At 44.6% G+C, this 57671-nt stretch carries 48 protein-coding genes (2 of these 48 cut by a window edge); 17 read left to right on the top strand and 31 right to left on the bottom strand.

The genetic code is table 11. The annotated features are described in order from the left end of the window. Positions 1-46 carry the start of a YacL family protein gene (locus ACHUFQ_RS02315; RefSeq protein WP_394172613.1) on the bottom strand. Its footprint begins 374 nt before the window's first position, so the window shows 46 of its 420 coding nt (coding positions 1-46); its start codon is at positions 44-46; its stop codon lies off the left edge, out of view. A 150-nt stretch (positions 47-196) separates the two neighbouring features. Here ACHUFQ_RS02315 and ACHUFQ_RS02320 point away from each other — a divergent pair, with 150 nt between their 5' ends. Then, the gene (locus tag ACHUFQ_RS02320) at positions 197-931 is read left to right on the top strand and encodes a hypothetical protein (RefSeq protein ID WP_394172614.1); all 735 of its coding nucleotides are present in this window, start codon (positions 197-199) and stop codon (positions 929-931) included. Positions 932-1141: 210 nt separating this feature from the next. Here the strand turns inward: ACHUFQ_RS02320 and acnB are convergent, their stop codons facing one another. Next, complete coding sequence (gene acnB / locus ACHUFQ_RS02325; RefSeq protein ID WP_394172615.1) at positions 1142-3739, bottom strand: bifunctional aconitate hydratase 2/2-methylisocitrate dehydratase; 2598 nt, start codon at positions 3737-3739, stop codon at positions 1142-1144. 283 nt (positions 3740-4022) lie between these two features. Here acnB and ACHUFQ_RS02330 point away from each other — a divergent pair, with 283 nt between their 5' ends. From ACHUFQ_RS02330 to ACHUFQ_RS02345, 4 genes are read left to right on the top strand one after another with little or no spacing between them, the layout of a single operon-like run. Further along, positions 4023-4715, top strand: a complete 693-nt coding sequence (locus ACHUFQ_RS02330; RefSeq protein WP_394172616.1) for an ion channel — start codon at positions 4023-4025, stop codon at positions 4713-4715. Then, positions 4702-5826, top strand: a complete 1125-nt coding sequence (locus ACHUFQ_RS02335) for an AI-2E family transporter (RefSeq protein ID WP_394172617.1) — start codon at positions 4702-4704, stop codon at positions 5824-5826. The genes ACHUFQ_RS02330 and ACHUFQ_RS02335 overlap by 14 nt, the downstream gene beginning before the upstream one ends. 44 nt (positions 5827-5870) lie before the next feature. Next, positions 5871-7025, top strand: a complete 1155-nt coding sequence (locus ACHUFQ_RS02340; RefSeq protein WP_394172618.1) for an HlyD family secretion protein — start codon at positions 5871-5873, stop codon at positions 7023-7025. After that, positions 7015-8055 carry a DUF2955 domain-containing protein gene (locus ACHUFQ_RS02345; RefSeq protein ID WP_394172619.1) on the top strand — a complete coding sequence of 347 codons (1041 nt, stop codon included), beginning with the start codon at positions 7015-7017 and terminating at the stop codon, positions 8053-8055. Before ACHUFQ_RS02340 ends, ACHUFQ_RS02345 begins: the two co-directional genes overlap by 11 nt. 213 nt (positions 8056-8268) lie before the next feature. Here the strand turns inward: ACHUFQ_RS02345 and lpdA are convergent, their stop codons facing one another. From lpdA to ampD, 6 genes are all read right to left on the bottom strand, one after another. Beyond that, on the bottom strand, positions 8269-9699 hold the full coding sequence (gene lpdA / locus ACHUFQ_RS02350; RefSeq protein ID WP_394172621.1) for a dihydrolipoyl dehydrogenase: 1431 nt from the start codon (positions 9697-9699) through the stop codon (positions 8269-8271). Positions 9700-10090: 391 nt separating this feature from the next. Continuing rightward, positions 10091-11779, bottom strand: coding sequence for a dihydrolipoyllysine-residue acetyltransferase (gene aceF, locus ACHUFQ_RS02355; RefSeq protein WP_394172622.1), 1689 nt, complete (start codon positions 11777-11779; stop codon positions 10091-10093). A gap of 21 nt (positions 11780-11800) precedes the next feature. After that, positions 11801-14473 carry a pyruvate dehydrogenase (acetyl-transferring), homodimeric type gene (aceE, locus tag ACHUFQ_RS02360; RefSeq protein ID WP_394172624.1) on the bottom strand — a complete coding sequence of 891 codons (2673 nt, stop codon included), beginning with the start codon at positions 14471-14473 and terminating at the stop codon, positions 11801-11803. A gap of 141 nt (positions 14474-14614) precedes the next feature. Beyond that, entirely contained in the window at positions 14615-15388 is a 774-nt protein-coding gene (pdhR, locus tag ACHUFQ_RS02365) for a pyruvate dehydrogenase complex transcriptional repressor PdhR (protein ID WP_394172626.1), read from the bottom strand. 478 nt (positions 15389-15866) lie between these two features. After that, positions 15867-16712, bottom strand: coding sequence for a regulatory signaling modulator protein AmpE (gene ampE, locus ACHUFQ_RS02370; protein WP_394172628.1), 846 nt, complete (start codon positions 16710-16712; stop codon positions 15867-15869). Positions 16713-16837: 125 nt separating this feature from the next. Continuing rightward, on the bottom strand, positions 16838-17425 hold the full coding sequence (gene ampD / locus ACHUFQ_RS02375) for a 1,6-anhydro-N-acetylmuramyl-L-alanine amidase AmpD (protein WP_394172824.1): 588 nt from the start codon (positions 17423-17425) through the stop codon (positions 16838-16840). A gap of 265 nt (positions 17426-17690) precedes the next feature. Between ampD and ACHUFQ_RS02380 the strand changes: the two genes are divergently transcribed. The 9 genes from ACHUFQ_RS02380 to ACHUFQ_RS02420 all read left to right on the top strand — a co-directional run bounded on the left by ACHUFQ_RS02380 (position 17691) and on the right by ACHUFQ_RS02420 (position 27924). Next, positions 17691-18233, top strand: a complete 543-nt coding sequence (locus tag ACHUFQ_RS02380) for a retropepsin-like aspartic protease family protein (RefSeq protein WP_394172630.1) — start codon at positions 17691-17693, stop codon at positions 18231-18233. A gap of 23 nt (positions 18234-18256) precedes the next feature. After that, positions 18257-19120: a carboxylating nicotinate-nucleotide diphosphorylase gene (nadC, locus tag ACHUFQ_RS02385; RefSeq protein WP_394172631.1), complete on the top strand. Its 864-nt coding sequence runs from the start codon at positions 18257-18259 to the stop codon at positions 19118-19120. 444 nt (positions 19121-19564) lie between these two features. Next, the gene (locus ACHUFQ_RS02390; protein ID WP_455342382.1) at positions 19565-19981 is read left to right on the top strand and encodes a pilin; all 417 of its coding nucleotides are present in this window, start codon (positions 19565-19567) and stop codon (positions 19979-19981) included. A gap of 99 nt (positions 19982-20080) precedes the next feature. Next, positions 20081-21781 carry a type IV-A pilus assembly ATPase PilB gene (gene pilB / locus ACHUFQ_RS02395; RefSeq protein ID WP_394172635.1) on the top strand — a complete coding sequence of 567 codons (1701 nt, stop codon included), beginning with the start codon at positions 20081-20083 and terminating at the stop codon, positions 21779-21781. Between the two features lie 49 nt (positions 21782-21830). Continuing rightward, on the top strand, positions 21831-23078 hold the full coding sequence (locus tag ACHUFQ_RS02400; protein ID WP_394172637.1) for a type II secretion system F family protein: 1248 nt from the start codon (positions 21831-21833) through the stop codon (positions 23076-23078). Between the two features lie 79 nt (positions 23079-23157). Then, positions 23158-24099, top strand: a complete 942-nt coding sequence (locus tag ACHUFQ_RS02405; RefSeq protein ID WP_394172639.1) for a prepilin peptidase — start codon at positions 23158-23160, stop codon at positions 24097-24099. Between the two features lie 604 nt (positions 24100-24703). Beyond that, a complete protein-coding gene (gene coaE, locus ACHUFQ_RS02410; protein WP_394172641.1) occupies positions 24704-25324 on the top strand; it encodes a dephospho-CoA kinase in 621 nt (206 codons plus the stop codon). Between the two features lie 462 nt (positions 25325-25786). Further along, complete coding sequence (locus ACHUFQ_RS02415; protein WP_394172643.1) at positions 25787-26533, top strand: cell division protein ZapD; 747 nt, start codon at positions 25787-25789, stop codon at positions 26531-26533. A gap of 119 nt (positions 26534-26652) precedes the next feature. Then, positions 26653-27924, top strand: coding sequence for an O-antigen ligase family protein (locus ACHUFQ_RS02420; protein ID WP_394172645.1), 1272 nt, complete (start codon positions 26653-26655; stop codon positions 27922-27924). A gap of 11 nt (positions 27925-27935) precedes the next feature. Here the strand turns inward: ACHUFQ_RS02420 and ACHUFQ_RS02425 are convergent, their stop codons facing one another. After that, positions 27936-29876 carry an LTA synthase family protein gene (locus ACHUFQ_RS02425; protein ID WP_394172646.1) on the bottom strand — a complete coding sequence of 647 codons (1941 nt, stop codon included), beginning with the start codon at positions 29874-29876 and terminating at the stop codon, positions 27936-27938. Between the two features lie 80 nt (positions 29877-29956). On the opposite strand from ACHUFQ_RS02425, the gene yacG reads away from it, so the two are divergent. After that, positions 29957-30193 (top strand): DNA gyrase inhibitor YacG, encoded by a 237-nt coding sequence (gene yacG / locus ACHUFQ_RS02430; RefSeq protein ID WP_394172825.1) that lies wholly within the window; start codon positions 29957-29959, stop codon positions 30191-30193. Positions 30194-30432: 239 nt separating this feature from the next. Here yacG and ACHUFQ_RS02435 read toward each other — a convergent pair whose 3' ends face one another. After that, on the bottom strand, positions 30433-31014 hold the full coding sequence (locus ACHUFQ_RS02435; protein WP_394172648.1) for a hypothetical protein: 582 nt from the start codon (positions 31012-31014) through the stop codon (positions 30433-30435). 393 nt (positions 31015-31407) lie between these two features. After that, positions 31408-32286 (bottom strand): LysR substrate-binding domain-containing protein, encoded by an 879-nt coding sequence (locus ACHUFQ_RS02440; protein ID WP_394172650.1) that lies wholly within the window; start codon positions 32284-32286, stop codon positions 31408-31410. Between the two features lie 1035 nt (positions 32287-33321). Here ACHUFQ_RS02440 and ACHUFQ_RS02445 point away from each other — a divergent pair. Next, positions 33322-33849, top strand: coding sequence for a DUF3465 domain-containing protein (locus ACHUFQ_RS02445; RefSeq protein WP_394172651.1), 528 nt, complete (start codon positions 33322-33324; stop codon positions 33847-33849). Between the two features lie 35 nt (positions 33850-33884). Here the strand turns inward: ACHUFQ_RS02445 and mutT are convergent, their stop codons facing one another. The 3 genes from mutT to ACHUFQ_RS02460 form a co-directional block, all read right to left on the bottom strand. Continuing rightward, the gene (gene mutT / locus ACHUFQ_RS02450; protein WP_394172653.1) at positions 33885-34277 is read right to left on the bottom strand and encodes an 8-oxo-dGTP diphosphatase MutT; all 393 of its coding nucleotides are present in this window, start codon (positions 34275-34277) and stop codon (positions 33885-33887) included. Positions 34278-34370: 93 nt separating this feature from the next. After that, the gene (gene secA / locus ACHUFQ_RS02455) at positions 34371-37052 is read right to left on the bottom strand and encodes a preprotein translocase subunit SecA (RefSeq protein ID WP_394172655.1); all 2682 of its coding nucleotides are present in this window, start codon (positions 37050-37052) and stop codon (positions 34371-34373) included. A gap of 86 nt (positions 37053-37138) precedes the next feature. Continuing rightward, positions 37139-38041: a M23 family metallopeptidase gene (locus tag ACHUFQ_RS02460; RefSeq protein ID WP_394172657.1), complete on the bottom strand. Its 903-nt coding sequence runs from the start codon at positions 38039-38041 to the stop codon at positions 37139-37141. A 43-nt stretch (positions 38042-38084) separates the two neighbouring features. On the opposite strand from ACHUFQ_RS02460, the gene ACHUFQ_RS02465 reads away from it, so the two are divergent. Then, positions 38085-38567: a DUF721 domain-containing protein gene (locus ACHUFQ_RS02465; RefSeq protein WP_394172659.1), complete on the top strand. Its 483-nt coding sequence runs from the start codon at positions 38085-38087 to the stop codon at positions 38565-38567. A 42-nt stretch (positions 38568-38609) separates the two neighbouring features. Here the strand turns inward: ACHUFQ_RS02465 and lpxC are convergent, their stop codons facing one another. The 17 genes from lpxC to ACHUFQ_RS02550 all read right to left on the bottom strand — a co-directional run. Beyond that, positions 38610-39524 (bottom strand): UDP-3-O-acyl-N-acetylglucosamine deacetylase, encoded by a 915-nt coding sequence (gene lpxC, locus ACHUFQ_RS02470; protein WP_394172661.1) that lies wholly within the window; start codon positions 39522-39524, stop codon positions 38610-38612. Positions 39525-39723: 199 nt separating this feature from the next. Continuing rightward, positions 39724-40878: a cell division protein FtsZ gene (ftsZ, locus tag ACHUFQ_RS02475; protein WP_394172663.1), complete on the bottom strand. Its 1155-nt coding sequence runs from the start codon at positions 40876-40878 to the stop codon at positions 39724-39726. Positions 40879-40927: 49 nt separating this feature from the next. After that, entirely contained in the window at positions 40928-42160 is a 1233-nt protein-coding gene (gene ftsA, locus ACHUFQ_RS02480; RefSeq protein WP_394172826.1) for a cell division protein FtsA, read from the bottom strand. Continuing rightward, complete coding sequence (locus ACHUFQ_RS02485) at positions 42153-42932, bottom strand: cell division protein FtsQ/DivIB (protein ID WP_394172664.1); 780 nt, start codon at positions 42930-42932, stop codon at positions 42153-42155. Before ACHUFQ_RS02485 ends, ftsA begins: the two co-directional genes overlap by 8 nt. 26 nt (positions 42933-42958) lie before the next feature. Next, a complete protein-coding gene (locus ACHUFQ_RS02490; RefSeq protein WP_394172665.1) occupies positions 42959-43909 on the bottom strand; it encodes a D-alanine--D-alanine ligase in 951 nt (316 codons plus the stop codon). Continuing rightward, a complete protein-coding gene (gene murC / locus ACHUFQ_RS02495) occupies positions 43902-45365 on the bottom strand; it encodes a UDP-N-acetylmuramate--L-alanine ligase (protein WP_394172666.1) in 1464 nt (487 codons plus the stop codon). Before murC ends, ACHUFQ_RS02490 begins: the two co-directional genes overlap by 8 nt. Next, positions 45362-46513: an undecaprenyldiphospho-muramoylpentapeptide beta-N-acetylglucosaminyltransferase gene (gene murG, locus ACHUFQ_RS02500; protein WP_394172667.1), complete on the bottom strand. Its 1152-nt coding sequence runs from the start codon at positions 46511-46513 to the stop codon at positions 45362-45364. The genes murC and murG overlap by 4 nt, the downstream gene beginning before the upstream one ends. Continuing rightward, positions 46506-47768 (bottom strand): cell division protein FtsW, encoded by a 1263-nt coding sequence (gene ftsW, locus ACHUFQ_RS02505; RefSeq protein ID WP_394172669.1) that lies wholly within the window; start codon positions 47766-47768, stop codon positions 46506-46508. The genes murG and ftsW overlap by 8 nt, the downstream gene beginning before the upstream one ends. Beyond that, entirely contained in the window at positions 47761-49101 is a 1341-nt protein-coding gene (murD, locus tag ACHUFQ_RS02510) for a UDP-N-acetylmuramoyl-L-alanine--D-glutamate ligase (protein ID WP_394172671.1), read from the bottom strand. The genes ftsW and murD overlap by 8 nt, the downstream gene beginning before the upstream one ends. Before the next feature lie 24 nt (positions 49102-49125). Further along, a complete protein-coding gene (gene mraY, locus ACHUFQ_RS02515) occupies positions 49126-50208 on the bottom strand; it encodes a phospho-N-acetylmuramoyl-pentapeptide-transferase (RefSeq protein ID WP_394172673.1) in 1083 nt (360 codons plus the stop codon). Continuing rightward, a complete protein-coding gene (locus tag ACHUFQ_RS02520; protein WP_394172675.1) occupies positions 50202-51593 on the bottom strand; it encodes a UDP-N-acetylmuramoyl-tripeptide--D-alanyl-D-alanine ligase in 1392 nt (463 codons plus the stop codon). Before ACHUFQ_RS02520 ends, mraY begins: the two co-directional genes overlap by 7 nt. After that, a complete protein-coding gene (locus ACHUFQ_RS02525) occupies positions 51590-53134 on the bottom strand; it encodes a UDP-N-acetylmuramoyl-L-alanyl-D-glutamate--2,6-diaminopimelate ligase (RefSeq protein WP_394172676.1) in 1545 nt (514 codons plus the stop codon). The genes ACHUFQ_RS02520 and ACHUFQ_RS02525 overlap by 4 nt, the downstream gene beginning before the upstream one ends. Beyond that, positions 53127-54887: a peptidoglycan D,D-transpeptidase FtsI family protein gene (locus ACHUFQ_RS02530; protein WP_394172678.1), complete on the bottom strand. Its 1761-nt coding sequence runs from the start codon at positions 54885-54887 to the stop codon at positions 53127-53129. Before ACHUFQ_RS02530 ends, ACHUFQ_RS02525 begins: the two co-directional genes overlap by 8 nt. After that, positions 54884-55198, bottom strand: coding sequence for a cell division protein FtsL (gene ftsL / locus ACHUFQ_RS02535; protein ID WP_394172680.1), 315 nt, complete (start codon positions 55196-55198; stop codon positions 54884-54886). The genes ACHUFQ_RS02530 and ftsL overlap by 4 nt, the downstream gene beginning before the upstream one ends. Positions 55199-55221: 23 nt before the next feature. Further along, on the bottom strand, positions 55222-56163 hold the full coding sequence (gene rsmH / locus ACHUFQ_RS02540; protein ID WP_394172682.1) for a 16S rRNA (cytosine(1402)-N(4))-methyltransferase RsmH: 942 nt from the start codon (positions 56161-56163) through the stop codon (positions 55222-55224). A gap of 2 nt (positions 56164-56165) precedes the next feature. Continuing rightward, positions 56166-56624 (bottom strand): division/cell wall cluster transcriptional repressor MraZ, encoded by a 459-nt coding sequence (gene mraZ / locus ACHUFQ_RS02545; RefSeq protein ID WP_394172683.1) that lies wholly within the window; start codon positions 56622-56624, stop codon positions 56166-56168. Positions 56625-57134: 510 nt separating this feature from the next. Beyond that, a protein-coding gene (locus ACHUFQ_RS02550) for a sugar porter family MFS transporter (protein WP_394172685.1) crosses the window boundary here: on the bottom strand, positions 57135-57671 show its final stretch. Its footprint extends 879 nt past the window's final position; the window shows 537 of its 1416 coding nt (coding positions 880-1416); its start codon lies beyond the right edge, outside the window; its stop codon occupies positions 57135-57137.

Below are 57671 nucleotides of genomic sequence, written 5' to 3' on the forward strand. Positions count from 1 at the left end.
CCTTTGGGCTACCATCGATAAAATCCCGGTAAAATTCGTACTCCATAAATCATCTAACTTAATTACCATCACCTCCTATAGTTTAACTGAGAACTTTTTACAGGAGTAATAGTCTTATGCAGAAATACTTTTATATCTCTGAGTTTTTTCAAGGATGAACCGTTCAGCAAACACAATCAGGACGTATTTACTGCCGTTGACGACTGCTGTGTGTTTGCATGGCTTGATTTTGTTTTTTCTCCTCCCCAAACCTGCCAGCATTATCGATAATTCACCGATAACAACGCCCGCCGTAAACATTGAAAGCTATTTATATACGCCAACAACACCACCTGCGAATAACAATTCAGAATCGGAGCCGGTGCCTTTAGAAGCGCCAATGCCTTCGCAAGCGCAAGCGCAAGCACCATTAGACGCGAAAAGACCCAGAGCCCCGGATAATCAACAACCCGCACAGGAAGTTGAAATCGCAACTCCAAAAGGCATTATTGAGACAGTCCCGCTTAACGAAAAACACCAGGCGAGTACTAATAAGCCAGCCAACAAACCCACAAATAAACCCGCAAAAAAAGCTATTACATTCAATTCATACAAGGGCCTGGATAGCATTAATCAACAACAAGACCGCGATATAAGTCATCACTCAACGAGTCAACGTTCCAGCGCCAAAGGCTATTCAGTTTTTCAACCATTGCCGGCGCCGGTACCCAAAAGCATCGTCCGTAAAAGTGCAGAGCAAGTACGCGCCCAGAATACCTCGATTGTAGGCCATGAGACGATTGAAAAGCGTGATGGGTATTGTTATCAGGAAACCGATCTAAGTTTTATTAATGATGAATTTGGTAAAGTCGCATCGATAAGTGCCTGCGGTGAAAGTAGCGATGACAGGTATTTTCGAGAGTTTATGCAACAAGTCCGGGAACGGCGGTAAGAGCGTAAGAGTCAAAGGAGTTTGAAGGTGTCTAAAGCTGTCTGAGGGTGTCAAAGTAAAAGCCGCTGTTGCTTTTCTAAAACCTGAGGCCTGAAACCTGCAACCTGGCCTTTAGGCAAAGCCAATTAAACAAAAACGAGCCAATCCGTGAGGAAAGGCTCGTTTTCACATTGAATAATTAGCGGTTAACTAATTAAGCCGTATTGTGCTTTATGCGACGTTTTGCGCAATGATCACTTCTTTGGCTTTGCTGGTGTAACTATCCATTTTGTGGAAGTTCAGGTAGCGATAAGTATCGGCTGCAGTTGCATCGATCAGTTTCGCGTATTCCATGTACTCGTCCACGGTCGGCAGACGACCAACAATTGCACCGACGGCTGCAAGTTCGGCAGACGTTAAGTAAACATTGGCGCCGTTACCCAGACGGTTCGGGAAGTTACGGGTAGATGTAGAAAGTACAGTAGATTTTTCCGCTACACGCGCCTGGTTACCCATACATAGTGAACAACCCGGTGTTTCAATGCGAACACCAGCCTTGCCGTATGTTGAGTAGTAACCTTCTTCCGTTAACTGGTCACGGTCCATCTTCGTTGGTGGAGCAACCCACATACGAGTATTTAGTACGCCACCATAGTTCTCTAATAGCTTACCCGCTGCGCGGAAGTGACCAATGTTAGTCATACAAGAACCGATAAATACTTCGTCAACTTTATCGCCAGCAACGTCAGACAATAACTTAGCGTCATCAGGGTCGTTTGGACAACAAACGATAGGCTCTTTGATTTCGCTTAAATCGATTTCAATCACGTGAGCATATTCGGCATCGCTGTCAGCTTCCATCAGTGATGGATTATCCAACCATTCCTGCATGCCGTTGATACGACGTTCGATGGTACGCACATCTCCGTAGCCTTCACTGATCATCCATTTAAGCATCACAATGTTTGACTCAAGGTATTCAGCAACGGCTTCTTCTTCAAGTTTGATGGTACAACCGGCAGCAGAACGTTCAGCAGATGCATCGGATAATTCAAATGCCTGTTCAACGGTCAATCCTTTCAGACCTTCAATTTCAAGAACGCGACCAGAAAATTCATTGATCTTACCGGCTTTCTCCACGGTCAATAAACCGTTCTTGATACCGTAATAAGGAATCGCATGAACCAAATCACGTAATGTGATGCCCGGTTGCATATCGCCTTTAAAGCGAACCAATACTGACTCTGGCATATCTAATGGCATAACACCGGTTGCTGCAGCAAATGCCACAAGACCAGAACCTGCCGGGAACGAGATACCAAGTGGGAAACGAGTATGTGAATCACCACCCGTACCAACCGTGTCAGGTAATAACATACGGTTCAACCAGGAATGGATAACACCATCGCCCGGGCGAAGTGAAACACCACCACGATTCATAATGAAATCCGGTAACGTATGATGCGTCTGCACATCAACTGGCTTAGGGTAAGCAGAAGTGTGACAGAATGACTGCATGGTCAAATCTGCGGAGAAGCCAAGGCAAGCCAAGTCTTTCAATTCATCACGCGTCATTGGACCTGTGGTATCCTGAGAACCAACCGTAGTCATTTTCGGCTCACAATACTGACCGGCGCGAACACCAGCAACACCACAAGCTTTACCAACCATTTTTTGTGCTAAGGTGAAACCTTTCGTAGATTCAGCAACCTCTACCGGTTTGGCAAATAAATCGGTTTCTGCAAGACCCAATACTTCACGAGCGCGGCCAGTTAAGCCACGACCGATAATCAAAGGAATACGACCACCAGCACGAACTTCATCAAGCAATACCGGGCTTAGTTCAAACGTCGAGATAACGTCGTCAGTACCAGAGCGTTTAACAACACCTTCATATGGGAAGATATCAATAACATCGCCCATGTTCATTGCCTGCACATCTAGTTCAATAGGTAATGCGCCTGAATCTTCCATAGTGTTGTAGAAAATTGGTGCGATTTTACCACCTAAACAAACACCACCACCGCGCTTATTCGGTACGTGAGGAATATCTTCGCCCATAAACCAAAGAACCGAGTTAGTGGCAGATTTACGAGAAGAACCCGTACCAACAACATCACCAACATAGGCTAGCTGAATGCCATCTTGTTGTAATTCTTCAATTTGCTTAAGCGGGCCAACAGTGCCGTCATCATCCGGGTTGATACCATCACGACCGATTTTAAGCATGGCTTTGGCATGTAATGGAATATCAGGACGTGACCAGGCATCTGGTGCTGGTGACAGATCATCGGTGTTAGTCTCACCGGTAACTTTGAAAACTTTTACGGTAATTTTTTCAGCAACGGCTGGCTTATTCAAAAACCATTCGGCATTTGCCCAGGATTCCATTACTTTTTTCGCTTGCTCATTACCCGCATCGGCTTTCTCTTTTACATCGTAGAAAGCGTCAAACATCAGTAATGTTTTAGACAAACCTGCCGCGGCGATTTCAGCATTTTCGGCATCATCTAATAAATCAATCATCGGCTGGATGTTATAACCACCTAACATGGTACCAAGCAATTCAGTGGCTTTGCCGGCGTCCAGAATTGGAGAGCTTGCTTCGCCTTTTGCGATAGCGGCAAGAAACGCGGCTTTTACATAGGCTGCGTCATCAACGCCCGGTGGTACTCGATTTGTGATCAGATCAAGAAGAAACGCTTCTTCACCTGCTGGTGGATTTTTGATTAGTTCAACAAGTTGGGAAACTTGTTCAGCATCAAGGGGTTTGGGAACGATGCCTTCAGCGGCGCGCTCTTCAACGTGTTTACGATAATCTTGAAGCACAGTACTTTCCTCTTTTCTGTGAATGCTGGAATGCCCCTGCTTGCTTCAGGGGTTTTTAAGCTGGCCGCATTATACGTGAATCGGCCAAAAAACTGAACCCAATTTCCAATAATGCAATTTATATCCACTATAAATACTGAAAATAGTACTTGATAATTTCAACGCTTTATTTTTAGCAACTAAGTATTGTAAAAACAACCAGTAAACGCCTTTTAAATTGGGAATTTAGCGAGTTTTCTACTAATTTTAAATAAGGCATTTTAGCTACCTTCAGGCTTCTGATTTGAATAGAAAAATCTCTCGACAGGATAATTTTATCTTTTTAATCGTTGCCCTAGTGATGTTACTGGCGGGGATGGCACTTGCGCAGCAATTTTTTGCTGGAGAGATGCAACGATTGATGCAGTCTGCCACCGTGGTGACGCTACTCGTTGCGGTCTGGGGCGCCCATGACAAAAACTACATTTTTCGTCGCGGTCTGGTTTTTCCCGTTGTCATTATCCTGACCTCACTAGCAAGCTATTACCTTGAAAGTATTGATAAACTTTTCTTACAACTTTTCATTATGCTTTTGTTTTTCCTGGTAACGGCAAAAAAAACCGCGGCTCAGGTTCTGTTTTCGGGTTCCGTAACCTGGAATAACATTCTCGGGTCGATTTGTCTTTACCTGCTGATGGCAATGATTTGGGGGCTGTTATATACGCTAATGCAATTGTTTGCTGGCAGTGCATTTAACGGCATAGAAGCAGGTCTACAATGGTATGAGTTATTACCGGATCTTATGTATTTTTCCTTTGTAACTATTACAACATTAGGTTTTGGTGATATTTCACCATCCATCCCGGTCACCCAATTTCTGGTCTATATGGAAGCAATCGTTGGCCAGTTTTATCTGGCGATTCTTGTTGCCAGTCTGGTTGGTGCCCGTATGACCGGGCCACATTCACATAGAGAACAAAACAATGACAGATCCTAAAAACGCTCAGCCTGAAAATCAGCCTGAGCTGACCGAACAAGATTTGCGTTTCACCCGCAGGATGATAGATACGTCTATCAAGCTGGCTGCAATATTTATCGTTCTAATCTGGTGCAGTGCAATACTTCGTCCATTCATTTTGCTGATATTGTGGGGCGGCATTATAGCCATCGCCTTGTACCCGTTTTTTGCGAAAGTGAGCAATGTCCTTGGCGGAAAACCCAAGTTAGCGGCGCTGATCATCGCGCTACTCGGGCTTGCTCTTTTGGTGGTACCAACCATTAATATTTCCGCATCGACGATCGATAGCGCACAATCCGTGTCAGAAAGTATAAAAGAAGGAACCTTTAAAGTACCTCAACCTACAGATGCGGTGAAATCCTGGCCACTGGTAGGCGAGAAGGTATACCAGATATGGGGACACGCCTCGACCAATTTTGAAGAATTTGTGGTTGAACATTCAGAAGCATTTAAGACGCTTACTGAAGCGCTATTTAGCACCATTACGGGTATTGGTGCTACCGTGCTGCAATTCATTGTATCACTGCTAATCGCGGCCGTAATGTTAGTGAACCATGAAAAATGTCTATATGGCTCACGCCTGGTTTTCAATCGTATCATGGCCGAAAACGGTGAAGCCGCCATTCAGGATTCTGTCGCCACTATTCGCAGCGTTGCACAGGGCATACTTGGTATTGCCGTTATTCAGGCGTTACTGGCCGGTATAGGCATGTTTATTGCTGGTATTCCGGGCGCTGGGATTTGGGCACTGCTGGTGCTAATTCTGGCCATCGTGCAATTACCTCCACTACTGGTACTTGGTCCGATCGCTGCCTATTACTTTTCTATTACGTCCACAACACCCGCCACCATTTTCCTTATTTGGGCACTATTGGTCAGTTTTAGTGATGCCGTATTAAAACCTATGTTATTAGGTCGGGGGATAGATATTCCGATGCTGGTGATATTACTTGGCGCGATAGGTGGCATGCTATTGTCGGGCATAATCGGCTTGTTTGTTGGCGCCGTCGTCCTGTCAATCGGCTACAAATTAACCATGTATTGGCTACAGCATTCGACCGTGCAGATTGAAAAGCCCTACGTCGATTGAAAAGATACGGTTTAACAAAAAATAATAACCCTTAAAGGTATGTCATGGCGAGCGATGAAACCACTCTGAAAAGCGAGAATGAACCGCAAGGTGAGTCTGTCCAAGCTTCCGAGAATGAGGCGAGCGAGAAGCCGGCGACAAAGCCAGATCTGGCAAATCGACTTACTCGCATAATTTTAATTATCGCCGCGGTATATTTTGTCTGGTATGTGTCCAGCGATAGATTAACCCCCATCACCGATCAGGCCCGGGTTAGAGGTTTTGTTATTCCTATTGTGCCGGAAGTGTCCGGTCAGATTTCGCGCATCCATGTCGGCGGCGACAAACACGTAAAAAAAGGCGAAGTCTTGTTCGAAATTGATCCCAGCGATTATGAGCTTGCGGTTGAAAAAGCTCAGGCCGCGTTAGAGCAAGCGGGTCAGGACGTTGGCGCCAGCACCGCCAACGTTGCCTCAGCCAAAGCCATTTTAGAGAAGGCCAAAGCCAATCTTAATACCATCATGGAAAATGCGGACCGGATTTTTGCGCTTGAGGAGCAAGGGATTATTTCTACGGCTCAGGCGGACGAAACCCGGGGAACGGTAACTCAGGCGGAGCTTGAAATTGCTAATGCTCAGGCTTCCTATGAACAGGCAAAGCAACAACTCGGCGCCCAGGGACAGGATAATCCGGCGATTCAAACCGCAATAACCCAGTTATCCGACGCACGACTTGACCTGTCGCGAACCAAAGTGGTTGCCCCTAATGATGGAGTCGTCTCCTATGCCAAAGTGAACGTGGGGTACTACGCTGCAGCTGGTGCCAAGATCATGACCTTTATTTCTACTGATGTGGCCTGGATTGAGGCTTCCTATCGGGAAAATAACCTGGGCAATATCAAAGAAGGTGATGAGGTCGATATTGCGCTGGACTCTGCGCCGGGGAAAATTTTCAAAGGACAAATAAAATCCGTCGGTTATGGAGTCAGTTTTGACAAATCTCAGCCCGGAGAATTGTCCACACCAGAAAAACCCAAAGGCTGGATGCGAGACCCGCAACGGTTTATTGTGGTGATTTCGTTTAAAGATGAGGGCGTAAGAGGATATCTTCGAGAAGGCGGTCAAGCGGACGTAATCACCTACACGGGTGACAATGTTATCTTAAACAGCATTGGCAAGCTGTACATGCGACTGACCACTTTTATGTCTTATGTTTACTAAATTTCTGTGGTCTTACCCGGTCAACACCATTCGCACCATACGACTGGTGGTAGGTTTAGGCACAGCAATCGCTATCGCCTTTGGCTTTAACTGGCCACTGGCCTTTCTCTGTCCGGTATTAGCTTCAAAATTTCTCGCCTCCGATAAGCCCAAAGTCCCCTTTAAAACCCTTGGAAATATATTCCTTATCGTCGTTGTCGCCTTTTCTGCGGGGATCATCGTCACCCGTTTTTTACTGCCATTTCCTGTGGTGTTTATGCTGGTAACACTGCTGCTTATCTTTTGGCTATCCTATTGGAGCCATAGTGGTGGTAATGAGTTTGTGATCACCATGTTGTTGATAGGGTTCACCATTATTCCGTTGTTGGCGCTATTGCATCAAGCTATCGTTATTGAAGTAACCTATGGGTTTATCTTCTCATGTCTGATGGCACTGATGATCACGATGATGGCTCATGAGATCATTCCCGATAAGCCCGGTACTCGTTATGTGAATGCCCAGAAGGCCGCTGAGGCTGAACGAAGTCTGCCCAAGCAAACCCGCCTGCAACTCGCCTATTTATCCACCATTATCATTATGCCGGTGCTAACCATGTTCCTAATTCTGGACTTGAGCAACGCCATTTTGGTGTTAGTATTCGTCGCGATTCTCGCGCAAAAACCAAATTTACTGGTTGGTATTCAAGGTGCTAAGGCCTTGCTACTCGGCAACACGATTGGCGGCATTTTTGCCATGCTTATTTACGCAACGTTAGTTATGGTGCCCCAATACAGTTTTTTGATCCTGTTATTTTTGCTGTTGTTTTTATATTTTGGCAAGCTCATTTTTTCGCCACGCCCCTTAGCGCCAATTTACGCTATGGCCATGACGACCGTGATAATCCTGGTATCTTCGGCGACTCTGGGCAATGCCGATGCTGACGAAAAATTTTATACCCGGCTAATCCAGATTGCTATGGCATGCGGATACATCATTTTCGCTACGATGCTGACAAGGCCGTATTTAAATAGGATACAGTCGACGGAGTAAGCTGTCCGTCGAGAAACCTCGGGGATCAGGTGCGAAAGGTGCCTAAGGGTGTCAAAGGTGTCGAATGGTGTCGAATGGTGACTAAGCAAAAGCCCCGGTTACTTTTTTTAAACCTGCGATCTCGCCTTTAGGCGACTGCTGAAGGAACTTTGCATATTAACGAAACAAAAAAGCCAGGTTATCAACCTGGCTTTTGACTAAAAACATGTGTTTTTACTTCTTTTTCTTTACCGCTTTCGCATTCGGTAAATCGGTGATTGAGCCTTCAAATATCTCAGCCGCCATACCAATGGACTCGTTAAGCGTCGGGTGAGCATGAATGGTCAAACCAACGTCTTCGGCGTCAGCCCCCATTTCAACTGCCAGACCAATTTCGCCTAACATCTCACCGGCATTAATACCGATGATGGCACCACCAAGAACACGACCACTATCTTTTTCAAAGATAAGCTTAGTTTTACCTTCTGTACGAGCAGATGCAATCGCTCGGCCAGATGCAGCCCATGGGAAGTTTGCAACTTCAATGTTCAAACCCTGCTCTTTCGCTTCGCGCTCGGTAACACCTACCCATGCAATTTCTGGATCTGTGTAAGCAATCGAAGGAATGCAGCGCGGATCGAATACATGCTTCTTACCGGCAATTACTTCTGATGCAACGTGACCTTCATGCACGGCTTTATGAGCCAGCATAGGTTGACCGACAACATCACCGATAGCAAAAATATGATTTACATTGGTACGCAGTTCATTAGTGACATTGATAAAGCCACGCTCGTCAACATTAACACCAGCTTTATCGGCATCGATCATGTGACCATTTGGCTTACGACCAACAGCAACCAGGATCTTATCGTAACGAACCTGACCTTCCGGTGCGTTCTTACCTTCAAACGTCACGTACAAGCCGTCATCTTTGGCATCAACTCCGACAACTTTGGTAGACAGCATCAGGTTAAAACGATTTTTCACATATTTAGTGTAAATCTTCATGATGTCTGCATCGGCGGCAGGAACTAATTGGTCAGCAAATTCAACTACAGACACGTTAGCACCTAAGCTGCTGTATACCGTACCCATTTCCAAGCCGATAATACCACCACCAAGAACCAACATTTCACCTGGAACATCTTCCAGCTCAAGAGCACCGGTCGAATCAAGAACGCGAGGATCGTCTGTAGGAATAAATGGCAAATTAACAACCGAAGAACCGGCGGCAATAATGGCGTTATCAAAATTAACCGTTGTTGTACCGTTATCGCCTTCAACAGCAATGCTGTTTGGACCCGTAAATTTACCATAACCATTAACTATGGTTACTTTACGTTGTTTCGCCATACCCGCTAAACCACCGGTAAGCTGACCGACAACTTTTTCTTTCCAACCACGAATTTTATCGATATCGATTTGTGGTTCACCGAAGGTTACCCCATGGCTTGCCATTTCTTTTGCATCATCGATTACTTTGGCAACATGAAGTAACGCTTTAGAAGGGATACAACCAACATTCAGACAAACACCACCCAGGGACGAATAGCGCTCAATTAATACTACATCCAAACCTAAGTCAGCCGCGCGGAATGCTGCAGAATAACCACCAGGTCCAGAACCTAAAACAACGACTTGAGTTTTGATATCGTTACTCATGTTAACCTCAAACTTTTTAAAATTGACTTAAAAGGTCAGCGACCTCTCAAGACTAGATTTTGTTCAATTACTTTTTACAAACCAGACATTGTGCATGCTCAACATATTCGCAAAAACAAACCAAAATTTGGTGTAATAAAATTAAACTTTTTAGTGTTTAAAACGTGCTTCGTTCAATAAAAGTAATCTTTGATCAAAACTTTACAACATCGAACCAAACACAATAATTTGGGCGCCAAGTGTACCTTGTGTGACAATTTTTGGCCAACATTAGTGGCAAATATTGGTAATAAGTACGATCTATAACGCTTGTTTAAAGGCTCCAGCCAAACCGTTTTAACTGGAGCGATAGCGTCAACCTCCTCTAAAACCGTCCTGTATTCAGGATCAGTTAAAGAATTAGTTGACGTATATCAGACATCACCGAAGATAAATGCACAGTAAAGCGTGCTGCAACGGCACCGTCAATCACACGGTGATCATAAGACAGTGATAGTGGCAGCATCAATTTAGGTTCAAAATCTTTACCATTCCATTTCGGTTTAATTTCCGATTTGGATACTCCCAAAATCGCAACGTCAGGGGCATTAACGATTGGCGTGAATGCCGTGCCACCGATACCGCCTAAGCTGGAAATAGTAAAACACGACCCCTGCATGTCTTTCGCGGTCAATTTACCGTCACGGGCTTTCTTAGAGATCTCCAGAAGTTCTTTGGATAACTCATGAATGCCTTTTTGATCGACATCACGCACAACCGGAACAACCAGGCCATTCGGGGTATCAACCGCAACACCGATATGAACGTATTTTTTCATGATCAGGCTCTCACCGGATTCACTCAGGCTTGAATTAAATACCGGATACGCTTTTAAGGCACTCGCCGCAGCTTTCATGATAAAGACTAAAGGCGTGATTTTAAAACCAAGCTTTTGTTTTTCAGCGATGACATTCTGTTCTTTGCGGAATGCTTCGACATTGGTGATGTCGGCTTCATCAAACTGGGTCACATGTGGGATCGTTACCCAGTTACGGTGCAGGTTAGGTCCGGAAATTTTCTGAATACGCGTTAACGCGACTTCTTCAACCTCGCCGAACTTACTGAAATCCACTTTTGGTTGAGCAATAACCTGCAAACCACCAGCGCCTGCAGCAACACCGCTGCTAGCCGTCGCTTTAGGACGTGACAGTTCATATTTTACAAACGATTGTACGTCTTCTTTTAAGATACGGCCTTTATTGCCGGTTCCTTTAACTAACGTCAGGTCAACACCGAATTCTCGGGCCAAACGACGAATTGAAGGAGACGCGTAGATATTACCTTTGCTCTGCAACTGACCAGCACTTGGATGGTGCGGTACCGGCGCCGCTTTTTGTGGTTTTTCCGCTGGCGCGGCAACTACAGTTTGCTCTTTTGCTGCCGGCGCAGATGCTGGTGCAGGCGCGGCTGGTGCAACCGATTCTGCTGCCCCACCCGATGTTTGCAGGGTGATGATTAATGAGCCTTCACTCACTTTATCGCCTGTCGCGACTTTGACTTCAACAACTTTACCCGCGGCTGGCGCTGGAACATCCATCGTTGCTTTGTCAGTTTCTAAGGTAATTAAGCCATCTTCGGCTTCTATTTCATCACCCGGGCTGACCAGCACTTCGATCACATCCACTTCACCATCTTCACCAATATCAGGCACGTGGACATCAATAACCGCAGCCGCTGCACTTGCAGCAGGTGCTGCAGGCGCTTGTGCAGGTTCATTTACCGCCGGAGCTGCAGGAGCCGCTTGTTCGGCAGGTGCCTCAGGTGCAGTTTCAGCCGTTGCCGGTTGAACATCACTTGCACCGGCGCCAGATTCCATCAGTACGATTAAATCGCCTTCTGAAATTTTCGCACCAACTTCTACCTTGATTTCCTTGATCACACCAGCCATTGGCGCTGGAATGTCCATCGACGCTTTGTCTGTTTCAACACTTACCAGTGCATCTTCCGCTTCAACGCTGTCGCCAACGGCAACACAAAGCTCGATAACTTCAACTTCATCGCCGCCTACATCAGGGACTAGAATTTCTTTAATATCAGACATCTATATTTCCTTACTAGTCAATTACGCGTATAGCGGGTTTATTTTGTCGGCGTTAATGCCAAAATCGCTGATCGCTTTTGTCACCACACTCATGTCAATCTCGCCGCGTAGCGCTAGTTCATAAAGCGATGCAACCACAATGTAGTTTTGATCGACTTCGAAGTGACGACGAAGATTTGCACGACTGTCTGAGCGACCAAAGCCGTCGGTACCAAGTACACGATAATCGGTATCGATAAATGCGCGTAACTGATCAGAATAGGCTTTAACATAATCGGTTGCTGAAATCGCCGGGCCCGCATCTTTAGTAATAACGGTGCCGATATAAGGCACTTTCGGCGTCGCTTCCGGGTGTAACATGTTATAACGAGCTGCTTCCTGACCTTCACGTGCTAACTCATTGTATGAGGTTACCGAGTAAACATCAGAAGAGATCCCGAAATCTTCGGCAAGAATGCGCGCCGCTTCACGAACCTGAATCAAGATAGTACCAGAACCCATAAGCTGTACATTGGCTTTGGCTTGCTTGGTCGGCTTAACCGTGTCCAGTTTATAGATACCCTTGATGATGCCTTCTTCAGCACCGTCAGGAATCGCTGGGTGTTCGTAGTTTTCATTCATAAGGGTCAGGTAGAAGAAGATGTTTTCATTTTCTTCATACATACGACGTAAACCTTCACGCACAATCACCGCAACTTCATAACCATAGGTTGGATCGTAAGTTACACAGTTCGGGATCAGGTTCGCCTGAACATGGGAATGACCATCCTGATGCTGCAAACCTTCACCGTTCAATGTGGTACGACCGGCAGTCGCACCTAATAAGAAACCGCGTGCCTGACTGTCACCTGCCGCCCATGCCAAATCACCAACACGTTGGAACCCGAACATCGAGTAATAGATATAAAATGGAATGGTTGTAGTGTTACAGGTTGAATACGACGTACCCGATGCAACCCATGACGCCATTGCACCTAGCTCATTAATCCCTTCCTGTAATACCTGGCCTTTTTTATCTTCACGATAATAAGCCACCTGATCGGCGTCCTGAGGCACATACTTTTGCCCTTCATGAGCATAAATACCCACTTGACGGAACAGACCTTCCATACCAAAGGTGCGGGCTTCATCAGGAATGATAGGAACAATGCGTTTACCAATCTTCTTATCTTTAAGTAAGCTATTCAGCACTCGAACAAACGTCATAGTCGATGAAACTTCACGGCCGTTTGAGCCTTTTAAAATGGCATCGAAGATATTCAGTTTTGGAATTTCCAGAGTTTCTTCTGCTTGTTCCAGACGTGCAGGCAACGAACCACCTAAAGCAGTGCGACGCTCTTGCATGTATTTGTACTCAGCTGAGTCTTCTGGGAATTTGTAATACGGTAAGTCGGCGATATTTTCATCGCTCACTGGAATATTGAAACGATCACGATATTGCTTGACGGACTCAATGTCCATTTTCTTAACGTTGTGAGCAATGTTTAATGCTTCACCAGAAGCACCAAGACCAAAACCTTTAACCGTTTTCGCAAGGATAACCGTTGGACGACCTTTGGTTTCCATCGCTTTTTTGTATGCCGAATAAACCTTAACCGGGTCATGACCACCGCGGTTTAAACGATAAATATCTTCATCGGACATATTGGCAACCAATGCTGCGGTTTCCGGATATTTATTGAAGAAATTCTCACGGGTATATTTGCCACCTTTGGCTTTACAGTTCTGATATTCACCATCAACGGTTTCATTCATCAACTGTAATAATTTACCCGATGTATCGCGAGCTAATAAGGCATCCCAATAAGAACCCCAAATCACTTTAACCACTTCCCAGCCAGCGCCGCGGAATGTGCCTTCCAGTTCTTGGATGATTTTGCCGTTACCACGTACCGGACCATCAAGACGTTGCAGGTTACAGTTAATCACAAACGTCAAATTATCCAGACCTTCGCGCGAGGCTAAACCAATCGCACCTAATGATTCTGGCTCATCGGTCTCACCGTCTCCTAAGAAACAGTATACGCGTTGACCAGAACAGTCTTTAATGCCACGGTCGGTTAGATATTTTAAGAATCGAGCGGTATAGATAGCCTGCAATGGCCCTAGACCCATGGATACCGTCGGGAACTGCCAAAAGTCCGGCATCAGGTGCGGATGCGGATAAGAAGACAGACCATTACCATCGACTTCCTGACGGAAGTTATTCATTTGCTCTTCAGTTAAGCGACCTTCAACAAAGGCACGAGAATAGATACCCGGAGAGATATGACCCTGAGCAAAAATAAAATCGCCACCGTCTTTTTCGGTAGCCGCTTTAAAGAAATGGTTAAAACCCACATCGTATAACATCGCTGATGATGCGAAAGAACCGATATGACCACCTAGTTCGAGGTCTTTTTTCGAGGCTCTCAATACCAATACCAGAGCATTCCAGCGAATAGCCGCACGAATACGGGCTTCAATGGTCAAGTCGCCAGGCATATTAGGTTCCTGGCCAGCAGGGATGGTATTGACGTATGCCGTCGTGGCATCAAAAGGTAAGTGGGTACCGCTGCGACGGGCTCGGTCAATCAGGGTTTCCAATAGTTGGTGCGCTCGCTCAGGGCCTTCCTGTTCCAGCACCGCTTCCATGGACTCAAGCCATTCTTGTGTTTCTTGCGGATCGATATCGTGGTTGAGGATCTCAGACATAACGATGTTCTAACTCCAAATTATAAAAAAAACCGGCAAAATTTTGGTATTAAAGATAGTTGAAATATTGCAACTTTCTTTAGTTTTGCCATCAAAAATAAAGTCTTCAAGCGTTTAAGCAAACTCAGGTTTTATCAGCCTTTATAACGTTTGCAAGCGTCTCAAAGAGCGCTTAACCCGGCTATTTTCATCACCAAGCTTTAATAATACTTCTTCGATATATGCCAGGTTTTTATGACTGGCTCCCCAGGCTTTGTTCGGTTCACCACTTAAAATCGCTTCTAATAACCGCTTGCGATAATGGGCAATCTTACCTGGCACTTCCGGGCGCTTTGCCAGGACCTGTAAATTTTTTTCTATGTTATCAATTAATAACGTCGACATTGAGCGAGACAAATGCAACAGCACGGCGTTATGAGATGCATTACAAATGGCCAGATAGAAATCAAACACGGCAATCGCTTCGCCATGGAAGTTTTCGCTGATAGCAGTGTTTTCAATCTGCGCTTCCGTCATCGCATCATATTTTTGCTGAATTTGTTCAAAGTCCGCTTTAGTGCCACGCATCGCAGCATAATAAGCAGCCATGCCTTGTATACCGTGACGAAACTCCAATAAGTCATATTGGGATTCACCTTTTTTCGCCAACAAATCAAACATGGGATCGCCCATGCCACTGAGCAATTTATCGTTGACAAAGGTTCCGCCGCCCTGGCGACGATACACCAATTCTTTGGTCTCAAGCTTTTGAATGGCTTCACGCAAAGACGGTCTTGATACCGCAAATTGTTCCGCTAACTCTCGTTCTGGCGGTAACTTTTGTCCGGCTTTCAAACTGCCTTCTAAGATCATGCCTTCAAGATGTTCAACGATGACATCGGAAATTTTGGCTTGCTGTATCTTCTTGTAGGCCATTGAATTCACCCTATATTGCTGACTAAGGCGGTAAACATCGCCACGCCAACCCGTAAAATCATTGGTTAAATGGTCTTACCAATTAAGATATTTCTTGGATAAAACATAACAGAAGATCTTCAGCATGTAAAATTTTGTGCAAAGAAAAGCAAATTAGTTCAAGGAAAATGATGACAAAAAAACATCGAAAAAGGTAATGGTCAGACCAATATGGAAAAACTGAATCGGCTCTATCTCTCGAGGTTTGAGAAGTCAAACTTAAAGATTCAGGAGATATTTAAAGGGCAAGCTAGAAAGGTGAATAAAAAGGTGGCTAATGGTGACAAAGCAAAAGGCACTGTTGCTTTTCCTGCAACCTGAGGCCCGAAACCTAAGATCTCGCCTTTAGGTTTCCGGGCTTAGATTTTGAAAGTGTATTCAGGTATTGGGACCTTAGTGGCTCCGAGTTAAGCGCGCATGGCTCCGAAGAGCCATTGTCTTAGTGAGCGACGCCGGCAATTGTCATAAATGCCGTAGCCGCTAACAAGAGCAGAACATTGCGTTTAGCAAGACGAACCAACAGGCACGGTTCGGCGGTACAGTCTTCGCCGTCAATCTGATAATCTTCGGCGATTTCGGCAACGCCACAAAGGTACTGGCGTGGCGATTGTTTAAAGTTCAACATGCCTTCAAGCCATAAGGTTGAGGCTTTAGAGAAATGTCCAACCAGCATATAGCCAAAAGCCACCGCCCGAGTTGGGATAATGTCCAAATAGAAAAGGATCTTGCGAGCGTTTTCGGCTGCCGTTTCCGGTAAAAAGCTTTCGCCTTCCACCTCACCACTATGATTTGCTACGGCAACCAGGAGACGATAGAACACCACGCCGACAATCCCAAAGAAGATAAATATCAACATTAATGCTAAATAGTATTGATAATTCATCCAAACCAGAGTTTGGCCAAAGCTCTCACCTTCAAATTGCTGACCCTGTTGCAACTCATCCTGGTGCAAAATAACCGCTTCCTGATCGCCACGCATGGCAGCATTCAAATAGTTTTTATAGCTGTCACGGATCCGCTGACTGCCAATACAGACAACAAGCACCAAAGTCACCAGAATGAAATTGATCAGGCTGTTATCAAACAACCAAAGGATGATGGAAAGAACGGAGGCTGGTAGTAATGCGAATACCGTCAGATTCAGGACGTTCTTACTTATTTCGCCCTTAGAAACAAAGCCACGCACAAATCCCACATACTGACCGAAGTAAAAATTAAACTGCCAGTATTTGGAAAGTAATATCCGCTCTGCTGCCAAAGCAATAAGCAAGCTAATTAAAGTCATTGAAAACCCTACTTATATATTGATGTTATTATCAACTTGGTTAACAAAAATTCTACAAGTAGAATAGCAGGATTACCAGAAACAATTCCTTAAACGCTAAGAAAACCTGAATAAACCCTTAAACGCTATGCCAATAACGATAAATAATGGGTCCAGTCGAAGCTTTCTCCGGGATCGGTTTTGCGCCCAGGGGCAATATCACAATGGCCGGTAATATGATGGTTAACAATCTCGGGATAATGGTTTTGCAGCAACTTAGTGATTAACGCCAGTGTTTGGTATTGACTGTCGGTATAAGCCACATCATCACAGCCCTCCAATTCAATACCGATGGAAAAGTCATTACACTTGCTGCGGCCTTTAAATTCTGAAACCCCGGCGTGCCAGGCTCTTTTATCAAAAGGCACGTACTGGACAACTTCACCGTTTCGTTTGATTAAGCAATGGGCGGAAACCTTTAACTGGTATATTTCCTGAAAATAGTCATGTTCCTGAGGGTTTAATGTGCCGGTAAAAAGTTGATCAATATAGTTGCCACCAAACTGCCCCGGCGGTAACGAAATATTGTGGACAACCAGTAAACTAATGTCAGAAGTTTCTCTGTCATCATAAAATGGCGATGGACAACGACGGACAGAAAATAAGCCGGGTAAGATCGGGCTAGCTGCAGATTCTGTTAACCAACCATTGTCAATTGTGTAATTTGTTGTCATTTGCAGATATAGTGAGACATACGACTCTGGATAACTGCACCATACTGCGCCGCGAATCAATGTGCAAGCTTGTGCAGCAATCTGCAGCACAGTGCAACCATCCAGGTATCAGATAATAAGATGGGAACAAAAGAAGCAACATGTTGCTGGTTATTTTCCATCGTTATAACCGTTATATCATTACTGGCAGATGACGACATTCGTTCTGCCGATAGGATGAATACAGGCATCTAATAGACAGGTATCAAATAGACAGGAAGCGAATATGCGAGACCCGAAACCGCAAGAGCAGGATGATAGTCAAAAAATAGGTAAAGTCATGATCTGGGTGGCCTGGATCATCGGCTTATTACTGCTTGTCTGGTTTTTCCAATCGAAATTAGATGCGCAGTGGAATCCTAATCAGCAGCCACAATCACAAATGAGTGCCAGTGGCACTGAACAGGTCGTACTGGAACGTAATCGCTATGGTCATTATGTTACCGCTGGCACCATTAATCAGCAAAACGCCCTGTTTATGCTCGACACCGGTGCCACCAGCGTATCAATTCCTATGGAAATTGCCGATAAATATGGCTTAGAAAGACAAGGGAGCCATCTGGTGCAAACCGCAAACGGCTCGGTACGTGTGTATGCAACCACGATAGATGAGTTGAGTATCGGTAATATAAACCTATATAATGTGCGCGCCAATATTAACCCGGGTATGAATGGTCAGGAAATCCTGCTTGGCATGAGTGCGCTCAAGCAACTAGATTTTAGTCAGAAAGGTAAATTTCTGCACCTGAACGTTCCCCAGAATCCTTAACACACGAGACACACGAGAATTTTATGCAGGACCACTTGATTAGCGATATCCAACATAGCGTAACCTCGGCGTTAGCAGAAGATCTCGGTGGCAGCGCGGATGCTAATCAGGATATTACCGCAAGCCTTATCCCTGAAGATCATAATGCCGTTGCCACCATAATTTGCCGAGAAGACTGTGTGATTGCCGGTGTTGCCTGGGTCAATGAAGTATTTAAACAACTTGATGCCAATGCAGCGCATTCAGACACAAAAATTACCTGGTTTGTTAATGACGGACAGTCAGTAAAAGCCAATAATACCCTGTGTGAAATCTCCGGCAATGCCCGACTGTTGCTTACTGGCGAGCGCACCGCGTTAAACTTTTTGCAATCACTAAGTGGAACCGCCACTATCACCTCCAGATATGTCAAAGAGCTGCAAGGCAGTAATACCCGCTTATTGGATACTCGCAAAACCATTCCAGGTTTGCGCAGTGCACAAAAGTATGCGGTGACCTGTGGCGGCGGCTATAACCATAGAATTGGCTTATTCGATGCGTTTTTAATTAAAGAAAATCACGTCAATGCCTGTGGCGGCATTGCTCAGGCCATCAGCACCGCAAAACAAAACTTTCCAGGTAAAACTGTGGAAGTGGAAGTGGAAAACCTTGAGGAGCTATCTCAGGGCATCGAAGCTGGCGCCGATATCATCATGTTAGATAATTTTACCACGGCAATGATTGAACAGGCGGTTGCCATAAACCAGGGTAGAGCCAAATTAGAAGTTTCCGGTAACATGACACTGACAACCTTAAAAGCGTACGCCAAAGCCGGTGTCGATTTTATCTCGGTGGGTGCGTTAACCAAACACGTCAATGCTGTCGACTTGTCAATGCGGTTTGTTTAAACGGCGAAACGCCGGCTAGGTTTCAGGTTTCTGATTCCTAGCTTTTGTTTATGGATTCAGGTTTCAGGCCTCATGTTGCAGGAAAAGCAAAAATATCTTTTGCTTTGACACCCTTAATCACCTTTCGACACTCTTAGGCTCCGATTTCTTTTTCCTCCGGATCCCCTTTGTCCAACGCTGTCATCTGACACGACTCCCTTCATTTATCTTACACTTTTGTACAAATTTAATTTTCCTTTGTGTACAGGCACGTAACTTAACCCACTAATATTGCAGCTTTTTTATATCATTTAGCAATGACGCAACTTTACAAGCGTTGGTTTTTTCAGCAAACGGTTGAAATTCCCCTTAAAAAGCTAATTTTTTGTTAAAAAGTGTTTTACAGCCATTTAAAATTCAAGCATATTAGAAGAGGCCCCCTAAACATAAAAATAACGTTAATGGATGTTTAACATGAAAACTATGAAAAATAACAAGGGTTTTACCCTAATCGAATTAATGATCGTAGTTGCGATCATCGGTATTCTTGCAGCTGTAGCACTTCCTGCTTACCAGGATTACACAGCTAAATCAAAAGCGGCTAACGCACTAGCATCACTTGCTGGACAAAAAGTAAAAGTTGCCGAGGTTTATTCTGTAAGTGGTGAGTTAAATGGAGCTGTTTGTACTAACAACGGCGTAGCAATTACAGGTTGTACTGGCAATGGTGTATTGACAGCGGTAGATACGGTTGACGGTGCAATTCAAGTAGTTTTGACGCCTTCAGAGGGTTCAAGTACTGATGCTGGTTTAGATTGGGAATGTCGAGTATCTGCTACCGGCGGCGCAACTGCTGTACCAATTACAGGTTGTAGCCTTTAAGCTATAAATAATTAATAGAAAAAAGCCCCAAAAGGGGCTTTTTTTATGCCTAAAATTCGGTAAACTGAAAACTCGATTAAATAGAATAAGAAGCGTGTAATGAAAGGACTCCATCGCCAGTCGAGTATCTTGTCTGCGTTCGTTCGCAGTGAAGTGATCTCGCAAGAGCAAGCTAAACAGGTCTTTACAAATTGCCAGAAAGAAAAACAAGGTGTTATTCAATATTTAATCAGCGAATTAAAACTTGCCCCCACCGCTGTTGCCAAAACCCTTGCAAAAGGTTTCGGCTACCCATTGATAAGTCTTGATGATATTGACTATTCGGCACTGCCTGAAGATTTGAAGAATGAAAAACTCATCGATAAACACAAGGCCATACCTTTGTATTTGCGTGGTGGCATTCTTTTTATTGCCGTCGCCGATCCGACCAACCACGATGCGTTGGAAGAGTTTCAGTTTAATAGTGGCTACAGCACCGAGATGGTTATCTGTGATCAATCGTCGATCGAAAAACATATCGAGAAGATTCTGGAAAATGATCACGATGCGTTAGAAATTGATGCATTAGACAACGAAGAATTAGCGGGCTTAGAAGTAGCTGACGAAAAGCCAGAAGATGATGAGCCAGGCAACGGTGAAAGTGATGCACCGATAGTTGTCTACATCAATAAAATATTACTTGATGCGATAAAAAAAGGCGCATCAGATTTACATTTTGAACCGTTTGAAAAAAAATTTAGAATTCGATTTCGTGTCGATGGCATATTAACCGAAGTTGCAACTCCGCCTGTAGGCCTGGCGAGCCGAATGACCGCTCGTCTAAAAGTTATGTCGCGTCTTGATATTGCTGAGCGTCGCGTGCCGCAAGATGGCCGAATCAAACTCGCCATTACAAAAAACAAGTCGATCGATTTTCGTGTCTCGACCCTGCCCACCATGTGGGGCGAGAAAGTGGTAATGCGTATTTTGGATTCATCCAGCGCTAAGCTCGGCATTGATATTTTAGGTTATGAAGACGAACAAAAAGCTCTTTACCTTGATGCGCTTTCTAAGCCTCAGGGTATGATCCTGGTGACAGGGCCTACCGGTTCTGGTAAGACAGTATCCTTGTATACCGGTTTAAATATTCTTAATACCGAAGAGCGTAATATTTCAACTGCCGAAGATCCGGTAGAGATTAACCTGGAAGGGGTGAATCAGGTTCAAATTAATAATAAAGCCGGCCTTGATTTTGCCAGTGCATTGAAATCTTTCCTGCGTCAGGATCCGGATATTGTCATGGTTGGTGAGATCCGGGATTTAGAAACCGCTGAAATTGCCATTAAAGCGGCGCAAACCGGTCACTTGGTATTATCGACACTGCATACTAACTCAGCCGCGGAAACATTAACGCGTCTGTTGAATATGGGTGTACCTTCTTATAACGTTGCCAGCTCGGTTAGCTTGATTATTGCGCAACGTTTAGCAAGGCGCCTCTGCAATCATTGTAAAGAAGAAGACTTGGTCACCGAGGAAGCTTTATTGCAAATCGGTTTTCAACCTGATGAAGTGAAAGATTTGACCATATATCGGCCTGTTGGTTGTGATAACTGTACAAATGGTTATAAAGGCCGGGTCGGTATTTATGAAGTGATGAAAATATCCGAAAAGACCGCCGAAATTATTATGCAGGGCGGAAATTCATTGGATATCGCCAATCAGGCTCAAAGCGAAGGCTTTAACAACCTTCGTCAATCGGCTCTGCAAAAAGCACGGGCTGGAGTAACCAGCCTGGCAGAAGTCAGCCGGGTAACAGCATAAAACGTATTTTATTTGCCCCCGCACAATTACAGAATAACAGGTAAACACCATGGCAGTGACTGCAGCAAAAAAAGCACCGAAAGTGAAAGAGCTGGATACCTTCGTTTGGGAAGGGGTAAATCGTAAAGGAAAAAAATTAAAAGGCGAAATGTCGGCAAGCAATGCCGCAGAATTAAAAGCTCAACTTCGCAAACAGGGGGTGACTCCTTTAAAACATAAGAAAAAAGCAAAACCTTTATTTGGACTAGGTGGTGGGGCAAAACCTATTACCCCAAAGGACATAGCAATTGTCACACGACAAATAGCAACCATGCTAGGCGCGGGTGTGCCTTTGGTACAATCGATAGAGATGATCGGTAAAGGTAGTGTTAATGCCAATGTGCAAAAGCTCTTATCCGATATCGGCAATAAAGTGCAAGCCGGATTGCCATTATCGGAGTGTTTACGAGACCATCCTAAATACTTTGATGATCTTTATTGCGATTTGGTGGAATCGGGTGAGCAATCTGGAGCCTTGGAAACCATTTTTGATCGAATCGCGATTTACAAAGAAAAATCCGAAGCATTGAAATCAAAAATAAAGAAAGCAATGTTTTACCCAATCGCGGTTATCGTAATTGCGGCCATTGTAACCTCTATCCTGTTGATTAAAGTGGTACCGACTTTTGTTGAAGTTTTTTCAAGTTTCAACGCCGAGTTGCCAGCATTTACAATGTTTGTTGTTGGAATATCCGATTTTATGGTTGCTTCTTGGTATTGGATTCTCGCTGGAATTATTGCCGTTGGCTTTGTATTCAAACGAGCTCACGATAATAGCCAGGACTTTCGCGACAAAGTAGACGCATTGTTGCTCAAGGCCCCTATTATTGGAATGATTCTCGATAAAGCTGCGGTGGCTCGGTTCTCAAGAACCCTATCAACAACATTTGCCGCCGGTGTTCCCTTGGTCGATGCATTAGAATCAGCCGCAGGGGCATCAGGCAATGCGGTGTATCGAGATGCGATTATAGAAATCCGTGATGAAGTAGTCTCTGGTATGCAGATGAACCTGGCGATGCGAAACGTGAACATTTTCCCAGATATGGTCGTACAAATGGTGACCATTGGTGAGGAATCTGGTGCTCTTGATGATATGTTAGCAAAGGTCGCCAATGTTTTCGAACAAGAGGTCGATGATGCCGTTGATGGATTAACGTCTTTATTAGAACCGGTTATTATGGCAGTACTCGGTGTTGTCATAGGTGGGTTGATTATTGCAATGTATTTACCAATCTTCGCGATGGGCTCAATCGTTTAGCCAAAGTGTAGTTGCAGGAATCTAATACGGATTCCTGCCTCCCTCCCCAAAAAATAATAAGTAAAAAGGAACTATTTTGTTGTCCGATGTAATTTCCCTATTCGAAACCTTATTCGAAAGTTCTCCCTATGTTTTTTATGGTGCGGTTTTACTGCTTGGCCTTATTATCGGCAGTTTTTTAAATGTGGTAATTTATCGCCTACCTAAAATGCTCGAACAAGAATGGTTTTGTGAATGTCGCGAACTGCTCGAAGAAGAGTTAAATGATAAAGGCAGCAAGGCACTCAGGGCATCAAGGGCAGAACCAGGCTCGAGTAGCCAAGAGAATAAAGGTCAGACTCTTTCGTTATCAAAACCTGCTTCCACCTGTCCATATTGTGGCCATAAGATTAAAATTTGGGAAAATATCCCGGTTATCAGCTGGCTGTTTTTAAAAGGGAAATGTTCGTCTTGTAAAAAACCGATTTCAATACGCTATCCGACCATTGAACTCATAACCGGTGTCTTGTCCGCCGTCATTGCCGCGCATTACGGGGTCACTTGGACAACACTGGCCATGCTGGTATTAACCTGGTGCTTAATTGCATTAACCATGATTGACTTCGATAATATGATTTTACCGGATCAAATTACCCTGCCATTGGTATGGCTAGGGTTATTGCTTAACTTAAATGGCATGTTTGTCGATTTACAGACCGCCGTTATTGGTGCCGTCGCGGGTTATATGAGCTTATATACGGTTTTCTGGTTGTTTAAGCTCGTTACCGGTAAGGAAGGCATGGGCTTTGGCGATTTTAAATTATTCGCGGTGTTTGGTGCCTGGTTTGGATGGCAGTTATTACCGCTATTGATATTAATGGCCTCGTTGGTTGGTGCGATTATCGGCATCAGCTTAATGGTATTTCGCAATCATGAAGGCTCAAAACCCATCCCCTTTGGCCCCTATCTCGCTATCGCGGGCTGGATAACTGCGTTATGGGGTGAAGGAATCTGGTCCTGGTATATGGGGATGTTGGTGTAGTAAGTCGCCAGGTACGGTGCGTCTGGTACAGTGGGTCTTATAAGGAGCGTAATATTACGCTCCTTCGGGTGCACAATCGAAGACTGCATCTGGCGATGATTAGGGCGTTAAACGCCCTATGCCCGCCTAAGACACCTTTAGTTACCTTTGACACCCTTGACGCCCTAGTCACCTATAACACCCTTAGACACCTCTAGACATGGACACTCGCTTTTTTTGAATTAAAGAAGATCCCCACTTTCGTGAGGATGACGGCAAGTGTTCTTGGGTGACGGTAAGTGAGCTTGGATGACGGCAAGTGAACTTGGATGACGGCAAGTGATCTTGAATGGCGGTACGTAAGCTTGATGACGGTAAGTGAGACTGGATAACAGTAAGTGAGCCTGAATAACAGTGAATGAGTTTGGGTGATCAGTTGTCAGGTTGGATAGGGTGAATCCGCTTTGGGTACGGTAAGTCCGTTTTAATATCGCCCTCCTTGACGCCCTGATATCTTTAGAGCTCGACGCTTTGACTCCTTGATACCTTGACTCCTTGATACCTTGACACCTATTACGCTTTTCCGTTATAACCCAAACAACGCAGCATTCAATGGAACCTTCTTTTGTCAAACCTTATTATCGGCTTAACCGGCGGCATTGGTTCCGGAAAAACTACCGTAGCAAATCTTTTTAAACGTTATGATATCGACATAATTGATGCTGATATCGTCGCTCGCCAGATCGTGGCTCAAGGTTCACACGCACTAGACAAAATAAAAGAGCATTTTGGTCACGACTACCTGTTAGACGATGGTCAGTTAAATCGCCCTAAATTGCGCACCAAGGTATTTCAAGATCCTGCAGCCAAAGCCTGGTTAAATGCCCTACTCCATCCTCTAATTCGCTCTGAGATGACTCGCCAGTGTCAAAACGCCAAAAGCCCATACTGCCTTCTGGTAGCACCGCTTTTAATTGAAAATGGACTTTATAAAACCGTCGATAAAGTTTTAGTGGTAGATATTTCAGAAGACGAGCAGATTCAACGAACCATGGTTCGGGACAATAATGATAAGGCTCAGGTCGAGGCGATCATGAAATCACAGTTAGCTCGTGAACAGCGACTAAAATTTGCCGATTACATCATTACCAATAACACCATTACCAATAACACCGGTGAACAACCATTACTCGAGAGTAAAGTTGAAGCACTACACCGACAATTCATTAAACTGATTAGCAGTTAGTTTTCGCGGTTAACATTGTTACTCGCAAAGCTCTAATTCTTGCTAATTAGAGCGACCATGACCAATGCCTTTATGCCACCACAGGTTACTTTAAGCTATTAGCACCTGACTAAGCGATTAACACACCAAGCGATGTTAAAAAAAGCTAATCTGCGCAATAAGTTACTTAACGGGCCGGAAACATTCGAATGTTTCATCATTATTCTCGATTAATTTTAGATTTATCACTTTTTAAGCAATTTTTTACTGTCGCAGTTATTAAAAACTTGTTAAATTAATAAAATGCGTTGATTTATCCGGTGTGGATCACAACAATTCTTATTCAAATGTTTGATATCAAAAGCGTTACTATCGTTTATTCGAACAGAGTTTAATTTTAAGAGTTGGAATAAGCCGTCAGAGTTTAATAAAAAATTGCGATATTTCCCCCAGATACGCGAAAAATAATAAGAAAAATAACCTATGTCTGAGATATTGTACGAGCATCCTTTAAATGAAAGGATCCGTAGTTACCTGAAATTAGAACAACTGTTCGAACAGGTACACGGGTCGCTTACTGACGACTTCGCCAATAGTTACCCTCTATTTTTTAATGCCCTGTTTGCAATTTTAGATTCGCTTGATCGTCATGATATTCGCGGCGATCTGATTAAAGATTTAGAAAAGTTAGAAAGAAGCCTTACGGCCTGGGGTAAATCTCCCGATGTCGATAATAAAACTCTGCAACAAAACCTTCATCAGGCTAAGGCTCTGTCGACCATATTTCGCTCGAAAAATCCACTTTGGGCGGAATTAAAACAGGATAAATTCCTCGATGGCCTGAGAAAACGATTTACCTTACAAGGTGCCTATTCTGGCTTTGATTTACCGGCGTTGACCTTTTGGTTTAACCAACCGCCCATTTTGATTCGAGAAGACATTAATCGTTGGCTTGCCGAGATTAACTGTTTAGAACGTGCGTTAGCTCTGGTTCTGAAATTTATACGCCAAAAATCCGAATTCGAACAAATTGAATCAAACAACAGTTTTTATCAGGATAGTGGCGAAGGCTTGTTAATGTTGCGAGTAAAGCTCACCAAAGGCGCTGATTATTTTCCAAGTGTCAGTGGCAATCGATTCCGCTATTCCATTCGCTTTATGGAACTTTGCGAGCAAAAAGGACAACAATATATTAATGATAAAGTGTCTTTTAAGCTAGCTAAATGCTGATTGTATGCAAAGACATGTTAGTTAGTAGTAATTATGCGAGAATTTCTGAAATAGGTTCTTTCAACCGATATTGATAGCTATTACTATAACCTTAACTTTATTTTTATCCATCACTCTCCATGACGTTAGCAAGATTCCTGCGGTTTGACCAAAACAAAACTATTTTTACGACACTGCTAAGTGTTACCTTTGCAATACTGTTTGTCGATGGCATTAACGCCTTTGAAACCACACATTGGGTAGCATTTTTCGAGGCTATTTTTATCGCTGTTTGGATACTCAGCAATGTCAAAGAAAGTCTTTACAGAATCAAAAAGATATTTTATAGCTCTAAACTAAAACTTATATGGCTATGGCTTTTAGCGGTAACGGTTTCTTGTGTGCAGTTGCAAATCCAATTTGCATCAACCGAACATCTAACAATTGCCAATACTCGCTATTTTTATTTGCTCGTCCATTTATTCTTCCTAGTTTCTGCCTACCTATTTTTATCCAGTGAAAAACTTGAAGGTGATAAAATTCTAATGATCATTCCTTGGGGAATGTTACTCATTTCTTTCTTTTATCTAATAATCATTAGCTCAGGTATTCACAGTAAAAGTATATTTGGCAACCCCCCGTTATTTTCCCATATACGCTACGCTGGTTACTTAGCGACGGTAGCTTGCGTTATTTCGATAGTACGGATAGTCAAAGGCATGGCTTTAACCGATGTTAAAATCGATGTATTTCTACTAATGATAAATTTTACGTTCTTATGTTGGCTTGGTGGTCGAGGCTCCGTGCTAGCAATTATTCTGACTATGATGCTTCTTCCGCTATTTTTTAATATCAAGACGATTCTAAAGCCACTTTTGCTAGTCTTTACTGTTTGTATTTTTTCACTAATGCTAGCTGAATATCTCAGTATTTTTCGATGGAATGGTTTAGGCCGATTTCTGTCGATTTTCTCTTCCGATATTTCCATAGATGAATATTCTTCGAGTCGGATATCAATTTGGATAGGGGCAATTAAAGGGTTTATAAATCAACCGGTTTTAGGGCTAGGTCCTGACGGCTACAAATTTATGACCGAAAGGGTATGGGGAATGCAGCCTCATAATGTGATAATACAGTTTTTAGTCGAATGGGGAGTTGTAGGTGCCAGCTTAATTTTAGCAATTATTTATAAATTTATTGCACTAATAGTCAAACATAGCCTTAGCTCTAAACAAGGTCTCAAGCTGTTATTACCCTCTGCAGTGTTTTTTTCACTTACATTCCATGGCCTTACTGACGGTACCTATTACCATGCACAACCGGTATTTATGATTATGTTATCTGTAGCGATAGCTCTCTCTATCATTTACCCGCGCTACAACGTAATCCAAACAAGTTTGAAAAATAGATGATATCAGCCAACCTATTCACCAGAGTAATATCCAGTTCTTTTGTTCAATGAAATAAAATTGATAAAGTAAGGTAATTGTTCTAGCCAAGGTTTGGTCGCTGGGTCCCAATTTTTGCAAGACATCTGTTCGATTTTATAACATGCACTTTTTGAGTTACTACAATAATCTGCGGAACTATGACACAGGGTGGTTCCCACTTTAACCCCGTATTCATTTGTGCCAGTGTAGAATATCGGACGTTGAATTTCCTCAGCATTATCCCCCAAAAATGGACGCCCCAAAAACGATTGTTCAATATTAATATCCAGCAAAGCCAAAATTGTTGGAGCAATATCAAGGTGACTCAATTGAGTTTCAATAACTCGTGGGGTCAGAGTATGCTCGTAAATTAACATTGGCGTTCGATAAAACAGTTCATTTTTTTCAGCATCACCCAGATCATCAGGAAAAACCTTAGCCCCATGATCCCCGGTAATGACCAATATCGTGTTTTCAGCTAAAGGGCTGCGTTTAAATGCATCAAAAAACTGACCTAAAGCATAATCCGCGTAATATACTGAACGATGGTACAAAGCTAACTCGTTGTCTCCTAAATCAATCAATTGCTTAGGAAAAACAAATTCATGAAAATCCCAGTTAAAAGGCAAATGGTTTGACAACGTTAGTATTTCCGCCATAAATGGCTTTGAAGTGTTGTTAAGCACTTGTAGAGCATGTTTGAATACCGTCTCATCATTAACTCCCCAGCCTATATAATGCTCTTCATTCAAATTCAGTTGGTCAAAGTATTCTGAATCAAAAATGTGTTTAAACCCGATACTTGGATGAAAAACGTCTCGATTATAAAAGGCTTTTTCGTTTCCGTGAAACCAACTAGTTTCGTAGCCTCGATCCAATAGCATTTTGGGTAAACACGGCTTATTGATTTTTCCATACAAAGTAGCATAGGGCACTGGATTATTTATATCGTATACACCACAAAGAATCGCTTGCTCGGACATAACTGTATAGTTAGAAGTTGAATAAGCGTTGCTAAGTTTAATAGATTGCTTAGCGATCCTGTTATAGTTAGCCGTTAATTCTATATCACCTATCATTAACGTAGTTTCCCAAGCCCGAAAACTCTCGAGCACGATAAGTATTACATTTTTCCGGTTTCCCTGTTCATTAGTATTTAAAGCATTGGGCTTATATTTAAACGGATTCAGATTGGAAGGGAGATGCTCAAAGCCTTTATAAGGCAATATAAAATCGGGAAATTTGGAGTAATGGTATGGTTCTGGCAGAGTATCGACTGCGTTGCTTAGTACCGCTGATGCGAGGGCATACTCCTGCAAATCTTTATTGTTGCGTTTTTCCAATGGTTCAAACATTGGTGTTGAGCGAACAAAATACAACAACGGGTTTTGTTTTTGATAGTATTCTCTATCAATTATTGAGATTCCCAGAGGATTAAGTAGATGTATTTGTGATTTCAGATGTATCTGGTTCACGGCCGCTATAGCTAAAGCAGATCCACATAATATCGCTACCTGATACAATGGAACTGGCTTTAAATAAGATACTGCATTTCGGTAAAAAAAGGATATGCTGATTAACGATAAAAGTCCTAAAAATAACAGCCAGGGACTTACAAAATTTTTAGCCGCAATTAATAACTCACCAAATAAAGCAATAGCTTCATATTCGATAAAACCGCCGAAATGTTGATAATACTCAAAACTTACCTTTAAAAAGATAAAAATAATGATTTGAATCATCAATAATATTGCTAGGGCAATCCTTCCGAATAAACTAAGCAAAAAAATTGATAGCGCAAATACACACAAAGATAGATTTATACTATCTAAGATCGCGAGAAACTGACTATTAAAGCCAAAAAATAATGATAACAAAAAAGGAATAAGGCTAGAAATTAACGAAGCGTAGAAAAGTTTTTTAATTGGAGACATAATATTTGGTAATTTTTATAAAGATATCGGCAAATATCAGGTAAAATCAGCAATGAGATTCAACGTGACCGGAGGCTTCCATTAGTACTATTGTCAATTGTCCAACCTGCCAAGCACAGGTCAAATGGATAAAAGAAAATCAGTTTCGCCCTTTTTGCTCAAAACGTTGCCAACTAATCGACTTAGGAGATTGGGCTGACGAAAACCACAAAATATCACAACCTATGCAAAACAACGAGCCTTTAAATGAAGAAATGCTGGATGCGTTAGAGCAAGAGTTTTTACAGCACAATAAATTTTTTGTAGAACCAGAATAGCAGCGAGTTTTGAGAATAAAGTGGTAAGCGATAAGTGGTGAGTGGTGAGTGGTGAGTGGTGAGTATTTACAATACGTTAGCAGTTTGAACCCATCTCATCACTTATAGAAGCAGCGAATGGTTTAACTACAACCATTCGCTTTCGTTGTTGAGCGGGCATATTTTTAACCTCGTTATCCTTTAAGCGTACTTTGACCGACATCTGATTCAGTCAAATCCAGAGAAAACATTACTCTGGGTTAAGGATTAACCTGAGATTTCAAATAAGCCACGTTCAAGCGAGTTAAGTTATCCATCACGATGTCATCATCACTATACTCAAGCGCTTTACTCAAATCGGTAAATGCCCCAAGCGTGTCATCCAAAAAGTATCGGACAATCGCGCGATTACTGTATGCCAATGCAGAGAGATATCGTGATTTATGGGTATTATCAAAGCTGGATACCGTGCTAATCGCCTCACTACAGGCCGATTTCGCTGACTCATACTCGCCGGTTTTAATGTGCAGAGCGCACAGTCCCATCGCTTTCTCGTAATACTCTGAGGTTTGGGCTGCTGCCGAGTTTAATTCTGAAGCCCCGGTGGCAAATTCACCCGATAAAATCGCATCACTGCCTGGTGCATTCTTTACAACCGCAACTTTAAACGGCTGCTCTAGCGAGGACAGCTCAGACGCTTCAATCCCAGCAGAAGTTGCAAGAATCGAAAACAATAACGCTTTGTACGAGTAACGGCTTTTTCGTGTGGATTTATTGCCAGAGCTAACCATGGCTTTACCAGAAGCTTTCCCCGCCTTTTTACTAAGTGCCTTGTTAGACATAATATTTTCCTCCATAAGGTTTGGTTCATGTCTTTGTCAGTAACAGCTGACAATGCAACTTTAGTGAAAACAGACCAAACCTGACAAACGAAAAATGTTGAGGTGCAAGGATGAAATTTATTCAATCCCCTGAATACGGGATAAGAATCATGCTGAGTCGTTGTACGAATCCGTACAGCGATGGCCCCTGATGTATTTGTACTATAAAATGTTGGGTGTATGGATGTGCTGGGTGTATAGATTTGTCGGTTGTCTGTGGTGGGCTTTATAAGCGTAGCAAAGACAGAATATTTAAGTAAAAAAAAATAGGCGGCTCCATCATTGCTGGGCCGCCAGATAATTCAATTCCCAGGGGTTTTATAAAGCATCAAGGAAAATTGTCCCCTTTGCATCCTAAGATTCTGAAAACGTTTGTTTCACCCACCCGGCGAACGTTTCAAGCTCTTCGGAGTTTTCAATGTTTTCGTGCTGAAGAAGGTAGTAGCGATCATTGGTTAACAACTCTTGCTCGAATAAGCGAACAAGATGTTGCTCCTGAAACCAGCTTTGACTAATTGGCATAGGAACCAAGGCGATCCCCATGCTCTGCTGCGCCGCTCGAGCCAGTCCGAACATACTATCAAACTGAATAATCTGCTTAGGATCAAAGTCGGCGATACCCGCTCTTTCCGCCCATTGATGCCAGGACCATGGTCGCGACTGGTGCAAGATTAACGGCACGTTTTTTAACGCCTTATAGCCTTCCTGAGCGTATTTTCGGTATAAACGTTTGCTACATGCCGGCACATAACGCAACGGGAACAAATCCGTCACGATACTGCCATTGGGTTTACCATTGGCCAACACAACACTTAAGTCCCCTTTTGCAGGTGGAGCACCGACTTTTGCCGTTTCAAGCTGAAGGTTAATGTCTGGGTTTAATTCCGTCCATTCACTTAACCTAGGAACAAATAACTCACTCGCAAAAAACTCTGGAAGACTGACGGTAATGGTTTTATTTTGCTGGCTATTGGTAAAGTCGGAAATTGTCGTTTCCAAATCAGTGATAATAGGCTGGACCGCCTTGTAAAATTGCTTACCAGCATTGGTTAGTTCGATTGATCGTGTCTGGCGCTTGAATAAATCGGTGCCCAATTGATCCTCAAGCTGCTTAATTTGATGACTAACGGCAGAAGGCGTAAGGAATAGCTGCCCAGCGGCATGTTTAAAGCTTAAGCACTTGGCAGCGATACAAAAAGATCTGAGTCCACGAATTGGTGTTTGAACGGCCATAATAGATAATATATGTTATTGGAATTCACTATTGATAAAGCAATTCTTGCGCCAATTTAAAACTCATTTATTTAATTGAATTTTCGCTTGTTTTTCATACTTTCTGCTGCTTTTATCACAATTCCCAAGAAAACAGATGCACCATCACAACTCACTCGCACCATAAAGGTGCGCAACTTGATTTTGAGATAGTTGATGTGAGGGTGGCAATCTACCTGCCCCATATACGTTGCTTTACTAATAATTTGGGCACTTAACGTTTCGGGCAAGCAGATGGTTTGCAGATAATGCTCGATGAATATTGACACTAGGATAACAAGGTGGGAAGTCCTTACTACTGCCGTCCATGGCTCGTAAGGATAAGTGTATCCATGTGGCACACACATGCATCAGGCCATCCATGTGATGCAGTGTACCTACTTCATTTCGGCCGTCGACAGTACAGGTAGAAATTATGTTCCTGACAATTTCTACATACCTATATCCATATACGCAACACTGTCGACATACCTACTTCCATGTACACACATGCATCAGGCCATCCATGTGATGCAGTGACCTACTTCATTTCGGCCGTCGACAGTACAGGTAGAAATTATGTTCCTGACAATTTCTACATACCTATATCCATATACGCAACACTGTCGACATACCTACTTCCATGTACACACATGCATCAGGCCATCCATGTGATGCAGTGTACCTACTTCCATGTAGGAAACCCTTACTAGCACCGTCCATGGCTCGTAAGGATAAGTGCATCCATGCACAAAAAAAAAGGGCATCAAAGATGCCCTATAAAAAAACCAAATGATACTTTGAAAAATCTGGGGAGATTTTGAAAGCAAAGTTAGAGTAAACAATCTAACTTATTTCCACAAACGAGAAGAACTAACCTAACAAATCAATTTTTTTCACTTATCATTAGTGGGGATGGCCGCGTTACGCGGTTAACATAGCAATTTCGCGTTTCTCATCCATATGCGATAATTTTCTAGAAGATTATTTAAAAAGTCAGAGTATTTCAAAAGCCTTATGCCCAGAAAAAACAACATCAATGTTAAAAATATTAGCGCAGGCATTATTTGCGTATTAATCGTCGTTTATATTATTAACCGCCCAACCACCGATTCTCCCGCTGTAGATGCCAATAACTCAATAGCGCAACACACATCTGAGAATCAATCTGCAGGTGCTAAACCGACTAACCAAGCAAATGATAAAGCCGGCGATATAGAAGTTATTGAGCAGGCTTTTAAACACAAGCAGAGCGATTTGCAAGTACAGGCGCAAGGGGTGGTTGAAAAAACCTTAACCGATGATAATAAAGGCAGCCGACACCAACGTTTCATCCTTCGCCTGACTCCTTCACTTACGGTACTTATTGCACACAATATCGACCTTGCTCCTAAAATCGAAAATCTAAGAGCAGGGGATAAGGTAGAATTTTATGGCGAATATGAATGGAATCCTAAAGGTGGGGTTATTCACTGGACCCATCACGACCCCAACAACAAGCATGTAGACGGGTGGTTAAAGCATCACGGAAGGATTTATCAGTAACCCTAAAACGTTGCTAAAACGATTTTAAAACCTTTCTATAACGTGTCTTTAAGTTTTGCGACAATGGCGTCATTGGCTTTGGGAAAATCTAAATTGGATAAGTCATCGAGCAAAAACCAGCCTTGCTCCATACCTTCTTGAGATTCTGGCTCACCATTAAACTGATCAACCAGGAAGACTTCGAGTAGCACCGACTTATCTTCATAATCATGGGCAATTTCCATTAATGGGCGCATCGCCAGGGTATCAATTGCAACCTCTTCCATCAGCTCTCGATGCAACGCCTGATGCACGGTTTCATTATCTTCAACCTTACCGCCGGGAAACTCCCACTTACCGCCCTGATGCTGATGTTGATGACGTCGAGTCAGAAATACTTTGTTATTTTTGAGGATCACACCTACGGCGACATGTACACGTTTTTTCATCTTTACCCTGGCTCACGTTCGCAACAATGATTTTTGTTTATAAAAAAGGCCGGAAATCCCAGCCTTAGTATCTGCTAAAACGCCTTAATTGCGCTAGCTAAGCTTGCCGTGGCATTGCTTATATTTTTTACCCGAACCACACGGACATGGGTCGTTACGACCAACACGCTGCGCTGGAGGCTCAGATACAAGAGGCCCTGCCGATTCATGTTGCAGTTTTTGCTGCATTTCGGCTTGCTTACGACGCTGTTCTTCTAATGCATCAACATCGGATTGTTGCTGAATTCGAACTTTAGAAAGCACACTCACTACGTCATACTTTAAGTTTTCAAGCATGTCAGAGAACAAGGCGAAAGACTCTTTCTTGTACTCTTGCTTAGGATTCTTTTGAGCATAACCACGCAAATGGATACCTTGGCGTAAGTGATCCATCGCTGCAAGATGCTCTTTCCAGTGAGAATCCAGGCTTTGTAACATAATGGCTTTTTCGATTTGTCTCAGAGCATCGGCACCAACCTGCTCTTCTTTTGCCAAATAGGCTTGTTCAACGCTATCGATGATTTTATCGCGCAAAGACTCTTCATGCAGTTTGTCATCGTCTTCAAGCCATTTAGCAATCGGTAAATCAATTGCCAGCTCACCGCGAAGTTGTTCTTCCAGGCCTTGCACATCCCACATTTCTTCCAACGATTGTGGTGGAATATGTTGCGCAATCATACCGGATAATACGTCTTCGCGTACTACCTTGATAGTTTCACCAATATCGCCGTCTTCGAGCAACTCATTGCGTTGCTCATAGATAACCTTACGTTGATCGTTAGCAACATCATCATACTCTAACAACTGCTTACGAATGTCGAAGTTACGTCCCTCTACTTTACGCTGTGCATTTTCAATACTGCGTGTTACCCAGGGATGTTCGATAGCTTCGCCATGCTCCATACCCAGTTTACGCATCATATTGGCAATTCGTTCTGACGCGAATATACGCATCAAACCATCTTCCATTGAAAGATAAAAGCGTGTAGAACCAGGATCACCCTGACGGCCGGAACGACCGCGTAATTGGTTATCAATACGACGAGATTCATGGCGCTCGGTAGCAATAATATGCAATCCACCAAGCTCTAATACTTTATTATGCTCTTCCTGCCATTGCTCAGTAATTTTGGCAATTTGCGCCTCATCAGCGCCGTCAACTTTTTCCAATTGTGAGGATAAGTTGCCCCCTAACACAATATCTGTACCACGACCGGCCATGTTGGTCGCAATCGTTACCGCGCCAATTTTACCCGCTTGGGCAACAATCTCGGCTTCTTCCGCATGGAATTTAGCATTCAGAACTTTATGTTTAATTTTTTCTTTCTTGAGAAATCTGGCAAGCAGTTCTGAAGTTTCAATACTGATGGTACCTACAAGAACCGGTTGGCCACGCTCAACACAATCTTTAATATCAGCAAGTATGGCTTCAAATTTTTCTTCGGTAGTCAGATAAATTAAATCCGCCATATCGTCTCGAACCATAGGACGGTTGGTTGGAATAACGACGGTTTCTAAACCATAGATATGATTAAATTCGAATGCTTCAGTATCTGCAGTACCTGTCATACCTGACAGTTTTTCATAAAGACGGAAGTAATTCTGGAAGGTGATCGAGGCTAATGTCTGGTTTTCGTTCTGAATGTTAACGCCTTCTTTGGCTTCTACCGCCTGATGCAGACCTTCAGACCAACGACGTCCTTCCATTGTCCGGCCAGTATGCTCATCAACGATAACGATTTCGCCATCTTTAACGATGTAATCGACATCTTTTTGGAACAGTTTGTGGGCACGCAACGCCGCCATTACGTGATGTAATAACGAAATGGATGCCGCCGCATATAAAGATTCCGTTTCTTGCAACAGGCCTCGCTCTTGCAAAATCTCTTCTACTCGAACCTGTCCACGCTCGGTCAGATACACCTGCTTGGCTTTTTCATCAATGGTGTAATCACCAGTGCTATCTTCACCTTCTTGATCTTCCTCGGCCTGAACTTCTAAAAGAGGCACGATTTGATCGATCATCTTGTACAACTCTGAGCTATCTTCGGCCTGACCAGAGATAACCAGTGGGGTTCGCGCTTCATCGATTAAGATGGAGTCGACCTCATCGATAATAGCGTAATTTAATGGGCGTTGAACGCGTTGAGCCGGAGAGAACGCCATATTATCGCGCAGATAATCGAAACCAAATTCGTTGTTGGTACCGTATGTAATATCTGCTGCATAAGCGGCTTGTTTTTCTTCCTGGGAGATATTGGGAATATTGCAACCGACGGTCAATCCGAGAAATTCAAATAACGGTCGAGACCAGTCGGCATCACGTTTTGCCAGATAATCATTGACGGTAATGACGTGCACACCTTTACCTGTCAATGCATTTAAATAGGCTGGAAGCGTTGCGGTCAGGGTTTTACCTTCACCGGTGCGCATCTCGGCAATTTTGCCCTGATGCAATACCGTACCACCAATCATTTGTACGTCAAAGTGGCGCATACCAAACACACGAACAGACGCTTCGCGAACTACGGCAAATGCTTCATTCAATAAGTTAGCAATCGACTCACCGTTTTCAATACGCTCTTTAAATTCTGCTGTTTTTGCTTTTAGTTCTTCATCAGACAGGCTTTGCAGGCTTTCTTCCAGTGCATTAATTTTTTTTACGTCTTTTTGCATTTGTTTGAGCAATCGATCATTACGACTACCAAACATCTTCGTCATCATTTTTACAAACATGTTAATCTAAACCGTTTCCCTGAAACCCAGTTTCAGTTTCAATATTTATAAACTTTGTAAGTTTATTGCTTAAGCTGTTGATGTGTTTACTTTTTGGCTTTTCTGTAAACGTACTTAATCGGGTTAATTTGTTGATTACCGCGCAGGATTTCGTAATGAACGTGTGGACCTGTTGAGCGACCTGTACTACCCATTCGAGCAATGACTTGCCCTTTACTTACCACATCACCAACTTTTACTAATAGGGCACTATTATGCCCATATCTGGTCTTAAAGCCAGTACCATGATCAATTTCTATTAAATTTCCATAGCCATAGCGCTCTGACGCCCAACTCACTACCCCGGAACCGGTGGCAATCACCTCTGCATTTTCCTTGCCAGCAAAGTCGACACCTTTATGCATGGTTGGATTACCATTGAATGGATCCTTACGGATACCATAGTAGGAAGAAAGCCAACCACTGGAAATGGGTCTACCGGATAAGTAACTGCTATCTTCTATGTGGTGACCAAGGGCGAGAGATTCAAGTAGGTTAAATTGATTTTGTTGTTGTTCTACATTTAAAGCCAGAGCGCCTAGTTGAGATTCCAGCTCTGACAATGAGCTTTCACTCTCAAACGGGACGGTTTGTAATGGACCTCCCGAGGGTAAAGTGCTCATATTGAATTCATCTTCCGGGATATTTGAATCTTCTGCCAGACGTTTGGCTAAGGCATTAAGACGCAATACGTGACTTTGTAATTCCGCCAATCTAGCGGTTAATGCCGTAACTTGCAGTGCATCATGATTTATTTCACTTGCAGGTGATTGCTGGGCATCAAACAGAGCGGCCTCTAGATGTACCGGTACTTCTGTGGGCTTGATGATCCAATGCACCGCCAGACCGGACAATAGCGTAAAGCTGGCCAAAATCGCTACCCAGCGTGCTTTGCTTAGGCGCAATGAAAAACGAACATTCTTTCCACGGTATAAAACTGTTAAACTCATAATTATTATTCTTTCATGCTTGCTTTGGATTTAGCGTTTAATCATGTCCCGTATCGAAAAAACACCTCAAGATTTGGCCAAGTTAATCAGCGAATCTTCTGGCAGCCTTGCTGGCTTTAGCGCCAAAGCAAAAACACTGCAATCGTTAACGTCTATTATCGCCAACATTTGTCCGGATATTCCAGAGGAAATTTGGCAAGTAGCTAATTGTAGACAAGAAACAGTGATATTAGAAGTCAAATCAGCTGTTTGGGGGCAAAGATTACAATTTGAACGAAATCGAATTTGTCAGCAAATATCCCAGGCCAGCGACGGCCAGCTAACCAAACTTGAACTTAAAATAAACCCCTATGGTCATCAGCGCGACGCTGAGCCTGACGTTCATGCCCCGCCCGTGCAAAAAACCTCAAAACATATGTCAAAAAATACCGCTGAGCAGCTAAATATGGTGGCTAAAAATGCGCCGGCAGGATTGCAGGAAAAAATACGAAAGCTGGCAAGGCATGCCAATAAGAACGAAAAGTAAGGACATTAAAAAACCGGGTTAAACCCGGTTTTTATTGAAACATTAGTTGTGGACGAGTGCGTCCTGATACGCGATAGGTGCCGGCGTATTATCTTCATAGGTCACCCACTCCCAGTTTTCACGTTGTTTGAACACTTCTCTTAGTAATAAGTTGTTCAAACCGTGTCCTGATTTATAGGCGTTCAATTCACCAAGAATACTGACACCTGACATATACAAGTCACCGATAGCATCGAGGATCTTATGCTTGACGAATTCGTCGTCATAACGCAAATCATCCGCATTAAGCATGCGGTACTCATCTAATACGATGGCATTTTCCAGACTACCGCCTAACGCCAGATTATGAGAGCGTAAAAACTCAATATCTTTCATAAAGCCGAATGTGCGAGCACGGCTAATTTCTTTGATAAACGAGTTGCTGGACAAATCCATACTCATGGTTTGTGCGGTATTAGCAATAACCGGATGATCAAAGTCGATAGCAAAATTTACCTTAAAGCCTTCATATGGGCGAAGTTCTGCCCATTTGTCACCTTCTTCAACACGAATGGTATTTTTAATACGTAAGAAACGTTTAGCAACATTCGCTTCCTCAATACCCACGGTTTGGATCAAGTAAACAAAAGGTAATGCGCTGCCATCCATAATTGGGATTTCCGGGGAATCGACATCGATGATCAAGTTATCAATACCTAGACCTGCAACGGCGGCAAGCAAGTGTTCAACGGTGGAAATTTGAACACCCTGTTCATTAACCAGACAGGTACACAACGTCGTCTCGCCCACTGCTTCAGGGCAAGCCTTGATATCAACGACGGGATCCAGGTCTACACGGCGAAAAATAATGCCAGTATTGGCAGGAGCAGGACGGAGAGTGATCTGCACCTTTTCACCTTTATGTAAACCGACACCTGTGGCCGAAATACTATCTTTAATCGTACGTTGTTTAATCATAATTCGCCTTAATGCTGCGCAAAATTAATCTTCTTCTATTCACTCATCGAGGGGCCAATCTGCTTTAAAACAGTTCAGACCAGTGAGCCGGGGGCGTAATATACCAAAACTCGCTTTATCAGTCAAAATTCGCCCACCTTGATTACAAAAAATAACAAACAATCAGGTAGTTAGCTTTATCCAGAAAACCGCTCTTTGCTTAGTCAGCCTGCTTACGTAAAAAAGCAGGAATATCCAGATAATCCGGATCCGCACTGCTCGAAGGTTGCGGTGCGACCTTTTCTTCCACGTATGGATTGCTGACCGGCTCTGGTTGAGCGTTTCCGGCAAAACCACCGTTAACGACCATAGGCTCCTGAGCTGGCTTGTTTGGCACGATTGTAATTTCTGGCTTTTGCGCAATGCCAATACCGGTAGCAACAACCGTTACCCGCAATTCATCGGACATTTCAGGGTCAATGACGGCACCAACAACAACCGTTGCATTCTCTGATGCAAACGCTTTAACTGCATTACCAACGGTTTCGAATTCATCAATGCTAATGTCCATACCGGCAGTAATATTTACGAGAATGCCGCGAGCGCCAGCAAGATCAACATCTTCCAGTAATGGACTGGAAATAGCAGCTTCTGCCGCTTCTTCCGCGCGATCTTCACCAGATGCAATGCCAGAGCCCATCATCGCAGTGCCCATTTCCGACATTACGGTACGCACATCCGCGAAATCCACGTTGATTAGACCTGGGCGGGTAATTAATTCGGCAATACCTTGTACAGCACCTAACAAAACATTATTGGCGGCTTTAAACGCATCCAATAAGCTTGTACCCGGGCCCAACACTTTTAGAAGTTTTTCATTAGGTATTGTGATTAATGAATCAACGTTGCCAGCAAGAAATTCAATACCTTGCTCAGCGTAATTCATACGCTTCTTACCTTCGAATGGGAAAGGTTTAGTCACCACGGCCACCGTTAAGATGCCCATTTCTTTGGCCACTTCCGCGACAACAGGCGCAGCACCTGTGCCCGTACCACCGCCCATACCAGCAGCGATGAATATCATATCGGACCCTTGCAGAGTCTGACGTATGGTTTCACGGTCTTCTTCTGCAGCACGTCGTCCGATTTCCGGATTGGCGCCAGCACCTAAGCCCTTGGTGACATCAGCCCCCAATTGCAAAGTAATATTTGCAGATGAATTGCGTAAAGCCTGGGAATCAGTATTCGCTGTGATAAACTCAACCCCTTCAATGGTCTGGCTTACCATATGCTCCACCGCATTACCGCCGCCGCCACCGACACCGATAACTTTGATGACCGCTTCCTCGTTGTGGTCGTCCATTAGTTCAAACATAGTTCTCTCCGTCTTTGTTACTTTTTTTGTTCCACCAAAAACTGTATTTTTAAAATTCCTTTAACAGGGAACGAAACTTGGCCCAAAGTCCCGCCATTCGCTCTGTATTACCTGTTTCAGCACCACCCTGATTGCTGTGCTGCAAACCGTAGTGGAGCAAACCCACTACTGTACTATAACTTGGGTCGTTTACATAGTCCGTTAAGCCCTGAATATTCAACGGCGTACCGATACGCACCGGCATTTGAAATATTTCTTCGGCAAACTCAACGACACCTTCCATTTTCGCGGTTCCACCGGTTAGAACAATCCCCGCAGCAATTTGATCTTCAAGGCCGGTTTCACGCAGTTCTTCCTGAATCAGTTCGAACAGTTCATGATACCTAGGTTCAACCACTTCTGCTAGTGTATGACGCGACATACTTCGTGCCGGACGCCCGCCTACACTTGGGACCTCGATATTTTCTTCCATCGACACCATCTGCCGCAAGGCACAGGCGTATTGTACCTTGATTTCTTCAGCATGACTCAACGGTGTGCGAAATATTTTTGCAATATCACTACTAACCTGATTACCGCCAACGGCTATAACCGCACTGTGGCGTAACGCGCCACCAGTAAAGACTGAAATGTCCATGGTGCCAGCGCCCATATCAACAACACAAACGCCTAGCTCTTTTTCATCATCCGTCAGCACCGCATAACTTGAGGCAAGGGCTGAGAAAATCAACTGGTCAGCATGTAAATCGCAGCGTTCCACACATTTAACAATATTGCGAGCCATATCATTGGCACAGGTGACAATATGGACTTTTGCTTCCATACGCACTCCAGACATGCCGATCGGGCTTTTTATCCCTTCCTGACAATCCACCGTGTATTCCTGAGGAAGTACATGCAGCATACGGCGCTCCGCCGATAACGGCACTGAGCGGGCAGTATGAATCACGTTATCCACGTCTTCTTGCATCACTTCGCTGTCGTTAATCGGTACCATGCCATTTTCGTTCTGACACTTAATGTGTTTGCCGGATATACCCAGATAGACGTTACCAATACGACAATCGGACATTAATTCGGCTTCATTGATGGCACGCTGAATCGACTGCATCACCAAGTGCAAATCATTTACACCGCCTTTATCCATGCCCCGTGCGGCATGATGCCCAACACCGACAATGCTTAAGGTATTATCGGGGGTGACTTCACCAACAACGGCAACAATTTTCGAAGTGCCGATGTCCAGTCCAACTACTAAATTTCTTTCCAATGCTTTAGGCATTACCATTGTGCTCTTCTTTTTGTTGTTTGGGTTTAAAACCGACGGCCAAACCTGTGTCATAGCGCAAATCGACATAGTCGACTTGCAATTGTTCTGTTTGCTGAGCCTTAATTTGCGGGTAGGCGTCCATATATCGTTGTAACCGCTTCACCCTGTCTTCACGACCCAGATTTAAATACACGCCATCAGACAATGTAAGCTGCCAGGCGAAGCGTTCGGTTAATACCAACTCACTTATATCCGATTGTATAAACGTCAGTAATTCATTCAGGTTGCGGTAATTTTCCAGTGCGACTTTTTCACTTCCCTCAGGACCGAACAGTTTTGGCAATGGCTCTTGTACCCGTTCCTGAGCCGCCTGAAATATCGTCCCATGCTCATTGATAAAAAAATCGGAATTCCATTGTGCCACAGGGTTTTGATCTTCGACATACACCCGAAGCTCATTTGGCCATTGTTTACGAACCGTAGCCGAATACACCCAGGGCAAGGCTTCAATTTGCATCTGAACCTGATTCACATCGAGCTGGAAAAAGTTATCAAGTTTGGCGCGTGTTATGGCGGCCACAATTTCATCTTGTCGGGTAAAAGGTGTATGACCATTTATCACTAAAGAGGAAACCGGTGCGACATTTTCCTGCATCATGCCCTGTAATACGCGTGTCAATCCGAACAGTAACCCGATACAGGTGACAATAAAAAATACCAGCCCCAGCCAAAACCTGACGGTTGGCTGTGTTCCAGTATCTGTTATCGTCAACTCACGACTCATGCTATTTTCCTGTTATATAACCCGGGTTAAACCGCGCTAAGTTGTAATATACGTTGCGTCAATTCGGCAAAGCTAAAGCCAGCCTGTTTAGCAGCTTTAGGCACCAGTGAAGACTCGGTCATACCTGGCACCGTATTCACTTCCAGAACCTGCCAGTTGCCCAGCTCATCCTGCATCACATCAACCCGCCCCCAGCCTTTCGCACCTGTGGACTGAAATGCCTGTAACGCCAGAGATTGCAATTGTGATTCTTGTTGTTCATTTAGACCACAAGGGCAATGATATAAGGTCGTCTGACTCTGATATTTGGCCTGATAATCATAAAATTCGTTTGGGGTTTCCATTCGAATCGCTGGCAGCGCCTGTTCGCCGAGAATCGAAACCGTATACTCTGCGCCACTTAACCATTGTTCGATTAACACTTGCTGATCAAATTTCAAAGCCAAATCGACCGCCTGTTGCAACTGCTCAGCATCGCTCGCGATACTCATGCCGATGCTCGAGCCTTCTTTGGCCGGTTTCACCATGACCTTACCACCAAGGTGAACAAGGATCGCAGACAAATCTGCCTGTTGATAATCTTCGCGATTCAAGACATGGAACGCAGCCGTTGGCACACCACTGGCTTTAAATAATTGCTTTGATCGAACTTTATCCATCGACAATGCCGATCCTAAGACACCAGAACCGGTATAAGGGAGCTTCATATATTCCAGTGCCCCTTGCAAACAACCATCTTCACCACCGCGACCATGCAAGGCAATAAAGACCCGATCAACTTTTAACGCATGCAAATCAGTCAGCGAAAAGCCTTGGGTATCAATAGCCAAGACCCGATATCCCAGAGATTCGAGTCCTTTTACAACAGCAGCGCCAGAATTTAATGACACGTCCCGTTCGGCGCTATCGCCACCAAACAGTACCGCAATCGTCTCTTGTTTTAATTGTTCTGTAGCGATCAAAGGTGCATCAATCATCCTTTTTTCCTCCATCGTTGAATGTCGGATCTGATTTGATATTGAGCACTTTGGCTTCGATAACTTCTCTGGCTATCGCGCCAATGTTACCAGCGCCCTGCGTGATCAGCATGTCGCCATCTTGCAGTATTGATGCGAGTATATCGGGCAACTGTTCAGGTGAACTGACGTAGATTGGCTCAAGCGCACCTCGTAAACGAATACTTCTGGCTAAGGCTTTCGAATCAGCATTCACCACCGGCTCTTCACCCGCAGCATAAACATCCAGTAAAACTAATGAATCTACCTGAGATAACACTTCGACAAAGTCTTCATATAAATCTCGGGTACGGGAATAGCGATGCGGCTGGAACATCATCACTAACCGTTTACCCGGCCAGCCATTGCGCATTGCTTTAATCGTCGCATCCACCTCACTTGGATGATGGCCATAATCATCAATTACCTGCATTTCGCCCTGTTCCGTTGTCAGCTTCGCCAAAAACTCAAAACGACGACCAATGCCTTCAAATTTCTTTAACGAGGCAACAATGGCCTCATCACTGACGCCTTCGTCGGTAGCTACGGCAATCGCTGCCAACGCATTGAGCACATTATGGCGGCCTGGCAGATTCAATGATATTGCCAATGCCGGTTTGTCTTTGCGATGCACGGTAAACGTTGATGTTTGCGAGCGCTGTTCATAATCCGTGGCGCGTACATCCGCATCACTGGAAAAACCATAGGTAATAGTTTGTCGGGAAATTCTGGGTAGCAATTCTTTCACCACCGGGTTATCGACACAGACGACGGCTAAACCATAGAAAGGTAAGTTATGTAAAAACTCAATGTAAGTGTCCTTAAGTTTTTCAAAATCCCCTTCATAGGTTTCCATATGATCTGCATCAATATTGGTAACGACCGACACCATAGGTTGCAGGTGCAGGAAAGAGGCGTCGCTTTCGTCTGCTTCTGCAACCAGATAACGGCTACTGCCAAGGCGAGCGTTGGTACCGGCACTGTTGAGTAATCCACCAATGACGAACGTCGGATCCAGTTCGCCTTCTGCGAGAATACTGGCGATCAAACTCGTCGTTGTGGTTTTACCATGCGTACCAGCAATCGCAATGCCATGACGAAAACGCATCAATTCTGCCAGCATTTCGGCGCGTCGAACCACTGGAATGCGTAATTTTTGAGCCGCTTGTAACTCGACATTCTCCGCATCGATTGCAGTAGATACCACGATAACGCTGGCACCTTTAATATTGTCCGGGTGATGGCCAATAGAGATTTGTGCCCCTAATGACGTTAACCGGTTTACCACCCCATTAACACCAATGTCAGAGCCGGTAACTTGATACCCTTCATTCAAAAGTACTTCAGCGATGCCGCCCATACCGGCACCACCGATGCCGACAAAGTGAATGACTTTCACTCGGCGCATTTCGGGAATATGGGCTGTTAATTGTTTCATAGGTGTACCATTGATTGACAAATTTTACTTACATGTTCGGTAGCGTCTGGCGTTGCCGCCGCGAGACTGGCTTTGCTCATATTAAGCAAATTTTGCTCCGAGCTAAATAGGCTTGTGAGCTGTTGTGCAAGTGCCGCCGCCGTTAATTCTGACTGGGGCAATAAAATAGCGGCCCCAGAGTTTACCAAAAACATCGCGTTTTTAGTTTGATGATCATCGACCGCATGGGGCAAAGGCACAAAAATTGCGGGTTTTGATGACAATGCCAGTTCCGAAACCGTCAACGCGCCAGCGCGACAAATAACCACATCGGCCCAGCGATACGCTTCGGCCATATCTTCGATAAACTCAGTAATTTTCACATCGCTAAAATGTGGCTCAACAGACCGGTAGTTTGCTTGTACCGATTGCAAATGTCCGGCGCCGGTTTGATGCCAAATAGATACGCTGCCCGCTGGCAGCTCCTTAACCGCTGCTGGTACGGTATCATTAAGCACTTTGGCACCCAAACTGCCACCGACCACTAGGATTTTTTTGCTAGTTTTATTACCCGCACCTTGGGCAAGCGATTCTAAAGATTGCTCCGTTGCGCTTTGTTCCGCTGGATCCTTATGTTGTTCGCCTTTGCCTTGCAACAGCGCAATAATATCAGCGCGCACCGGGTTACCAACGACTTCGACATTAACATGGCGCTCAAATGCACCAGGAAATGCCGCCAGAACTTTACTGGCGATTTTGGCAAGCATTCGATTGGATAAACCCGCGGCAGCATTTTGCTCATGCAAGACCAAAGGAATGCCTTTTATTTTGCTGGCAAGCCCGCCAGGAGCCGAGGCGTAACCGCCCATACCGAGCACGACATCGGGCTTGACCTGTTCGAGAACCGCTAGAGATTGCTTAACCGAGGTGATAATTTTTCCTGGCGCACTGAGCCAGGAACGGATCCCTTTGCCGCGCAAACCAGCAATATCGATAAAGGATATGTCATAGCCATATTTGGGTATCACCTGGGCTTCCATGCGCGCTGCCGTGCCCAACCAGTGAACCTGCCAGCCCTGTGCTGTTAAATAATCGGCCACCGCCAGACCCGGGAAAATATGTCCTCCGGTACCACCGGCCATAATTAGAATCGTTGGGGCTTTACTCATGACTGCCCTCTGTTTGAGTTTTCGATGTTATTGCTTTCCTGCTTGCTTTGCTGGTTACTTTCTTCGTGGCATTCATTGCCTGTACGCGCAATTCATGATCAATACGGATCAAGACAACGATGGCTAATGTCATCACTATCATAGAACTACCACCATAACTGATCAGTGGCATGGTCAACCCTTTAGTTGGAAACACCCCAGCACTTGCACCGACGTTCACCGCGATTTGAAAACTCATCCAGATGCCTATGGCATAGGCAAAATACCCTTCAAAATACTTTTCATTAATAAGAGCACGTTTGCCAAGAAATAGCGCTTTGATAATTAAAGTCAGGCAGATCAGTAAGATCACAAAAATACCGAAAAAGCCAAACTCTTCACCGATAACCGCCATCACAAAATCGGTATGGGCTTCTGGTAAATATTCCAGCTTCTGGATGCTGTTTCCTAACCCTTGACCAAACGTTTCACCACGCCCATATGCCATCAATGACTGGGTTAACTGATAACCTTCATCAAAAGGTCGTTCCCAAGGTTCCATAAACGCGGTTATGCGACGCCAACGGTAAGGGGACATCACAATCAGTGCGGCAATGCCCATTAACCCGCCAATCATAACCGCCAGAAACTGCCAAAGTTTGGCTCCGGCTAAAAACAATAAACCTATGGTGGTAATAAACATAACCACTGCGGTACCCAGATCCGGTTGCATTAACAATAAAAATCCAAGCAGGCCGAGCACTAATAGTGGTTTGAAAAAGCCTTTTATCTGTTCGGTAATTTCATCTTTTTTGCGCACCAGGTAGGCGGATAAATAACAAAAGAAGAACAGTTTTGCTGGTTCTGCCGCCTGAATATTAAACGGGCCCAACGCTATCCAGCGGGTAGAGCCATTCACGGAACGGCCGATAACCAACACGGCGGCCAACATCACGATGGCTAACACCAGCAAATAACCGCTGGCTTGATGCCATTGCTGCATTGGACGAGTCAGGGCGAGAGCCGCGATTATCAGGCTAATGAAAATAAAAAAACCATGGCGAAATACGAAATGAAACGGATTATTATATAAGCGCTCTGCAACCGGCATAGACGAGCTCGCGACCATGACCATGCCAATTAAATACAAGGCCAGCGCCAGTAACAAAAACCCTCTGTCAAAGCTCAGATGCTGTTGTTGGTTATTTGACAATCCAAGTAATTGCCCCCATCGTGGCAAAAACGGCATTGGCATTGAGGTGCTCAGTTTAGACATGCTGCAGCTCCTCAACACAGGCACGGAAATCGTCGCCACGCGCCATATAATTTGCATACATATCGATACTTGCACAGGCTGGTGACAGTAACACCATATCACCAGAAGTGACTCGTTGTTTGGCTATGGCCACCGCTTGTTGCATGGTATCCACCAGCAACGCATCCGGACGCAACTTTGCAAATTCGTCTTTATCTTTCCCCAGGGCAATAAGGGTATCGACATTATGGTTAAGTGCCGACTGTAACGGCGAAAAGTCTGCACCTTTGCCATCGCCACCGGCTATCAGAATAAGTTTATTGGCTTTGCCCGCCAGCCCCTCAATCGCGGCTAACGTTGCACCTACATTGGTCGCTTTGGAATCATTGATCCAAATCACCCCATCTTCCGATGCGACAACCTGACAACGATGCGCTAGCCCCTGGAAGGTTAGTAAACCTTTCACCATGGTCGCCATTGGCCATTGCAGTAGATAGCCGTAGGCTAATGCGGCCAGACAATTTAAGTAATTATGTTCACCGCTCAAGGGTAATGCATCGACCGCGATTAGCGCGTTATCTTCAAACGCCAGGTAGGTTTTATTCGTCTTGATCAGGCCAAACTGGCCTTTTTGCGGTTTATCCACACCAAAACTCACCGATTTGTCGCCACTGTGTGGTGGTAAAGTCAGCGAGTCCTGACGATTAAACACATGGGATTTACTCATCCCGTAAATACGTTGTTTAATGGCTTGGTAATTATCCAGGGTCTTGTGGCGATCCAGATGATCATCGCAAATATTTAAAATACCCCCAACCTCGGCATCCATGGTCGACATGGTCTCCAGTTGAAAACTGGACAGTTCCAGAATAATCAGGTTTGCATCGTCATCGATGATATCCAGTACCGGTTGGCCAATATTACCCGCCAATAAACTGTTCACCCCACAAGTCTCGGCCAGATGTGCGATTAAGCTCACCACAGTGGATTTACCATTGGAACCGGTCAAGGCAACTAACGGTTTATCATTTACCCGGACGAACAATTCCACGTCGCCAATAACGTGTGTATTTGCGTTCACCACATCACGAATAGCGGCTTGCTGAATATCAACGCCGGGACTGGCGATAATCACTTCGCTATTGGCAATAACCTCTTGCTCCCAACCGCCGAGATGGACACCCAGACAATGTTTCAGAGCATTGGTTTGAGCAACCCCTGCCACGCACGCGCGAGAATCGATCACGGTAAATGGAATTTGATGACGGTCGAGAAAACGCGCACAAGACATCCCGGTCGCTCCGAGACCCAGAACCGTAACTCGTTTACCCAGTAAAAAATTGAGTGCCATCATCTTTTTTCTAATCTTCCCTAATGCCTACCTAAGCTTCAATGTCGCCAGACCCACTAACACCAATACGATCGAAATGATCCAAAAACGCACAATAACCCGAGGTTCAGGCCAGCCTTTTAATTCGTAGTGGTGATGGATCGGAGCCATACGGAATATACGCTGACCGCGTAATTTGTATGATCCAACCTGCAATATTACCGACAGCGTTTCAACAACAAACACACCGCCCATAATGAACAGAACTATTTCCTGTTTTACTAATACCGCGATCACGCCTAAGGCCGCCCCTAAGGCGAGTGAACCAACATCTCCCATAAACACCTGTGCCGGATAGGTGTTGAACCATAAAAATCCTAAACCGGCACCGACGATTGCCGTACAAACCACAACCAACTCGCTAACATTGCGTAAATGTGGCAGGTGCAGGTACTCTGAAAAATTCAAATGACCGGTAACATAGGCAAAAACCGCAAACGCGGCCGCCACCAGAATCGTAGGCACAATGGCCAGACCATCGAGACCATCGGTCAGGTTGACGGCATTAGACGTTCCGACGATAACCAAATACGCAAAAACAATATAAAACATCCCCAGCTGCGGCATGACATCTTTAACAAAGGGGATTAACAATGATGTTTCGGTTGGCGTAGCGGCAATCGAATAGATAAAAAAAGCGGTGATCAGACCGACAACGGTCTGCCAGAAATATTTCCATCGAGCGATTAACCCGTTGGGATCTTTACGAATTACCTTACGGTAATCATCGACAAAACCTATCAATCCAAAACTGACAATGACAAACAACACCACTTGTACGTATGGGTTGGATAAATCGGTCCACAACAAAATACTGGTAACGATAGCCCCTAAAATCAGGATCCCGCCCATGGTTGGCGTACCAGATTTCGATAAATGACTTTGTGGGCCATCGTCTCTGACGGTTTGACCAATCTGCATTTTTTGCAACGCACGGATCAACTTAGGCCCGAAATAAAGTGATAACCCTAAGGCGGTCAGCGTACTGACAATCGCTCGAAAAGTTAAATACGAAAATACGTTAAAAAAGCTAAAGTACTGGGTAAGATATTCGCCCAACCAAACTAGCATACTGCTCCCCCTGTTGCTGTACTGCGTCGCCACTTGGCGATATCAGCAACAACTAATTCCATCCGCGCACTGCGCGAACCTTTGACTAAAATTGTAATCGGCTGAGTTTCGTTGGCGATAAGCTGTACCAGATAATCCAGTAACAGTTCTCGCGACGAAAAGTGCCGACCTTGTTGTTCGTAGACATCGGATGCCGATTGGCTCAATACACCCAGAGTCAACAGGTTATCAATACCTTGAGCTTTGGCATATTCGCCGATTTCCTGGTGATAAGCACGCGCATCTTCACCAAGTTCCGCCATATCTCCGAGAATTAATAATGTCCGCCCCGTATACCCCGACAGAAGTTCTGCAGCGGCTCGAGTCGATTCCACATTGGCGTTGTAGGTATCGTCAATTAACGTCAGGTCATCGGGTAACTGATGTAAATTCAATCGCCCTTTTACTGGCTGCATACTCTCCAGTCCCTGTTTAACCTGAGCCAATGTTGCTCCCATCGCTATACATACCGTCGCTGCGGCAACCGCATTACTGACGTTGTGTATACCTGGAATCGGCAACTGAATATCCGCTTTTTGATCAGGCGAATGTAACACAAATGACGCGCAACCCAGCGTATCCATTTCAATATCGCTGGCATAATAGTCCGCCTGATTAGCACTGCCCGAAAAGGTTTTCACCTGCTTGCCCTCAAGGCGCCACAACCATTTGTCTGCGTATGGCGTGTCGAAGTTATAAGCACCGAAACCGTTTTCTGGTAATCCGTCAAAAATCTCGCCTTTGGCGCGGGCAACGCCATCAAGATCACCAAAGCCTTCTAAATGTGCCGCGGCGATATTGTTAATCATCGCCACATCGGGTTTGGTTAAATTCGTGGTGTAGGCAATTTCGCCAATGTGATTAGCACCTAACTCGATTACTGCGTATTCATCACCTGGTGATAAACGCATTAATGTTAGCGGCACGCCAATATCGTTATTAAAGTTTCCAGCAGTTGCCAATACCTGCCCCAATTGCGATAAAATCGCCGCCGACATTTCTTTTACCGTGGTCTTGCCACTACTGCCAGTAATCGCCAGCGTTTTTGGGTTTACCCGAGATTTTACCAGGGCACCTAACTGACCCAGGGCTTTGTGTGTGTCTTCCACAACAAGCTGCGCAATACCGATGGCCTGTTCACTTTCGACGATTGCGGCGGCGCATTGCGCCTGTTCGGCCTGCTGTATAAAATTGTGGGCGTCAAAATTTGGCCCTTTCAGAGCGATAAACAAATCGCCTGCACTCAATTGGCGAGTATCGGTACTCACCGAGTTAATTTTCGCATCATCACCAATAAGCCTTGCACCAAGATGACTGGCAATTTCCGATAATGTTAATGTGATCATGAGCTGCTCCTGGAAAAATAGTCTGCCACCAAGGCTCGTTCATCGTAGTCGATGCGCTGTTCGCCAATAATCATATAATCTTCGTGGCCTTTACCGGCCAACAAAACCATATCATTGGCTCCGGCCTGGGATAGTGAATCAGTGACCGCCTGACGACGTTCAAGAATCACGGTTGCGGCATGGTTATCCGAAAGCCCGGCAACGATATCATCGACTATCGACTGCGGATCTTCCGATCTCGGATTATCATTGGTAATGATCAAGCGATCGGCAAACTGCTGCGCAACTTGTGCCATCAGTGGCCGTTTACCTTTATCACGATCGCCGCCACAACCAAATACCACCCAAAGATTGTCCGGGTTATGGTAGCGACAGGCTTTTAACGCATTCTCCAGTGCATCCGGGGTATGGGCATAATCTACCACCGCCGTAACAGAGCGGTCATTGCCAAATGCTTCCATACGACCAGCCACCGCTTTTAAATGGGCTGCCGCATCCACTAACGCGTTTAGATCATAGCCTTGGATCAATAACGCACTTAAGCAAGCCAGTAGGTTATCGACATTAAAGCGCCCCAATAGCGGCGTAATAATGTTCGCATCCCCCCAGCTCGACTGAATCGTAAATGCCAGGCCTTTGGGATGACATTCAATGGCCGTCGCCACAAGATAGAAATCCGCGCGCGTAAACTGGCTCTTTACATCCGCTAACGATTGCGTCGATGAAAACATCACCACAGGATTGTCGTCGGTCTTTTGCCGCAAATAAGATTTGCTTTGTTTGTCATCAGCATTTAATACCCAACGCTGTCGGTGACTGGTGACAAACAATTTCCCCTTGGCATCGCCATATGCCTGCATGGAGCCATGGTAATCGAGATGATCCCGACTTAAATTGGTAAAAATCGCGACGTCGATTAGCTCAGGTAACAAGCGTTTTTGATCCAAGGCATGGGAGGAAACCTCCATCGCCACATTTAACAAAGCGTTTTGCTTGAATTCTGCCAGCAAGGCCTGCAATAGCGTTGGGCCAGGTGTGGTGTTGTTAATCGTCACCAAGTCATCAACAGGACCGGCACCTAAAGTACCGATGATCGCCGAAGGTTTATTGACATAATTGAGCATTTGCGCAATCAACTGACAGCAACTGGTTTTACCGTTGGTCCCGGTAACACCGTAGAGCGTCATGGATTTAGCCGGATGTTGATAATACTCACCTGCCAATGCGGCTAATTGTTGGCCAAGATTATAAAATTCAATGGCGGCAACCGCCTGATAAGGTCCTTCGAGCCAGCGCAACTGACCGTGACCAGCTTCGTCGTCGATATCGATTAGGATCATCGAAGCTCCCGCTAAAAGCGCGGCTTCGATAAATACATGCCCTTGCCCCTGAGTGCCACGCACTGCCGCAAAGATATCGCCAGATTTGACCTGACGAGAATCGTTAACAATATGTTTTTTGTCGGCATCGAGCTTAGGATCCAATGCGATTTTGAATTTCGCCAATGCCGAGGTAATGGAATAAGCCGTTACATCACCCATTGCTCACTCCTGTACTACGTATATCTGTTGGTTGTTGTGTTTTGGTGGTCAATTGCGGTAAACCATCTGGGGCAATATTAAGATAACGCAACGTACCTGCCATAATTTTTGAAAATACTGGCGCGGCAATTTCACCACCGTGATATAAATCCCCGGCAGGCTCATCAATGACCACCACAATTGCGATTTTAGGATCGGACAAAGGTCCCATACCCGCAAACAAGCCCATATAATCGTTGCCATAACCACCAACCGTGCTTTTTATCGCGGTGCCGGTTTTACCACCGATTCGGTATCCTTCAACTTTTGCACGCCACGCACCGCCGTCATTGACAACCTGTTCGAGCATTCCCATTAAGGCGTTGGCATTATCCTCAGATACGACGCGTTCCCCCTGATTAAACTTCGGGTCTTTTAACACCGATAATGGGCGTTTAATGCCTCCATTGGCGATGGTGGCATAAAATCGAGCCAGCTGCAGAGGACTAATCGCCAATCCATAACCAAACGACAGGGTCGCCAGTTCATGTTTTGACCAGCGACTACGATCCGATAACATACCTGACGTTTCGCCAGTTAGGCCAGTTCCGGTATCTTCGGAAAAGCCCATCTCAAAGAACTTTCCGATAAAATAATCCTTTGGCATATCTAGCGCAAGCCGGGTACTCCCCATATTAGAGGAGTTTTTCAAAATATCCGCCAGGGTCTGCTCGCCATAAGGTCTGGGATCTGAAACCCGACGGCCACCAATGCGCATCGAACGACCGGTTTTGATTACGGCATCTTTTTCGACACTGCCAAATTCTAAGGCACTTAGCACCGTCAACGGCTTCATCGTCGATCCTGGTTCAAAGACATCGGTAATGGCACGATTTCGGAACCGGTGAGTCGCTACCCCTTTACGGTTGTTGGGATTAAAAGAAGGACCGTTTACTAATGCCAGAATTTCTCCGGTATGGACATCAACCACCACGACCGACCCAGAATTTGCTTTAAAGGACTTAATGCCAGCGATGAGTTCTCGATAAGCCAGCGCCTGAATCCGCTGATCAATGGATAAGGTAATATCCTTGGGTTGCTGTGCTTCTTGTTCATCAAGAATTTCAATGGGGTTGCCTTTGGCATCTTTGCGATACTGTTTTTTACCGGACTGGCCCGTCAACACGTCATTGTAAACCCGTTCCAGCCCTTCGATACCAATATCATCCACGTCGGTAAAACCAATTAAGTGGGCATTGATCTCGCCCGCAGGATAAAAACGTTTCGATTCTTTGCGTAAATGAATACCGGGAATTTTGAGCTCTTTAACATACTGAGCAATCGCCGGATTAATTTGTCGCGCAAGATAGACAAATCGACGTTTGGGATTGGTGCCGATTCGATTTTTCAATGTACTTAAATCCATCCCTAATACGTCGGCGAGCGCCTGTAAACGACGAGTTTGACTCAAGCCGTTTTTTTCGATCACATATTTAGGGTCGGCATAGACAGTTTGTACAGGAACACTGACCGCAAGTTCTTCGCCATGACGGTCTATAATCGAGCCACGATGAGTATCTTTGGTGGCGGTTCTTAAGGAGCGCAAATCCCCCTGAGCTTTTAACATATCCGGTTCAATAACCTGAATGTATGCCGCTCTTAAAATCAGGCCAAAAAACACCAGCCCGATGCCTCCAATCACCAGGTTAAAACGCCAGGTGATCGTCATCGGTTGTATGTTGTCTTTGTTCTTTTTCGGTTTTTTGGCCGTCATGGTATTTTTATTATTTTTTCTTCTTTTGCCAGTGGTCTGGTCATCATCAAAAAGCTATGGGCTTTTTGTTCAATTTCGCTATGCTCGGCAAGTGCGCTTTGTTCCAGGATGAGATTTCGCCATTGGATATTCAACTGATCCTTTTGACTTAATAACTGATCCAGTTGCGTCGTTGTCTGGCGATTCAAATGCGTGAAGTAAATCACCGAAAATGCCGAAAGTAACAGGACAAACATCAACACATAGGTCATCTTGTAATGACGAATGTCTTGCCATATTTGTCTAACCAATCCTTGATCCATGTCTGCCATTCCGGCTTCCTCGTTGGTGTTTGCTACTTACTCAAACGCTCTGCGACACGCAGAACAGAACTTCGCGAACGCACGTTTTCTTCCACTTCCGATTTACTCGGTTTTTGCTTACGGCCGATCAGGGCAAGCTTTTTGCCTTTCTGTATTTCTAATTCTGAAATTGGCAGACCTCGGGGAACCTGTTTGCCTTGACTGTGCTTTTTCATAAACTGTTTTACCAGCCGGTCTTCCAGGGAATGGAAGCTGATCACAACGAGGCGACCACCTTCTTTCAACACCGCTAGTGACGCGTTTAACACCGCTTCAATTTGTTCCAATTCACTATTAATATAAATCCGTATTGCCTGAAAGCTACGCGTCGCCGGATGTTTCTTGATCTCTCGTTGCGGCGCTGCGGTAGCAATGATTTTGGCGAGCTTGGCGGTGGTGTCGATATCTTGTTCCTGACGAGCATCAACAATGGCATTGGCAATACGCCAGGCATGTTTTTCCTCACCAAAGGTTCTTAATACCCAGGTAATATCTTCAACATCCGCATGGGCTATCCATTCGGCTGCCGTTTGTCCTTTGCTGGTATCCATGCGCATGTCCAGCGGGCCGTCTTTCATAAAACTAAAGCCACGGCTGGCATCATCAAGCTGCGGCGAAGAGACGCCTAAATCAAGTAAAATTCCGTCAACGCGATCAAGCAGGGACAAATCCTCGGCGATATCGGCAAGGTTAGCGAAACCGTTATGAACGATCTCAAAGCGATTATCATCGGCGTATTTCTGTGCAGCGGCAATGGCCATCGGATCGCGATCGATGGCAATCAACCGCCCGGTTTCTCCTAATTGGCTCAGGATCAGTCCAGAATGACCGCCGCGGCCAAAGGTGCAGTCAATATACGTTCCGTCCGGCTTAATCGCCAGACCATCAATGGCTTCTTCAAGCAGCACCGAAATGTGTTTAAATTCTTGTTCCATGACTAGAGTGAGAAGTCCTGTAACCGTTCCGTTAATTCAAAATCACCAGATTGAATGCTGGTGATGCCCTGCTGCATTTGTTGTTGCCATCTGGCTTCGTGCCAGATTTCGAACTTATTAAACTGTCCAACTAACATACACGCTTTATCGAGATTAGCGTGCTCTCTCAATACCGGACTAATCAAAAAGCGTCCATTTTTGTCCAGTTCACACTCTGTCGCATTGCCGAGGATGACTTGTTGGAATAAACGTTCTTGGGGAACCATGCTGGATAGTCTTGATAACTTAAGTTCGACGTCCTCCCATTCAGCTAATGGGTAGAGCAAAAGACAAGGGTTTTGGATATCGACGGTACAAACAAGTTTTCCTGAAAAATCCCCATACAAAGTTTCACGATACTTGGTTGGTATCGTGAGACGGGATTTACTGTCCAGGGTTACCTTGTTCGCGCCTCTAAACATAAGCCTTGTTCTTGTTGAAATTCATGGGCTAACACATCATCACTATAGTAAAGATCACACAAAGATCCACTTTTTTCCACTTTTCCCCACATTTACACAGTTTAGAGCTTATTCAAGGCCTGTCAAGTGAGAGTATGGATTTAAAATTTAACTCGAAAATCTAATAACAATGGGCGTTAGCGAGAAGTTTATGAATTTGTGGGATTTTGTGAAGTTACACCGCAAAAAAACGCTTGTCGTTCGAAAAATACCTTGGGATTTTACCACAAACACCAAAGCCAAGTCATGACCGATTACGTTAAGTTACAAGATATAGAATTTATGCTGTGACGGCTCAACACCAAGCGCTTTTTACCGCACAAACTACAAACGCTGTCATGTCGCAAAGATAAGCCGCTAACCATAGAACGCTATTGCATAAATACGACCAAGCGCCAACAGGTGAATTGCCAGCATTTACTTCATCGGCAAACGAGGCAAATCCTATCGCGGCAGGCAAACCCAAAGTGGTTAGGCTTGCATGTCTTCGAGCTCCTTGCCCTTGGTTTCATGAACGTATTTGAACACAAAGAAAGCTGAGAGTATTGCGCCTAGGGTATAGAAACCATAAGCACCTGCCAGTCCGATACCCGTTAACATAATCGGGAAAGATATGGTGATCAGAAAATTGGCCAGCCACTGCGCCAGACCGGCTATTGCCAGTCCAGAACCGCGCAACTGATTCGGGAACATTTCGCCTAGCATCACCCACATGACCGGGCCCCAGGAAAAATTGAAAAAGATAACGTACAGGTTGGCACTGATCAACGCCAGAGTACCGTATTCGCCTAAATCCAACGTTCCGTTATTGCCCACTTGCGCGTTCGTAAAAGCAAATACCATGGCTGCTAATGAAAACGCCATACCAATAGAGCCAATCAATAAAATGGGTTTTCGCCCGATCCGATCAATGAGCAAAATGGTGGCAATGCAGGCAGCAATACTTACCGCCCCGGAAATGACATTAATTTGCAACGCATCGGACTCAGTAAAGCCAACAGCCTGCCA

Origin of the sequence: Thalassotalea litorea (assembly GCF_043642205.1) — a bacterium.
In the GTDB taxonomy this organism is placed as follows: Bacteria; Pseudomonadota; Gammaproteobacteria; order Enterobacterales; family Alteromonadaceae; genus Thalassotalea_A; species Thalassotalea_A litorea.

Excerpts from the sequence above, each read along its gene's own strand:
- ACHUFQ_RS02525 (WP_394172676.1), bottom strand. The coding sequence starts at position 53,134 with ATGGGTGATGTAACGGCTTATTCCATTACCTCGGCATTGGCGAAATTC.
- ACHUFQ_RS02340 (WP_394172618.1), top strand. The coding sequence starts at position 5,871 with ATGGCGAGCGATGAAACCACTCTGAAAAGCGAGAATGAACCGCAAGGT.
- ACHUFQ_RS02380 (WP_394172630.1), top strand. The coding sequence starts at position 17,691 with ATGCGAGACCCGAAACCGCAAGAGCAGGATGATAGTCAAAAAATAGGT.
- ACHUFQ_RS02440 (WP_394172650.1), bottom strand. The coding sequence starts at position 32,286 with ATGGCCGTTCAAACACCAATTCGTGGACTCAGATCTTTTTGTATCGCT.
- ACHUFQ_RS02435 (WP_394172648.1), bottom strand. The coding sequence starts at position 31,014 with ATGTCTAACAAGGCACTTAGTAAAAAGGCGGGGAAAGCTTCTGGTAAA.
- mraY (WP_394172673.1), bottom strand. The coding sequence starts at position 50,208 with ATGCTAGTTTGGTTGGGCGAATATCTTACCCAGTACTTTAGCTTTTTT.
- ampE (WP_394172628.1), bottom strand. The coding sequence starts at position 16,712 with ATGACTTTAATTAGCTTGCTTATTGCTTTGGCAGCAGAGCGGATATTA.
- ftsA (WP_394172826.1), bottom strand. The coding sequence starts at position 42,160 with ATGCCTAAAGCATTGGAAAGAAATTTAGTAGTTGGACTGGACATCGGC.
- mraZ (WP_394172683.1), bottom strand. The coding sequence starts at position 56,624 with ATGTTTAGAGGCGCGAACAAGGTAACCCTGGACAGTAAATCCCGTCTC.
- ampD (WP_394172824.1), bottom strand. The coding sequence starts at position 17,425 with ATGACAACAAATTACACAATTGACAATGGTTGGTTAACAGAATCTGCA.
- pilB (WP_394172635.1), top strand. The coding sequence starts at position 20,081 with ATGAAAGGACTCCATCGCCAGTCGAGTATCTTGTCTGCGTTCGTTCGC.
- ACHUFQ_RS02530 (WP_394172678.1), bottom strand. The coding sequence starts at position 54,887 with ATGACGGCCAAAAAACCGAAAAAGAACAAAGACAACATACAACCGATG.
- ACHUFQ_RS02445 (WP_394172651.1), top strand. The coding sequence starts at position 33,322 with ATGCCCAGAAAAAACAACATCAATGTTAAAAATATTAGCGCAGGCATT.
- ACHUFQ_RS02390 (WP_455342382.1), top strand. The coding sequence starts at position 19,565 with ATGTTTAACATGAAAACTATGAAAAATAACAAGGGTTTTACCCTAATC.
- mutT (WP_394172653.1), bottom strand. The coding sequence starts at position 34,277 with ATGAAAAAACGTGTACATGTCGCCGTAGGTGTGATCCTCAAAAATAAC.
- aceE (WP_394172624.1), bottom strand. The coding sequence starts at position 14,473 with ATGTCTGAGATCCTCAACCACGATATCGATCCGCAAGAAACACAAGAA.
- ACHUFQ_RS02400 (WP_394172637.1), top strand. The coding sequence starts at position 21,831 with ATGGCAGTGACTGCAGCAAAAAAAGCACCGAAAGTGAAAGAGCTGGAT.
- lpxC (WP_394172661.1), bottom strand. The coding sequence starts at position 39,524 with ATGATTAAACAACGTACGATTAAAGATAGTATTTCGGCCACAGGTGTC.
- murD (WP_394172671.1), bottom strand. The coding sequence starts at position 49,101 with ATGATGGCACTCAATTTTTTACTGGGTAAACGAGTTACGGTTCTGGGT.
- ACHUFQ_RS02520 (WP_394172675.1), bottom strand. The coding sequence starts at position 51,593 with ATGATCACATTAACATTATCGGAAATTGCCAGTCATCTTGGTGCAAGG.
- secA (WP_394172655.1), bottom strand. The coding sequence starts at position 37,052 with ATGTTTGTAAAAATGATGACGAAGATGTTTGGTAGTCGTAATGATCGA.
- murC (WP_394172666.1), bottom strand. The coding sequence starts at position 45,365 with ATGAAACAATTAACAGCCCATATTCCCGAAATGCGCCGAGTGAAAGTC.
- ftsZ (WP_394172663.1), bottom strand. The coding sequence starts at position 40,878 with ATGTTTGAACTAATGGACGACCACAACGAGGAAGCGGTCATCAAAGTT.
- ACHUFQ_RS02425 (WP_394172646.1), bottom strand. The coding sequence starts at position 29,876 with ATGTCTCCAATTAAAAAACTTTTCTACGCTTCGTTAATTTCTAGCCTT.
- ACHUFQ_RS02465 (WP_394172659.1), top strand. The coding sequence starts at position 38,085 with ATGTCCCGTATCGAAAAAACACCTCAAGATTTGGCCAAGTTAATCAGC.
- ACHUFQ_RS02415 (WP_394172643.1), top strand. The coding sequence starts at position 25,787 with ATGTCTGAGATATTGTACGAGCATCCTTTAAATGAAAGGATCCGTAGT.
- lpdA (WP_394172621.1), bottom strand. The coding sequence starts at position 9,699 with ATGAGTAACGATATCAAAACTCAAGTCGTTGTTTTAGGTTCTGGACCT.
- ACHUFQ_RS02485 (WP_394172664.1), bottom strand. The coding sequence starts at position 42,932 with ATGAGTCGTGAGTTGACGATAACAGATACTGGAACACAGCCAACCGTC.
- ACHUFQ_RS02335 (WP_394172617.1), top strand. The coding sequence starts at position 4,702 with ATGACAGATCCTAAAAACGCTCAGCCTGAAAATCAGCCTGAGCTGACC.
- ACHUFQ_RS02490 (WP_394172665.1), bottom strand. The coding sequence starts at position 43,909 with ATGATTGATGCACCTTTGATCGCTACAGAACAATTAAAACAAGAGACG.
- ACHUFQ_RS02420 (WP_394172645.1), top strand. The coding sequence starts at position 26,653 with ATGACGTTAGCAAGATTCCTGCGGTTTGACCAAAACAAAACTATTTTT.
- murG (WP_394172667.1), bottom strand. The coding sequence starts at position 46,513 with ATGAGTAAAGCCCCAACGATTCTAATTATGGCCGGTGGTACCGGAGGA.
- ACHUFQ_RS02345 (WP_394172619.1), top strand. The coding sequence starts at position 7,015 with ATGTTTACTAAATTTCTGTGGTCTTACCCGGTCAACACCATTCGCACC.
- nadC (WP_394172631.1), top strand. The coding sequence starts at position 18,257 with ATGCAGGACCACTTGATTAGCGATATCCAACATAGCGTAACCTCGGCG.
- pdhR (WP_394172626.1), bottom strand. The coding sequence starts at position 15,388 with ATGGCCTACAAGAAGATACAGCAAGCCAAAATTTCCGATGTCATCGTT.
- ftsW (WP_394172669.1), bottom strand. The coding sequence starts at position 47,768 with ATGTCTAAACTGAGCACCTCAATGCCAATGCCGTTTTTGCCACGATGG.
- rsmH (WP_394172682.1), bottom strand. The coding sequence starts at position 56,163 with ATGGAACAAGAATTTAAACACATTTCGGTGCTGCTTGAAGAAGCCATT.
- ACHUFQ_RS02460 (WP_394172657.1), bottom strand. The coding sequence starts at position 38,041 with ATGAGTTTAACAGTTTTATACCGTGGAAAGAATGTTCGTTTTTCATTG.
- ftsL (WP_394172680.1), bottom strand. The coding sequence starts at position 55,198 with ATGGCAGACATGGATCAAGGATTGGTTAGACAAATATGGCAAGACATT.
- aceF (WP_394172622.1), bottom strand. The coding sequence starts at position 11,779 with ATGTCTGATATTAAAGAAATTCTAGTCCCTGATGTAGGCGGCGATGAA.